The organism is Agromyces neolithicus, assembly GCF_039529735.1.
In the GTDB taxonomy this organism is placed as follows: Bacteria; Actinomycetota; Actinomycetes; order Actinomycetales; family Microbacteriaceae; genus Agromyces; species Agromyces neolithicus.
In genome coordinates this window covers 1-55,903 of the sequence record NZ_BAAANJ010000009.1, presented here as the reverse complement: position 1 = coordinate 55,903, position 55,903 = coordinate 1, and the positions used below count along the sequence as shown (strand labels likewise).

The 55,903-nt window shown below is 69.5% G+C and carries 52 protein-coding genes and 2 pseudogenes (1 of these 54 cut by a window edge); 32 read left to right on the top strand and 22 right to left on the bottom strand.

Going from position 1 to position 55,903, the window contains the following annotated elements:
* The 10 genes from ABD164_RS12580 to ABD164_RS12535 all read left to right on the top strand — a co-directional run.
* Nucleotides 1-1,173 carry the 3' portion of an AIPR family protein gene (locus ABD164_RS12580; protein ID WP_344296613.1) on the top strand. It extends 909 nt beyond the left edge of the window, so the window shows 1,173 of its 2,082 coding nt (coding positions 910-2,082); its start codon lies beyond the left edge, outside the window; the stop codon is at nt 1,171-1,173.
* A gap of 105 nt (nt 1,174-1,278) precedes the next feature.
* The gene (gene dcm / locus ABD164_RS12575; protein ID WP_344296611.1) at nt 1,279-2,313 is read left to right on the top strand and encodes a DNA (cytosine-5-)-methyltransferase; all 1,035 of its coding nucleotides are present in this window, start codon (nt 1,279-1,281) and stop codon (nt 2,311-2,313) included.
* Nucleotides 2,313-3,485, top strand: a complete 1,173-nt coding sequence (locus tag ABD164_RS12570; protein WP_344296608.1) for a type II restriction endonuclease — start codon at nt 2,313-2,315, stop codon at nt 3,483-3,485. Before dcm ends, ABD164_RS12570 begins: the two co-directional genes overlap by 1 nt.
* Before the next feature lie 150 nt (nt 3,486-3,635).
* Entirely contained in the window at nt 3,636-4,085 is a 450-nt protein-coding gene (locus tag ABD164_RS12565) for a very short patch repair endonuclease (protein ID WP_344296607.1), read from the top strand.
* Between the two features lie 215 nt (nt 4,086-4,300).
* A complete protein-coding gene (locus tag ABD164_RS12560; protein WP_344296605.1) occupies nt 4,301-4,765 on the top strand; it encodes a helix-turn-helix domain-containing protein in 465 nt (154 codons plus the stop codon).
* Nucleotides 4,762-5,100 (top strand): HepT-like ribonuclease domain-containing protein, encoded by a 339-nt coding sequence (locus tag ABD164_RS12555; protein WP_344296604.1) that lies wholly within the window; start codon nt 4,762-4,764, stop codon nt 5,098-5,100. The genes ABD164_RS12560 and ABD164_RS12555 overlap by 4 nt, the downstream gene beginning before the upstream one ends.
* Before the next feature lie 48 nt (nt 5,101-5,148).
* Complete coding sequence (locus tag ABD164_RS12550) at nt 5,149-6,660, top strand: IS1096 element passenger TnpR family protein (RefSeq protein WP_344296602.1); 1,512 nt, start codon at nt 5,149-5,151, stop codon at nt 6,658-6,660.
* A gap of 104 nt (nt 6,661-6,764) precedes the next feature.
* Entirely contained in the window at nt 6,765-7,232 is a 468-nt protein-coding gene (locus ABD164_RS12545) for a helix-turn-helix domain-containing protein (protein ID WP_344296600.1), read from the top strand.
* Between the two features lie 176 nt (nt 7,233-7,408).
* Nucleotides 7,409-7,633 carry a HepT-like ribonuclease domain-containing protein gene (locus ABD164_RS12540; RefSeq protein WP_344296599.1) on the top strand — a complete coding sequence of 75 codons (225 nt, stop codon included), beginning with the start codon at nt 7,409-7,411 and terminating at the stop codon, nt 7,631-7,633.
* 49 nt (nt 7,634-7,682) lie between these two features.
* Nucleotides 7,683-8,732 (top strand): DUF2510 domain-containing protein, encoded by a 1,050-nt coding sequence (locus tag ABD164_RS12535; protein WP_344296597.1) that lies wholly within the window; start codon nt 7,683-7,685, stop codon nt 8,730-8,732.
* A gap of 82 nt (nt 8,733-8,814) precedes the next feature.
* Here ABD164_RS12535 and ABD164_RS12530 read toward each other — a convergent pair whose 3' ends face one another.
* Nucleotides 8,815-10,185 carry a type I glutamate--ammonia ligase gene (locus ABD164_RS12530; RefSeq protein WP_344296595.1) on the bottom strand — a complete coding sequence of 457 codons (1,371 nt, stop codon included), beginning with the start codon at nt 10,183-10,185 and terminating at the stop codon, nt 8,815-8,817.
* A gap of 11 nt (nt 10,186-10,196) precedes the next feature.
* The gene (locus ABD164_RS12525; RefSeq protein WP_344296593.1) at nt 10,197-11,270 is read right to left on the bottom strand and encodes a hypothetical protein; all 1,074 of its coding nucleotides are present in this window, start codon (nt 11,268-11,270) and stop codon (nt 10,197-10,199) included.
* Nucleotides 11,271-11,320: 50 nt separating this feature from the next.
* Between ABD164_RS12525 and ABD164_RS12520 the strand changes: the two genes are divergently transcribed.
* Both ABD164_RS12520 and ABD164_RS12515 read left to right on the top strand, forming a co-directional pair.
* Nucleotides 11,321-11,806 (top strand): DUF4442 domain-containing protein, encoded by a 486-nt coding sequence (locus ABD164_RS12520; RefSeq protein WP_344296592.1) that lies wholly within the window; start codon nt 11,321-11,323, stop codon nt 11,804-11,806.
* A 120-nt stretch (nt 11,807-11,926) separates the two neighbouring features.
* Nucleotides 11,927-13,330 carry a VOC family protein gene (locus tag ABD164_RS12515; protein ID WP_344296590.1) on the top strand — a complete coding sequence of 468 codons (1,404 nt, stop codon included), beginning with the start codon at nt 11,927-11,929 and terminating at the stop codon, nt 13,328-13,330.
* Between the two features lie 15 nt (nt 13,331-13,345).
* Here the strand turns inward: ABD164_RS12515 and ABD164_RS12510 are convergent, their stop codons facing one another.
* The 3 genes from ABD164_RS12510 to ABD164_RS12500 all read right to left on the bottom strand — a co-directional run bounded on the left by ABD164_RS12510 (nt 13,346) and on the right by ABD164_RS12500 (nt 16,883).
* Nucleotides 13,346-13,777 (bottom strand): DUF1761 domain-containing protein, encoded by a 432-nt coding sequence (locus ABD164_RS12510; protein ID WP_344296588.1) that lies wholly within the window; start codon nt 13,775-13,777, stop codon nt 13,346-13,348.
* A 463-nt stretch (nt 13,778-14,240) separates the two neighbouring features.
* Nucleotides 14,241-15,593 (bottom strand): hypothetical protein, encoded by a 1,353-nt coding sequence (locus tag ABD164_RS12505; protein WP_344296586.1) that lies wholly within the window; start codon nt 15,591-15,593, stop codon nt 14,241-14,243.
* A 69-nt stretch (nt 15,594-15,662) separates the two neighbouring features.
* Entirely contained in the window at nt 15,663-16,883 is a 1,221-nt protein-coding gene (locus tag ABD164_RS12500) for a hypothetical protein (RefSeq protein ID WP_344296584.1), read from the bottom strand.
* A 284-nt stretch (nt 16,884-17,167) separates the two neighbouring features.
* Here ABD164_RS12500 and ABD164_RS12495 point away from each other — a divergent pair, with 284 nt between their 5' ends.
* A complete protein-coding gene (locus tag ABD164_RS12495; RefSeq protein WP_344296581.1) occupies nt 17,168-17,620 on the top strand; it encodes a hypothetical protein in 453 nt (150 codons plus the stop codon).
* A gap of 15 nt (nt 17,621-17,635) precedes the next feature.
* On the opposite strand, the gene ABD164_RS12490 is transcribed toward ABD164_RS12495, so the two are convergent.
* Together ABD164_RS12490 and ABD164_RS12485 are read right to left on the bottom strand one after the other, a co-directional pair.
* The gene (locus ABD164_RS12490) at nt 17,636-17,923 is read right to left on the bottom strand and encodes a hypothetical protein (protein ID WP_344296579.1); all 288 of its coding nucleotides are present in this window, start codon (nt 17,921-17,923) and stop codon (nt 17,636-17,638) included.
* Complete coding sequence (locus tag ABD164_RS12485; protein ID WP_344296578.1) at nt 17,920-18,651, bottom strand: RNA polymerase sigma factor; 732 nt, start codon at nt 18,649-18,651, stop codon at nt 17,920-17,922. The genes ABD164_RS12490 and ABD164_RS12485 overlap by 4 nt, the downstream gene beginning before the upstream one ends.
* Before the next feature lie 154 nt (nt 18,652-18,805).
* On the opposite strand from ABD164_RS12485, the gene ABD164_RS12480 reads away from it, so the two are divergent.
* From ABD164_RS12480 to ABD164_RS12470, 3 genes are all read left to right on the top strand, one after another.
* Nucleotides 18,806-19,507 carry a hypothetical protein gene (locus ABD164_RS12480; protein WP_344296576.1) on the top strand — a complete coding sequence of 234 codons (702 nt, stop codon included), beginning with the start codon at nt 18,806-18,808 and terminating at the stop codon, nt 19,505-19,507.
* A gap of 256 nt (nt 19,508-19,763) precedes the next feature.
* Nucleotides 19,764-20,867, top strand: a complete 1,104-nt coding sequence (locus ABD164_RS12475; RefSeq protein WP_344296574.1) for a ThuA domain-containing protein — start codon at nt 19,764-19,766, stop codon at nt 20,865-20,867.
* A gap of 137 nt (nt 20,868-21,004) precedes the next feature.
* Nucleotides 21,005-21,697, top strand: a complete 693-nt coding sequence (locus tag ABD164_RS12470) for a DUF305 domain-containing protein (protein WP_344296573.1) — start codon at nt 21,005-21,007, stop codon at nt 21,695-21,697.
* 101 nt (nt 21,698-21,798) lie between these two features.
* Here the strand turns inward: ABD164_RS12470 and ABD164_RS12465 are convergent, their stop codons facing one another.
* From ABD164_RS12465 to ABD164_RS12450, 4 genes are all read right to left on the bottom strand, one after another.
* Nucleotides 21,799-23,604 carry an LVIVD repeat-containing protein gene (locus ABD164_RS12465; protein WP_344296572.1) on the bottom strand — a complete coding sequence of 602 codons (1,806 nt, stop codon included), beginning with the start codon at nt 23,602-23,604 and terminating at the stop codon, nt 21,799-21,801.
* A gap of 260 nt (nt 23,605-23,864) precedes the next feature.
* The gene (locus ABD164_RS12460; protein WP_344296571.1) at nt 23,865-25,604 is read right to left on the bottom strand and encodes an aminotransferase class V-fold PLP-dependent enzyme; all 1,740 of its coding nucleotides are present in this window, start codon (nt 25,602-25,604) and stop codon (nt 23,865-23,867) included.
* Nucleotides 25,605-25,663: 59 nt separating this feature from the next.
* The gene (locus tag ABD164_RS12455; protein ID WP_344296569.1) at nt 25,664-27,022 is read right to left on the bottom strand and encodes an MFS transporter; all 1,359 of its coding nucleotides are present in this window, start codon (nt 27,020-27,022) and stop codon (nt 25,664-25,666) included.
* 219 nt (nt 27,023-27,241) lie between these two features.
* Nucleotides 27,242-27,796 (bottom strand): dihydrofolate reductase family protein, encoded by a 555-nt coding sequence (locus ABD164_RS12450; protein WP_344296568.1) that lies wholly within the window; start codon nt 27,794-27,796, stop codon nt 27,242-27,244.
* A gap of 113 nt (nt 27,797-27,909) precedes the next feature.
* Between ABD164_RS12450 and ABD164_RS12445 the strand changes: the two genes are divergently transcribed.
* Both ABD164_RS12445 and ABD164_RS12440 read left to right on the top strand, forming a co-directional pair.
* Nucleotides 27,910-28,977 (top strand): NAD(P)H-dependent flavin oxidoreductase, encoded by a 1,068-nt coding sequence (locus ABD164_RS12445; protein ID WP_344296566.1) that lies wholly within the window; start codon nt 27,910-27,912, stop codon nt 28,975-28,977.
* A 140-nt stretch (nt 28,978-29,117) separates the two neighbouring features.
* Complete coding sequence (locus ABD164_RS12440) at nt 29,118-30,242, top strand: epoxide hydrolase family protein (RefSeq protein WP_344296564.1); 1,125 nt, start codon at nt 29,118-29,120, stop codon at nt 30,240-30,242.
* A 24-nt stretch (nt 30,243-30,266) separates the two neighbouring features.
* Here the strand turns inward: ABD164_RS12440 and ABD164_RS12435 are convergent, their stop codons facing one another.
* From ABD164_RS12435 to ABD164_RS12425, 3 genes and pseudogenes are all read right to left on the bottom strand, one after another.
* Entirely contained in the window at nt 30,267-31,226 is a 960-nt protein-coding gene (locus ABD164_RS12435) for a DMT family transporter (protein ID WP_344296562.1), read from the bottom strand.
* A 142-nt stretch (nt 31,227-31,368) separates the two neighbouring features.
* Nucleotides 31,369-32,367 carry a type I glyceraldehyde-3-phosphate dehydrogenase gene (gene gap / locus ABD164_RS12430; RefSeq protein WP_344296561.1) on the bottom strand — a complete coding sequence of 333 codons (999 nt, stop codon included), beginning with the start codon at nt 32,365-32,367 and terminating at the stop codon, nt 31,369-31,371.
* Nucleotides 32,368-32,497: 130 nt separating this feature from the next.
* A pseudogene (locus ABD164_RS12425) lies at nt 32,498-33,453 on the bottom strand (GlxA family transcriptional regulator).
* Between the two features lie 107 nt (nt 33,454-33,560).
* Between ABD164_RS12425 and ABD164_RS12420 the strand changes: the two are divergent.
* Complete coding sequence (locus ABD164_RS12420; RefSeq protein ID WP_344296559.1) at nt 33,561-34,355, top strand: lysophospholipid acyltransferase family protein; 795 nt, start codon at nt 33,561-33,563, stop codon at nt 34,353-34,355.
* 1 nt (nt 34,356) lies between these two features.
* On the opposite strand, the gene ABD164_RS12415 is transcribed toward ABD164_RS12420, so the two are convergent.
* A complete protein-coding gene (locus ABD164_RS12415; protein WP_344296557.1) occupies nt 34,357-35,061 on the bottom strand; it encodes a M23 family metallopeptidase in 705 nt (234 codons plus the stop codon).
* Nucleotides 35,062-35,379: 318 nt separating this feature from the next.
* Between ABD164_RS12415 and ABD164_RS12410 the strand changes: the two genes are divergently transcribed.
* Nucleotides 35,380-35,844 carry an Lrp/AsnC family transcriptional regulator gene (locus tag ABD164_RS12410; protein WP_344296556.1) on the top strand — a complete coding sequence of 155 codons (465 nt, stop codon included), beginning with the start codon at nt 35,380-35,382 and terminating at the stop codon, nt 35,842-35,844.
* Nucleotides 35,845-35,974: 130 nt separating this feature from the next.
* On the opposite strand, the gene ABD164_RS12405 is transcribed toward ABD164_RS12410, so the two are convergent.
* The gene (locus ABD164_RS12405) at nt 35,975-36,340 is read right to left on the bottom strand and encodes a winged helix-turn-helix transcriptional regulator (RefSeq protein ID WP_344296554.1); all 366 of its coding nucleotides are present in this window, start codon (nt 36,338-36,340) and stop codon (nt 35,975-35,977) included.
* Between the two features lie 98 nt (nt 36,341-36,438).
* On the opposite strand from ABD164_RS12405, the gene ABD164_RS12400 reads away from it, so the two are divergent.
* From ABD164_RS12400 to ABD164_RS12380, 5 genes are all read left to right on the top strand, one after another.
* Nucleotides 36,439-37,329: an SDR family oxidoreductase gene (locus ABD164_RS12400; protein WP_344296552.1), complete on the top strand. Its 891-nt coding sequence runs from the start codon at nt 36,439-36,441 to the stop codon at nt 37,327-37,329.
* Nucleotides 37,330-37,704: 375 nt separating this feature from the next.
* Nucleotides 37,705-40,011 carry an immune inhibitor A domain-containing protein gene (locus tag ABD164_RS12395; RefSeq protein ID WP_344296550.1) on the top strand — a complete coding sequence of 769 codons (2,307 nt, stop codon included), beginning with the start codon at nt 37,705-37,707 and terminating at the stop codon, nt 40,009-40,011.
* A 215-nt stretch (nt 40,012-40,226) separates the two neighbouring features.
* Complete coding sequence (locus ABD164_RS12390; RefSeq protein WP_344296548.1) at nt 40,227-42,023, top strand: acyl-CoA dehydrogenase family protein; 1,797 nt, start codon at nt 40,227-40,229, stop codon at nt 42,021-42,023.
* Between the two features lie 86 nt (nt 42,024-42,109).
* Nucleotides 42,110-42,607 (top strand): GNAT family N-acetyltransferase, encoded by a 498-nt coding sequence (locus ABD164_RS12385; RefSeq protein ID WP_344296547.1) that lies wholly within the window; start codon nt 42,110-42,112, stop codon nt 42,605-42,607.
* A gap of 68 nt (nt 42,608-42,675) precedes the next feature.
* Nucleotides 42,676-43,116 carry a hypothetical protein gene (locus tag ABD164_RS12380; protein ID WP_344296545.1) on the top strand — a complete coding sequence of 147 codons (441 nt, stop codon included), beginning with the start codon at nt 42,676-42,678 and terminating at the stop codon, nt 43,114-43,116.
* A 27-nt stretch (nt 43,117-43,143) separates the two neighbouring features.
* Here ABD164_RS12380 and ABD164_RS12375 read toward each other — a convergent pair whose 3' ends face one another.
* Both ABD164_RS12375 and ABD164_RS12370 read right to left on the bottom strand, forming a co-directional pair.
* Nucleotides 43,144-44,820 (bottom strand): DUF885 family protein, encoded by a 1,677-nt coding sequence (locus tag ABD164_RS12375; RefSeq protein ID WP_344296544.1) that lies wholly within the window; start codon nt 44,818-44,820, stop codon nt 43,144-43,146.
* A 180-nt stretch (nt 44,821-45,000) separates the two neighbouring features.
* Nucleotides 45,001-45,939: a 5'-3' exonuclease gene (locus ABD164_RS12370; protein ID WP_344296810.1), complete on the bottom strand. Its 939-nt coding sequence runs from the start codon at nt 45,937-45,939 to the stop codon at nt 45,001-45,003.
* Between the two features lie 32 nt (nt 45,940-45,971).
* On the opposite strand from ABD164_RS12370, the gene ABD164_RS12365 reads away from it, so the two are divergent.
* Nucleotides 45,972-47,012, top strand: a complete 1,041-nt coding sequence (locus tag ABD164_RS12365) for an FUSC family protein (protein WP_344296543.1) — start codon at nt 45,972-45,974, stop codon at nt 47,010-47,012.
* Here ABD164_RS12365 and ABD164_RS12360 read toward each other — a convergent pair.
* Nucleotides 47,009-47,230, bottom strand: a complete 222-nt coding sequence (locus ABD164_RS12360; RefSeq protein ID WP_344296541.1) for a hypothetical protein — start codon at nt 47,228-47,230, stop codon at nt 47,009-47,011. The genes ABD164_RS12365 and ABD164_RS12360 overlap by 4 nt on opposite strands.
* A gap of 110 nt (nt 47,231-47,340) precedes the next feature.
* Between ABD164_RS12360 and ABD164_RS12355 the strand changes: the two genes are divergently transcribed.
* Both ABD164_RS12355 and ABD164_RS12350 read left to right on the top strand, forming a co-directional pair.
* Complete coding sequence (locus ABD164_RS12355; protein ID WP_344296539.1) at nt 47,341-48,471, top strand: DUF2207 domain-containing protein; 1,131 nt, start codon at nt 47,341-47,343, stop codon at nt 48,469-48,471.
* Nucleotides 48,468-49,160, top strand: coding sequence for an alpha/beta hydrolase family protein (locus ABD164_RS12350; RefSeq protein ID WP_344296538.1), 693 nt, complete (start codon nt 48,468-48,470; stop codon nt 49,158-49,160). Before ABD164_RS12355 ends, ABD164_RS12350 begins: the two co-directional genes overlap by 4 nt.
* A 258-nt stretch (nt 49,161-49,418) precedes the next feature.
* Here ABD164_RS12350 and ABD164_RS12345 read toward each other — a convergent pair whose 3' ends face one another.
* The gene (locus tag ABD164_RS12345; protein ID WP_344296536.1) at nt 49,419-50,363 is read right to left on the bottom strand and encodes a quinone oxidoreductase family protein; all 945 of its coding nucleotides are present in this window, start codon (nt 50,361-50,363) and stop codon (nt 49,419-49,421) included.
* A 138-nt stretch (nt 50,364-50,501) separates the two neighbouring features.
* Here ABD164_RS12345 and ABD164_RS12340 point away from each other — a divergent pair, with 138 nt between their 5' ends.
* The 4 genes from ABD164_RS12340 to ABD164_RS12325 all read left to right on the top strand — a co-directional run bounded on the left by ABD164_RS12340 (nt 50,502) and on the right by ABD164_RS12325 (nt 54,396).
* On the top strand, nt 50,502-52,163 hold the full coding sequence (locus ABD164_RS12340; RefSeq protein WP_344296535.1) for a molybdopterin-dependent oxidoreductase: 1,662 nt from the start codon (nt 50,502-50,504) through the stop codon (nt 52,161-52,163).
* A gap of 225 nt (nt 52,164-52,388) precedes the next feature.
* Complete coding sequence (locus ABD164_RS12335; RefSeq protein WP_344296533.1) at nt 52,389-52,733, top strand: PadR family transcriptional regulator; 345 nt, start codon at nt 52,389-52,391, stop codon at nt 52,731-52,733.
* Nucleotide 52,734: 1 nt separating this feature from the next.
* Nucleotides 52,735-53,721, top strand: a complete 987-nt coding sequence (locus tag ABD164_RS12330) for a hypothetical protein (RefSeq protein ID WP_344296531.1) — start codon at nt 52,735-52,737, stop codon at nt 53,719-53,721.
* A gap of 207 nt (nt 53,722-53,928) precedes the next feature.
* Complete coding sequence (locus ABD164_RS12325) at nt 53,929-54,396, top strand: hypothetical protein (protein ID WP_344296529.1); 468 nt, start codon at nt 53,929-53,931, stop codon at nt 54,394-54,396.
* 51 nt (nt 54,397-54,447) lie between these two features.
* On the opposite strand, the gene ABD164_RS12320 is transcribed toward ABD164_RS12325, so the two are convergent.
* Both ABD164_RS12320 and ABD164_RS12315 read right to left on the bottom strand, forming a co-directional pair.
* Nucleotides 54,448-54,819, bottom strand: coding sequence for an HNH endonuclease (locus ABD164_RS12320; protein WP_344296527.1), 372 nt, complete (start codon nt 54,817-54,819; stop codon nt 54,448-54,450).
* A gap of 50 nt (nt 54,820-54,869) precedes the next feature.
* Nucleotides 54,870-55,760: pseudogene (locus tag ABD164_RS12315) on the bottom strand (amidase); the annotation flags it as partial.
* Nucleotides 55,761-55,903 lie beyond the last annotated feature (143 nt).

Here is a 55,903-nt window from a genome sequence, read left to right as displayed (position 1 = left end):
ATTGTGAACGGTGGACAGACGACGGCTTCCCTCTTCTATGTCGAGAAGGATGAGAAGGCTGTTGACCTGTCGGATGTCTTCGTGCAGATGAAACTCATCATTGTTGACGGCGAGGTCGAGACCGAGCTGGTTCCGAAGATCAGCAGGTACGCCAACTCGCAAAACGCGGTAAGCGAAGCAGACTTCTTCTCGAATCATGAGTTCCACCAGCGTATGGAGGAGAAATCACGCAGAATCCTTGCGCCGGCGCAAGCTGGATCTGCCTTCCAGACAAAGTGGTACTACGAGCGCACCCGTGGGCAATACCAGAGCGAGAAGGCGAAGCTCACTGTTGCGGGGGCGCGCAAGTTCGAGGCAGAGTACCCCCGAGCCCAGGTGATCACGAAGACTGACGCCGCGAAGTACCTCGTCTCGTGGTCACAACAGCCTCACGTCGTGAGCGCAGGCGCTCAGAAGAACTTCCTCGCGTTCGCGAATCAGATTGAGGCAGCGTGGAAGGCGGACAACGCACAATTCGGCGATGACTACTTCCGCAGCCTCGTTGGCAAGAGCCTTCTCTTCAACGCTGTCCGCCAAAGGGTGATGAAGTCCGATTGGTATACAACCGGCTACCTCGCGAACATCGTCACCTACACGTTGGCCAAGCTCTCACTCGAGTCCAAGAGGGCGTCAACGGGTGGAGATCTCGACTTCAATCGCATCTGGCTAGCCCAGTCGGTGGACAACGGCCTACTCGAAGTCGGCGACGTGATTGCGGAGCAGGTATTTCAAGTTCTGACTGCGGATAGCCGACCGGTGCTGAACGTGACTGAATGGGCCAAGCGCGAGAAGGCGTGGGAGGCTGTGAAGTCAATCCCTTTCACTGGGGCCGCTTCGCTCAATGAGTTCACGGTCGGTGGCAGCGAGGCGACCAGTGCCAAGCGAGACGCTCGAGCGGATCAGAAGCTGCTCACAGGCGTCGCTGCTCAGATGCACGTGGTTGGGAAAGGCTCCCAGTATTGGAACAGGCTTCGCGAATTCACGAGAACGCTCAAGATGGTGTCCCCTAAGGAACTCGGCATTCTGGCTATCGCGATCGGTGAAAGTGGTCGGGGGCTTCCGTCCGAACTCCAATCCATCGCACTCCTCGATCTCGAGAAGCGCGCCCGTGCTTCGGGATTCACTGGGAACTGAACTCAGGCCCATGCTTGCTGACGTCGAGGGCAGTCATAGAGCCAGACCGGTGATATCGCCTCGTGTCACGCCATCCTTGTCGGCGGCGGCACCCATAATCGAAGCATGGCGCTTCCCTTCGATTTCATTGACCTGTTCGCCGGCATCGGCGGGATCCGCCAGGGCTTCGAGAGCGCCGGCGGGCGATGCGTCTTCACCAGCGAATGGGACCGCTTCGCTCAAATCACGTACACGGCGAACTACGACGATGAGCACCCGATCGCAGGGGACATCACACAGATCGATACCGCCGACATCCCCGACCATGACGTACTGCTCGCGGGCTTCCCGTGCCAGCCGTTCTCGATCGCAGGCGTTTCCAAGAAGAACTCGCTCGGCCGGCCCCATGGGTTCGCCGACCTCACCCAGGGGACCCTCTTCTTCGATGTCGCGCGAGTCATCGCTGCCAAGCGACCGAGCGCATTCCTGCTCGAGAATGTGAAGAACCTCACCCGTCACGACGGCGGCCGCACCTTCTCGACAATCAAGACGGTGCTCGAAAGCGAACTCGGCTACGAGATCCATACCAAGGTCGTCAATGCGTCGCCCTTCGTGCCCCAGAACCGCGAGCGTATCCTCATCGCGGGCTTCGCAACCGGGACCTCATTCAGCTGGGACGAGTTCAGCGCCCCCGAAATTCACCCCAAAATGGCTTCCGTACTTCACTCCGAGGATGGATCGGAGTCGCCGGAAGGGCACTTCACGCTGGGCGAGCATGCCGAAGTCAGCGATCGGTACATCCTTTCCGACCACCTCTGGAACTATCTTCAGGCGTACGCCGAGAAGCACCGGCGAGCTGGCAACGGCTTCGGCTTTGGACTGGTCGGCCCCGATGATCGGGCGCGGACGCTGTCGGCGCGCTACCACAAGGACGGCTCCGAGATCTTGGTATCACGCGGCATCGGCCAGAACCCACGTCGGCTGACTCCGCGAGAAGCGGCGCGCCTTATGGGCTATTCCGACGACTTCGTGATTCCGGTGAGCGATACCCAGGCGTACCGCCAGTTCGGCAACTCCGTCGTCGTACCGGTGATGAAGGAGGCCGCGCGCATCATGGCCCCGCATATCGGGGCCGTTATGGGCCAGGCAACGGCTGCTTGATGGAAGGACTCCATCGATACTTCGATCGCGTAGCAAGCAAGCGGCTCGCACCTGTCGAGTCCTCACGCGTCAGGTCGAACCAGCACGAGTTCAACGGGGTCTCGGGTCTGATCGACATGTTCGGGGGCACACAGCGGCGAACGATCGAAGTGCTTCATTTCGACCTCGACGACCTATTATCCGGCCCCACAGGACTCCTCAACCTCACCTGGTACGACGCCCGCGAAGCTCACCCGATCCGCACCGAGTGGCGGCTGTACTACGATTCATCCCTTGACACATATGTCGCACCGGGTGGACGCATCATCTTCGGCCAGCGTGGGGCCGCTTACCATTGCTTCACAGCGCGACCCGGTGGCGATGGCGAAGCGCTCGCGGCGGAACTGTTCCCGGACACCAGCACGAACCGATTCCGCCTGTCCAATGGCGATCAGCTCTCGGCGGAGCACGTCTCCGCTGCTGCTCAGATCATCCTCGCGGAACTCGGACTAGCCCCGCGCGGCGAGTTCGAGCTTGAGCACTTGGTCGCCGAGGAATTCCCGCACGGATTTCCTCCCGGCGAGACGCTATCTGCGTTCGCGCGGCGGCACACGTTCGGCGTCGATCCGGTGCGCGATCCTGACACCGCCATCACAGCATGGCTGCGGGTCGAGCTCGAGATGTTCAGCTTGCTGGAGAACAAGGTCGCTGGCAAGGAAATGGAGCACGCATCGAGCCTCGATGAAAAGCTCGCCGTCGCGATGCGGACATTCCAACGGCGACGCAGTCGCGCCGGAAAGGCGCTCGAGTACCACCTGAAAGCAGTCTTCGACGCTAACGGGGTGAGCTACAGCCACACCCCGCTCACCGAAGGCGGCGAACGACCCGACTTTCTCTTTCCGTCAGTCGAGGCGTATGAGAACGCGGAGTTCCCGACTGGGCGGCTAACGATGCTGGCCTCGAAGCAGACACTCCGAGACCGGTGGCGTCAGGTGCTGAGGGAAGCTGCGCGGCTTGACGAACGCCATCTCTTCACGACCGACCCAGGACTGAGCGCGGCGCAACGCCGCGCGATGAGCGCAGCGGGGATCCGGCTCGTGCTACCGGCGGAGATTGGAGTGCTCTACGCAATGGACTCCATACCTCCGCTGACGATGGCATCCTTCATCGACCTCCTGAGGCAACGCCGCTAGATCGCTCGGTCACGGGTGGGCGGCAGCTGCTCGACGTTGGCCACACGCGGTCGACGCCAGGACGTACGCGAACGTCGGCCTGTTGAGATGTGCGACCGGGTAGCGACCGCGGTGCATGGAACCCCGAGCCATCTACGGTAAACCTGAATCATGGCATCGGGTCGCGTGGACGGTCAGGAAAGCTGGGCAAGCACCGCCAACTCCCGCGCCACGATGGTCGCAAATCGACGCCGCGATACTGGACCCGAACTGCGCGTGCGCCGCATCCTTCACTCACAGGGTCTTCGCTATCGAGTGGACTTCCCGCCGGCGCCGACGCCGCGCCGACGCGCCGACATCGTCTTTCCGCGCCAACGGGTTGCCGTCTACATCGACGGGTGTTTCTGGCACGGATGCCGTCTCCACTACATCGCTCCAAAGGCAAACGCGACGTTCTGGGCTGACAAGGTGGCCCGCAACCAAGCGCGCGACACGGAGACGACCGAGGTTCTGCGCGCCTGCGGTTGGAGGGTGCTGCGGTTCTGGGAGCACGAGGAACCACACCTCGTCGCCGAGTCAATCTTCGCGGCAGTCCGTGAGGCCCGCGTTCGAGGATCCTGAACCTGCTCTCGAATCAACGACTACGGAATCCTCAACTCTCAGGCGCCCGATTCATCCTCGCGCGTGAGCCGAATAGACGTGAGTCGTCGATTGAAGCCCATCGGGTCGTCAATTTGACGACACTCCGGTCGTCATATCGGAATCTTTGGGCGACCGGTCCCCGGTACGTCGTGGAGCTGAGCGCACGCGAGATAGCGCCTCGATATACTTTAGCCATGCCCACCGACTCGAGCTACGGCGCGGGACTCCGCGCGCGCCGAGTTGCGGCGCGCCTCACACAACGTGAGCTGGCGGAACGCGCGGGCGTGCCGCAGCCGAATGTGTCGGCTTACGAGGTCGGTCGGAGGGTGCCGAACCGCGACACGATGGAACGGCTCGACCGCGCGCTGCGCACGCCACGCTTGTCGCGAGTCCGCGACGTGAGCGACTCGCTCATCGAGGCCGCCGCCCGGCGGGGGCTCTCGAACGTCCGCGTGTTCGGATCCGTCGCTCGTGGCGATGCCGACGAGCAGTCCGACGTCGATCTCCTCGTGCACCCCGGCCCCGAGACATCCCTCTTCGACCTTGCTGGCTTCATGATCGAGGCCGAGGCGTTGCTCGGGGCCTCGGTCGACGTCGTCTCCGACCGGGGCCACAGCCCAGTGCTCGATCGGATCCTCGCCGAGGCAGTGGCGCTGTGAGCCGTCACGACCCGTCACGGGCCGACGTGATCCTCGGCGACATCCGTCGCTTCGGCGTGACCGCGGCCCGCGTGGTCGCCCGCGGCCGCAAGCGCTTCTTCGACCCAGACGACGACGATCAGCGGCGCATCGCGAAATCGGTGGTCATCGATCTCTCGACGGCGGCCGACCGCCTTCCCGCGAGCTTTCGTGAGGCGCATCCTGACGTGGACTGGCAGGGCATCCGCGCGACGCGCAAACTCATCGCGCGTGACTACGCGGGCACCGACGATGAGGTGCTCTGGCGGGCGATCTCGGTCGAGTTCCCGCGGATCCTCGCGCAGCTGGGGTTGTAGCCGGACCGACCACGAGGCATCCGCCCACTCCTCTGGCAGACTGCTTCGGTGACCTCCCGCGAACGCTTCCGCCTGCGCATCACGCTGCAGGGCAGCTCCCCTGAGATCTGGCGCACGCTCGACGTCGACGGCGCGCTGCGGCTCGACGAACTGCACGACGCGATCCAGATCGCGATGGGATGGCGCGACTGCCACCTGCACCAGTTCACCGACCACGACCCTCATGTGCCGGAGCGCGGTATCCCCCGGATCGGCCGACCGCCGCGGCTGTGGATGCCCGGCGACCAGCTCGCCGAGGCGCAGCACGACGCACAGTTCACCGCACAGTTCGGCGGTCCGCTCGACGCGTTCGGTCGCACCCGCCCCGAAGAACAGTTGATCGACGAGCACGAAGCCGACGTGGCATCCGCTTTCGAACCGAACGGCGGCCCTCTCTACTACTGGTACGACTTCGGCGACGACTGGTGGCACCGCATCGACCTCATCGAACGCGAGCGGGTCGACGCGCCCGGCGCATCGCAGCCGCCGTGGGCGCGACGAACGGAGCTCGTCATCGGCGAGCTCGTCGCGCCGTTCGAGGACTCGGGCGGGGTGCACGGATACGAAGAGCTGCTCGAACGTCTCGCAGACGAGCAGGCACCCGACCACGCCGATGCGGTCGCCTGGGTGGCGGCGACGACCTGGCCCGAGACCCCGCCGCAGCCGTTCGATGCCGACACGTTCGACCGCGACGCCGTCGACGACGAACTGCGGCTGCGTTTCGAGCTCAAGAGCGACATGTCGGGACTGCTGCTCGGCCGAGACGACGACCCCGTCGACGAGTCGGCTGCGATCGTCGAGCTGCTCGACGCGCTGGCGCCGCCGTTGCGCGGCGCACTGCGCCGACGCCTGCGCGCTGCCGGGGCGCTCGATCAGGTCGCGATCGACGCCGAGACCGCCGCACGCATGGTACGCCCCTTCACCTGGCTGCTCGGCCGCGTCGGCGACAGCGGGCTCACGCTCACGAACGCGGGATGGATGCCGCCCGCCACCGTGCGCGAGGGCATGACCACGCTCGGCTGGGCCGACGACTGGTTCGGCACCGCGAACCGCGAAGACCACACGGCGCCGATTCGTGAGCTGCGCGCCGCGGCACGCACGCTCGGACTCATCCGCCTCGCCAAGGGACGACTGCTGCGCACCTCCGCCGGCGCGAAGCTGCACGACGACCCGATCGCTCTTTGGCGCCACGTCGCGACCGCCGCCGTCGAACGCCGCCGCGGCGATCTCGAACGCCTCGCCGCGATTCTCGCCGCCACAGAGCTCGCCTGCGGCGGCGACGGCGAGCTGCAGCCCCTGAGCGCCGCCGTCGCCCGCGGCCTCGACGCGCTCGGCTGGCGGCGAAGCGACGGGTGGCAGCTCGGGGCCGGAGACACCATCGACCTCGTGCGCCCCACCTGGTATCTGCTCGGGCAGCTCGGCGTGCTCGGGCCAGAACAGCTGCGCGCATGGCCGCGCCCGCCTCGCCCCGCCGTCGCTGAGGGGCGGGCCTTCGCGAGGGCGATGCTCGGGGTGCGGTGACGCACGGTCGACTCGGCGACGGAACGCGCATCATCGCAGCCCTCGGAGCGAAACGGATGACGGAGCGCGTCCTACCGGTGATATCAGCGCGATATACTCTCTTCATGAGCGCCAGGCAGGACTCCGCCTCCACCCTCGTTCGGCGTGCGCGTGAGGACGTCGGCATGTCCCAGCGAGAACTCGCCGAACGTGCTGGGCTGAAGCAACCGAACCTCGCCGCCATCGAGTCGGGTGTTCGAGAGCCGAGCAGTGAACTTCTCGGCCGTATCCTCCGCTCCGCCAGGCTTCGCCCTTCGATCCCGCTCGAGCTCTTCGCGTCGCGCATTCGTGGGCTGGGGCCCCGCTACGGCGTGAACAACATCCGGGTGTTCGGCTCCGCCGCCCGCGGCACCGACACCGAACGCAGTGATGTCGATCTGTTGGTCGACGCCGCCGATGACGTCGACTTCCTCACCCTCGCCGCGTTCCGTGATGAAGTCGCGAGCATCGTCGGTTTTCCCGTCGATGCGGTCGTCGACGACCCCGACGACGAGATCGTACGCGTCATCAGGCGCGAAGCGGTGCCGCTGTGAGCGACGAACCCGCACCTCTCGGGTTCCATGCTCGGCCACGAGCGGATGTTTCGGATCAGCCCCGACGCGAACGCCTGCTCGACGAAGTCGCGCGCCTTCGCACGCGTTTCGAGCGCGCGTCGCGAGACGGGCGCGATGCCTTCGTCGCGACGGGATCCGACAGCTATGACATCGGGATGCTCGCCGTCATCCACCTCGCCGATTTCGTCGCCCGCGAGCTGCCCGACGAGGTTGCGGGCGCCCTCCCCGAGATCGCCCGCGATGGGTTGCGTGCAACCCGCAACATCGCCGCGCACAACTACGCCGGCGTCGACAACGCACGGCTCTGGAGCACAGTCAGCGAACATGCCCCAGCGTTGCTCGACGACATAGAGTCGGCTCTCCGACGGGTCTTCGACTGACCGCGGCCGGCCAGATGCGCCGGCGCGCCCGCCGTGTCACCATCGAAGTATGAGCGACCCGACGAGGGCGCCCGCCGGGTGGTACGAGGACGGGTCGGGCGCGCGGCGGTACTGGAACGGCGACGCCTGGACGCAGTACGTCGCGCCCGAGCCCGTGACCGAGCCGCTCCCGCAGGTCGGGCCCGACACTTCGGTCACCGCGGTGTTGCCGGTCGGCGACGAGAATCCGACGATTCGGTTCGTCTGGGGGTCGCAAGGGGCGGATGCCCCGGCGCCGGGCTACGACGCACGACCCACGGCCGTGCTTGCGGAGCATCCGTTCACCGAACCCTCGAACCCCGCACCGAACGCGGTCGGCCTCATCGCCGTCCCCCTCGCGGTCTTGGGGCTCGGGCTCGCGTTCATTCCCGCCGCGAGCGGCTTCGCGTGGATCCTGGTGACGGTCGCGTTCGTGCTCGCACTCATCGGGCTGTTCCGGCGCGGCCCGAAGTGGCCGGCGATCACGGCGCTCGTCGTCTCGATCATCGCGGCGGTCGTCGGCATCGTCATGTTCGTCGGGTTCCTGATCGGCTCGGTCGGCGATGTGATCGATGAGGCGATTCCCGAGGTGCCCATATTTCCGCAGCCATCGGATGACCCGGGCGCCGACCCTGCGCCCGAGCCCGAGCAGCCCGTGCCGCCCGGGGCGCCGGTCGAGGGCGAGCTCGCCTTCGGCGAGACGATGACCTGGGACGACGGCGTCGCGCTCACGGTCTCGGCACCCGAACCGTACACGCCGAGCGAGTTCGCGCTCGGCGCGACGAACGCGAGCAACGTCGTGTTCACGCTGACGCTCACGAACAACTCGTCGGCCGACCTGCAGCCCCTGCCGCTTCCGGCGGTCTCGTCGGGCGATCAGGAGGTGAGCCAGATCTTCGACATCGGCAGCGACGTCATCGGCACCGGCGACGACGTCGGCTTTCCTCCGGCGGCCACGATCGAGCCGGGCGAGTCGGTCACCTGGCGGGCCGCGTGGTCGCTCGACGACCCGAGCTCGCTCACGATGCAGGTGGCGCCGAGCTTCCTGTATCCGAGCGCGACCTTCACGAACGCGCCGTAGCCGGCGCCCGCTCGCGAGGGGATCACGCGCCCGAACGACTGCTGCCCGACGCCGGGTTGGCGACCTCCGTCGCCGACCGCGCTCAATACCGCCAGCGCACGACGTCGGCGACCGCCTCAGGCGGCAGTTCGCCATACGCCTCCCACTCGTGCCGCCGCGTCGCGAGGTACGCGTCGAGCAGCACGTCGCCGAACACGCCGCGAAAGAACCCGCTCGACTCGAGGCGGTGCAGCGCCGAACCCAGGTCGGCGGGCAGCGGGCGGATGTCGGCGGCCCGGCGCTGCTCGGCCGTCAGGGTGCTCGGGTCGACGTGCACCGGTGCCGGCAACGGCAGGTCACGCGCGACTCCGTCGAGGGCCGCCGCGAGGATCGCGGCCACTGCCAGGTACGGGTTCGCCGCGCCATCGACCGGCTTGACCTCGATGTTCGCCTGCTCGGCGCCGTGGCCCGCCTGGCCGCCCACGAACCGGATGGCCGCCTCACGGTTCGCCGGCCCCCAGCACACCTCGGAGCCCGCCCAGGAGTGCGGGCGCAACCGCGTGAACGAGAGCACGCTGCCGCCGAGCAGCGCGACGCCCTCGTCGAGCCGGTCGAGGATGCCCGCGATCATGCGGCCACCGTCCTCCGACAGGCCGTGCGGACCCGACGGTTGCGAACCCGACGGCTCGGCTTCGGCGAACACGTTGCGCCTGTCCCGCACCGCAGACACGTGCACGTGGCATCCGTTCGTCGCCCCGCCCACGATCGGAACCGGCGCGAACGAGACCCGCAGTCCGTGTGCCCGGGCGACCCTGACGAGCACGATGCGGGCGAGCGCGAGGTCGTCGACCGCGCGCACCGGGTCGCGCGGCGCGAAGGCGAACTCGAGCTGGCCGGCGCCGAACTCGGGATGCATCTGCTCGACCGTCACCCCCGCCGACTCGAGCGCGTCGAGCGCGGCCATCGCGAACGCCTCGACCTCGAGCAGGGCGCGGGTCGAGTACGCGGGTGCGGATGTCGCGGGCTCGAGTAACGCCGAACCGCTCGCGTGCAGCCCATCGCGGAACACCACGCACTCGAGCTCGACGCCGACCGTGAACTCGAGGTGCGCGGCGAGCGCGTCGTCGACGACCCCGCGCAACGCCGAACGGGTGCACGTCGGGTGCACGGTGCCGTCGAGCGCGTACAGATCGGCGGGCGCCCACGCGAGCCCCGACTCGGCGTCGAGCATCGCGCTCGACGAGAGGTCGGCGATGCCGCGCAAGTCGCCCACGACGGGGTCGAGGGCAGCCGTCGCATTGAGGTGGTCGTCGACCGAGAACAGGAATCCGGTGCTGTTCGAGATCGTCACACCGTGCGTGCCCGCCGAGAGCAGCCGCCGGTGCGGCAGCACCTTGCCACGCGAGATGCCGGCGTTGTCGATGTGCGAGACGAGGAGCGCGCGGATGTCGTCGAACCCGCCGGGATGATCCATGCCGGTCTCCGCTACCCCGGCTGGGGGGCGCTCCGCAGATCGATGCGCTGGTGTCGCGACGCGTCGATGCGCTGGTGTCTCGACGCGTCGATGTCGCGACGCGCGAGTGACAGGGCTTCGCCGGCGAGCGACACGATCCGCCCGGCCATCGCGAGCACCCGCTCGCGGTCACCCTCGTGCGTCACCGTGGTCGTCGCGTCCCAGCCGCCGAGGTAGTGGCCGAGGTCGACCCGGATGCGCTCGGACTCGGCCAGCCGCGTCAGCGCCTCGGCGCCGATCCATCCGGGATGGTCGGCGATCGCATCGCGGGCTGCGTCGAGCAGGCGGTCTGCGTGCCTGATCGCATCGTGCACGCGGGCCTCGGGCGCAATCGCACGGGGCGCCGCGCGCTCGCGGGCCGTCGTCATCGCCGTCGCGGTGTCGAGCGCTGCGTGCTCCTCGCGCAGTCGGCTCAGGTGGGCGGCGGATGCCTCGAGCTCGAGGTCGGCCGGCTCAGGCTGCCCGTCATCGCGCCGCCGCCGGGCCACGCCGAGGCTGTGCTCGGCGAATCCGAGCAGCTGCGCCGCCTCGGCGAGGTCGTGCTCGACTTCGACGAGCGCGGCTCGCGCAAAATGGGCGACGAGCCGGTCGATGGTGTCGCGGGTGTGCGCAATGCGAGCGTGAGAACGCTCGGTATCGGCTCGCATGCCGGCGATGAACTCGGGCGCTCGCCGCGCCCGTGCGACCTCATCGGCGAGCGCCGAAATCTGCTCGTCGAGCACGTCCTCGACCCATGCGCACAGCTGAACGATGCGCACGTTGCGGGCCCGCACTTCGTCGGCCGTGCCGGGGACATCGTGATTGAGCCGGTTCAACCGGAACGCGTCGCTCAGGCTCTTGCGCGCTGCGATGAGCGCTTCGCCGAGTCGCGCCATCGCGTCGGCACCGGCGCCGAGCTGCGCCTCGGCGTACCCGAGCTCGTCGGCGGCGACGCGCATGCGCTCGTCGGCGGCGTACAGGGCCCTGCCGGCCCACTTCGCCAAGTCGGCGTCGTGGACCTCGAGTTCGTGCGCGCGGTGTCGGCGCCTGACCCGGAACCCGGCCATGCCCCGATCCTACGGTCACCACCGCACTTGGATCGAGCAGGATCGGGAGCATGCGCACGACTCCACGACGCCTCGCCACGGTCATGAGCCTGTGGATCCCCAACCTGTTCAGCGGCATCCGCGTGAAGCGCTTCTCACACGACTGGACGAGCGCGACCGTCGAGCTCCACGTCAACGTGTTCACCCGCAACTACGTGAAGACCGCGTTCGGCGGATCGATGTCGGCGATGACCGACCCGTACTTCTTCATGCTCGTCATGCACCAGCTCGGCAACGACTACGTGGTGTGGGACACCCGCGGCGAGATCGAGTTCGTCAAGCCCGGTCGCGGCATCCTCACCGCGCACTTCGAGGTGCCGCGGCAGAAGGCGACCGAGCTGCGCGAACGCGCCCGCGGCGGCGCAAAGGTGCTCGAGTGGTTCGAGACCGAGATCACCGACCGCGACGGCGACGTCGTCGCGCGTGTGCGGCGCGAGGTGTACGTGCGCGAGAAGAAGCGCGTGACCGAGGCCGCCGCCGGGAGCGCGCCGGCCTGAGCGCCGAGACCCGACCAGCCACGCCGTCGCCAGGCACGGCGGCGCGCCCGCGGCGCTATCGTCGTCGCATCGGGAAGGTCGTCGCATCGGGAAGGGAGCCCAATGGGTGCGGAGCATCGGGTGGCATTTCATGCCGCGAGCGGCGTCGGTGACTGGCGGGTGCTGTATTGCGGGCCGATCGCGCACTTCGCCACCGAGTCGGTAGGTGCCGGCGTCGAGTTCGCCGTCGCCGTCGCGGCGCTCGATGTGGTCGCGCAGCATCCGCCGCTCATCGACGTGCGGCCGAGCGGGGTGATCGTGCGACTGCATGGCGACCTGCTCGACCTCGCCGACGGCGACGGCGTGGCCGATCGGGCCCGAGCGGTCTCGGCGCTCGCTCGTGAGCACGGGCTCGCCCCACGCCCGGACCTCACCCAAGACATGCAGATCGCGATCGCGACCCGGCTGCCGGTCGACGAGGTGCGGCCGTTCTGGCGGGCGGTGCTCGGGTATGTCGATCACGTGAGCGACGACCTCGTCGATCCGCATGGTCGCGGGCCGTCGGTGTGGTTCCAGCCGCTCGATCCCGAGAAGCCGTTGCGGCACGCAATGCACCTCGACGTGGCCGTGCCTCGCGAGCTCGCGGGTCGACGGCTGGCCGCGGCGATCGCCGCTGGTGGTCGCGTCGCCTCCGACGGCGCAGCCGTGCGGTACTGGACGTGTGCGGATGCCGCGGGCAACAAGGTCGACCTCGTCGCCTGGCCCGACCTGCCGGTGGGTGCGGACGACGCGCTGCGGCTCGGGGCCGATGGTGCCGGCGCCGCGGATCTCGCGTTCGGCCGGCCGGCATCGCCAGCCGTCGACACCAGCCGAGCCGTCATCGCCGGGCGTGCCGAGCTCGAGCGGGGCGAGGTCATGTTCGAGGCGTTCCGCGAGTCATCCGATCTCGTCGACTGGCCGGTGCTCTTCTGGGGGCCGACCGCCTGGTTCGCCACCGAATCGCTCGCGCGCAGCGCCGAGCTCGCCGCTCTGCTCACCGAGCTCGACGGGGCGGATCGCCTGCACCTCGACCTGCGCGCCGACGGCATCGCCGTTCGGCTCGCCCGCAACCCAATCGAACTCGTCGACGCCGACCTCGACCTTGCAAGGCGCATCTCGGCGCTCGCGCACGAGGTCGGCGCCGAGTCCGACCCGTCGCAGGTGCAGACGTTGCAGATCGCGATCGCGTCGAAACCTGACGACGACGTGCGCCCGTTCTGGCGCGAACTGTTCGGGTACGCCGAGCTCGGGCCCGAAGACCTGGTCGACCTGCAGGGCCGCGGGCCGAGCCTGTGGTTTCAGCAACTTGCTGCCGACAAGCAACTGCGGCATGCGTTCCACATCGACGTCTCGGTGCCCCGGGCCGTCGGACGGGCGCGCGTCGATGCCGCGCTCGCTGCCGGCGGGCGGATCGCCGACTCAGATGATCGCGGGTGGTGGACCCTCGCCGACCCTGCGGGAAACAAGGTCGACATCGCCATCTGGCCCGACCGCGACGATCACTGACGCCCGGAGGCCACGTCAGACGGTTCCCGCCGGAGGCCAGACACCGATGATGATGCCCATGACGACGAGCGTCACGAGTTCGCTCGCGATGTTGAGCACCGTGAGCGCCAACGGGCGACCCTCGAAGGCATCGTGGGTGATGAACCTCGCCGCGGTGAACCCCGCCCAGAGGATGAGGGCTGTGAAGAGTGCCGCCAACAGGTAGCCGCCGCCGTAGAAGTGCCAGGCGATCGTCGAGGCGCCCGCGAGCACCCACGCCGTGACGAAACTCACGATCACGGTCACGACGATCGGCATCACCGCGCTCGCGCCCGGGCGATCCAGGTCGACGTTCGCGAGCTTCGCCCACCGGCTGCCGAAAACGCCTCGCGCGTACCAGATCGATCCGACGACCATGCTCGACGCCGTCGCCAGCAGTACCGCCCAGTAGTTGATCTCGGGAACCATCTCTGCCTCCTTGCAGTGGCCGCAGCGGCCCATCGCCGCGATGCGCTGTCGCTGCGCGAGAGCGTACTCCCACTGCGACCTCGGCGGGGGCAGCACGCCGCAGCGCCGTTGCCGCCGCTCCAGCACGCGTCGCAGGCCGCGACCCTGCCCGGGATGCGCGCAGGTGTCTGGTCATAACCAATGAGGCACTGGGCACTTGGGCACAAGGGCACCTTGGGCACAAGGGCACCTTGGGCACAAGGGCACCTTGGGCACAAGGGCACAAGGGCACAAGGGCACAAGGGCACAAGGGCACAAGGGCACAAGGGCACAAGGGCACAAGGGCACAAGGGCACTTGGGCACCGTGTTCGGAATCCGACCACCCGTCGCGTGCAGAGGAGAGTGACGATCTGAGGACTGCCCGGCACCCGGCACCGGCACCCGGCACCCGGCTTATCGCGGGTGCCGCCCAGCGCCGAGACGTCAGTCGAACATGCCGTCGAGCAGGCCGCCGATGACGAGGCCGCCCAAGATGCCGCCCATGACGTCGGATCCCCCGCCGCGGCGACCGCCGCCGCCCCAACCCGGGCCGCCGCCCCACTGCCCGGGATCCTGCGGTCGGGAGTTGTCGATGTCGCGCTGCGCAAGCTGCAGGGCCTCGGCCGCGAGGTACGCGGCCCGCCGGGCCATCTGCATCGCCTGCTCGCGGTGATCTTCGTGGATGGCGGTCGCAGCCGCCGCGGACGTGCCGAGGAACCGGTCGAGGTCGATGCGGATGCGCTCGGACTCCGCCAGCCGGGTGCGGGCGTCGGCGCCGATCCAGCCGCGGTGCCCGGCGATGACGTCGCGGGCTACGGCGAGCTGCCGGTCGGCGTCGTCGATGGCGTGGCGCACATGCTCGAGCGGCGGGATCGGACGCGCTGCGCGCTCGCGGGCCGCGGCGATCGCGGCATCGAGCCCGGCGTTCGCCTCGCGCAGCCGGGTCAGCTGGGCGAAGGGGTCGGGGTTGACTCCGGCCGGCGGAAGCGCGGCAAGCGCAGCCTGCAGTGCGGTGATCGCGGCCGAGACCCCGGGCGAGTGCGGCTCCTTGAGCGCCACCACGAGGTCGCCACGCGAGTCTTCAACGATCGCCGCCAACGTCGACTCGGCCCGCAGCGACTCGACCTCGAAGGTCTCGACCGCGTCGAGCAGGGCCGCCGCCCTGCGCACCGACTCGGTCGACGCCTCGAGCGCGAGATTGGCCTGCTCGCGCTGCCCGGCCTCGCGCCGGCGCTCGGCCACTCCCGCGCTGTGCTCGGCGAATCCGAGCAGCTGATCGGCCTCGGCGGGGTTCGACGCCACCTGGGCGAGCGCCTCTTGCGCATAGCGGGCGGCCAGCCGCTCGATGGTGTCACGAGCTTGCGGGATGCGGGTACGCAGGCGTGCGGCATCCGCTCGCACACCGGCGATGATCTCGGGAGCCCGCCGCGCCCGCGCGATGCGCTCGGCGAGCGCCGACGTGCGCTCGTCGAGCAGGTCTTGCGCCCAATCGCACAGCTGCACGATGCGCCCGTTGCGGGTGCGCAGCTCGTCAGCGGTGTCGGGAATCTCGTCGTGGTTGAGCTGGTGCAGCCGAAAGGCGTCGCCCATGTGCTGCCGCACCGCGGTGAGCGCCTCGCGCAGCTCGCGGGTCGCGTCGGTCCCGAGCTCGGCGTCGGCGAAGACGAGCTCGTCGGTGGTGACGCGCACGCGCTCGTCGGCGGCGACCAGGGCGGTGCCGGCCCGCTGGGCGAGGTCGGCATCCTGCGCTTGCAGTTCTTGTTGATCGCGTTTGCGCTTGCCCCAGAATCCGGCCATAGCTTCGATCTTATGGGCGCTGCGCCCGCCGCTGCTGTGAGAAGGCTTGCGCGAGCGGGCGCGGCGCGGTCAGGCGTCGCCGGTGAGAGCCTGGCGCGCGTAGCGGTACTTCTCGACCAAGCGCAGCTGTGTCTCGTAGTCGAGGCGGCGCAGACGCCAGCGGGCGGTGTTGTCGTCGATGTCGGCGAGCTTCACGCGGCGGGCGACCGGGTCGCGGCGAATGCGCGCGTAGTACTCGTCGGGCGAGATGTCGGGCGTGCGCGTCAGCAACTGCACGACGTCGGTCACGACGGGCAGCACTCCTGCCTCGAACAGCTCCTGTGCGGTGACATCGGAGTCCTCGAGCACGTCGTGCAGCCAGGCGGCCGCAGCCGCAACGGGCTCGCTCGCCGCATCGAACCGCTCGGCGATCCGCCCGGGATGGTCGATGTAGGGCAGTCCGCTGCGGTCGATCTGGCCGCGGTGCGCGACGAACGCGATGCCCTTCGCCAGTGCGACCTGGCTGATCGCCTCGGTGGCCGACATCGGTGTCGCCGCAGGTTCGGGCGCGGCATCCGTCGCGTCGATCAGATCGGATGCCGCTGCACCGGCGCCCTCGAACGTGTGCGTCGTCGACTCCATCACGATCGCCTCGAACTCCTCGGTCACCGGGTCATCCACGTCGTCGAACTCCTCGTGCTCTTCGGATTCCGCTCGAGCCTGCTCGACCGCGACCTCGACCTCGACCGGAACGAAGGTCGCGCGGTGCGGAGGCGGGTCGTCTTCGGGGTCGGGATCGGGGTCGGTCTCTTCGGGGTGGGTCGCTTCGTCATCGACGGCTGCGGCCGCGTCGTCTGACTCCGCTTCGGCTGCGGCATCCGCCTCCGCGATCGGATCGCGGCCGCGCACCGGTCGCACGAAATCCAGCTCGACCTCGAGCTCGCCGAGCTCACGTTCATCGAGCTCGAGCATCGAGCGTGTTCCGCTCTCGCGCCTGCGCTCGAACGAGACCTCGTCGACCTCGGTCAGGCTCGCGCCGTCACGGGTCGTGAAGTACCGTCGGCGCCCGTCATCGGTGACGGCCACGATGACGGCGTCGAAGTCGCCGCTCGGCTCGAAGCTGCTGAGAAAGTACCGGCGTCGCTCGGGCGACGGATGCCGCAACCTCACGATCGCCGGAACATCGACGGGCCGCGCATGCGCGCCGACGGGGACTTCCTCATGGCCATCGGCCGTGGGCTCGCCCCCGGCCGGCGGCACGATGAAGGTGGACTTGTGCGCGCTCTGCGCGTCGTCGGCGATAGCGCTCAACCGGGCTCCTGGGGGGCGGAGGGACCGTCGAGTCGGCAGACCTGACGGTGGCATTCGCGGGCTCAATCTTCGGATGCGCCGGGCGGGGCACCCCACGCACGTCCGATGCTAAGCCGTCTCGGCGAGCGACGCAGCCCCGCGCCCCGGCATGGCACAACTTCGATGGTGCCGACGGATCGCCCATGCGCGAGTCCGTGATCGGCTGAACCATTGCCGCGCCGCGACGCTGAGAGTAGATTCCGCAACGTCTGGGGTGGATTCGTCTGCCGGAGGGAGCGACCGAGATGACCGAAGAAGCGACCGGGCTCGAAGCGACGATCGAGATCACCGATGCCGACTACCCCGAGATCATGCGCATCGTTGCATCAGACGGAGAGGTCGACGCCTACCTGGCGAGCGCCGGCGTCGCGGGTGACGTGTTCGGCGACGCCGACGGGGCAGCGGTACTGTGCGTGCCCGAACGTGCCGCGCTCGGCGGTTCGCTGCTCTACGTCGTCGAGGTGGGCGAGGTCGCCGGCACCTCGATCTCAGACGGAGCCGTCACGTTGCCGGTGTCGGCGACGAGGTCGTTGCTGGCGTCGGTGGGCGACGTGATGAGCGAGGGGCTGCGGCTGGCCGACTGCCTCGAAGGGTGGCATCCCGATGCTGCTGCCGCGCTTCGCCAGACGTTCGAGTTGCTCGGCCTCGACGACGACCGACTGCGGCGCGCGGTCGAGCTGCGGTCGACCCACGCCTGAGTCACGCGAGCCGACCTACGCACCCGCGGTCGTGATCGCAATGTCGAGGCGTGCGACCGCCACAGAAGCCGCCATGTCGTACTGATCGGCGACCAGCGCCGCGAGCGACTGCGCCTCTTCATGGCACGTCGCGCATCCACGCAGATGAGCCCGCAACTCCGCCACCGGCGGAACGCTCGACCCGAACAGCGCCTCGAGGGCGACGTCGACCTGCTCGAAGCACGCGTCACACGAGAGCCACGGCTCGGTGTTCAGCGTCAGGCGGGCGATCGTCTCGCGGCTCAGCACAGTGTCTTCGGTCATGAGTCCACCTCCTTCGGCCCTCGGGCCGACATGAATCCACGCTCCGACAGGAACGCGCGCAGGCGTTGACGGCCGTCGTGCAGTGTCTTGTACAGGGCGCCTCGCGTCGTTTCGAGCCGCTCAGCCAACACGTCGATCGGCACTTCGTCGATCAGCACCGCGATCATGATGCGGCGCTGGTGCGGCGTCAACGCCGCACCGATGCCCTCGCGCACCGCCTCGGCGAGTTCGCGGACTTCGACGTAGGCCTCGGGCGACGACATCGCGGCATCGCGTCCGTCGGGCACCTCGGGCACCTCACGCAGGGGCACCTCGCGGTCGCGCCACGCAGCACGCCGCACCTCGACGCCCGCGTGCAGGATCGCGAACTTGTACGCCCATGTCGTGAACCTGCTGCGGCCCTCGAACGATTCCAGACGAGACAGCACCGAAACCGTCGCCGCATCGGCCGCCGAATGCACGATCTCGGCGCGTCGAGCCGCCCCGAGCCGGCCGGCCTCGGGCATGCGCCCGACCTGGTGCCCGGCTGCGCGCAGCATCAGCTCGTGGAGGTGCCCGACCGCGACGGCGCGCACGCGCCCCGTGGCTGAGAGTCGCGTGACCCACTCCGCGTCGGGCGGTGCCGCGTCGTCGTGCCGGCCGGCCGCGTCGTCGTGCCGGGCGGCCGCATCGTCGTGCCGGCTGATCGGATGCCGGTACTCGACGATGAGGGTCTCCACGTCGCCCATGCGAAGTTGGTGTCGCCGAGCTCGCCACATCTTACCGAGAACGAAAAGGTTCCCTCACTTCGGTAAGACATCGTGGTCGACGCGCCACCAACTGTGCGAGATCAGTCCCTCAGGGCCCGCAGCTGGGCACAGACTCCCAACCGGAAGGATCATCATGCACATCCAACGCAAGGCGGCATTCCGCGTTTCGGCCGTGTCGGTCGCGGCCGCGGTGGCGCTCGCCGGCGGCCTGCTCGCCGCGACCAGCCTCAGCGCCAATGCCGAATCAGCACCCACCGCGGCGCACTCCCACTCCGTGACGGCCATCAAGCCGAAGCCCGCTTCTGCCGAGACGCAGCTTCACGTCGCCATGCGCACGCTGTGGGACCAGCACATGGCCTGGACCTGGTCGACCGTGGTCGCGTTCGCCGAGGACTCGCCCGCGCTCGATGCCACCATCACCCGGCTGCTGCGCAATCAGGCCGATATCGGCGACGCGTTCGCGCCGTTCTACGGTGACGATGCCGCGGCCCAGCTCACCGAACTGCTGCAGACGCACATCACCCAGGCTGTCCCCGTGCTCACCGCGGCGAAGTCGGGCGACACCGCGGCGCTGCAGGCGGCGCTCGCCGACTGGCATGCCAATGCCCGCGACATCGCCGACTTCCTCGCCGCGGCAAACCCGGCGTGGCCGCAGCAGGACATGCGCGAGATGATGGCCACTCACATCGACCAGACGACCGCCTACGCAGCCGCCTTCCTCGGTGCTGACTACGAGGCCGCCATCAGCACGTTCGACGAGGCCCAAGCACACATGGCTCACATGGCCGACGTGCTCAGCGCCGGAGTGATCGCACAGTTCAAGAAGCAGTTCTGAGACCAGCGGCCACAACGGATGTCCCGGCCTCGTGCCGGGACATCCGTTTCGTACAGACTTACGTCTTCCACCGACTTACGTCGACCTCCACGCAAAAGCAGATTTCTCCACTTGCAAGTAACGTCTCTCATCCATTGACATCTGCCGACACTTCGCAATAGTGTCGTGCTTGCCTAATATGTCGGATGTGGCAACTTATTGCCTCACCGCCTCAGCCGGCCTCCGTAACGGTCCAGCTCGAAGGGGAGCATTTGCAATGAAGCAATCCACCAAACGCGTCATCACCGGAGTCTGCGCCCTCGGTGTCACGCTCAGTCTGGGGCTGGTCGCAGCCCCCGCGATCGCCGCCGACGACGACTACGAAGTGCTCGTGGTCGGCGAGACGCTCGGTTTCCGCCACTCGCACATCGACGACACGACGAACGCGATCATCGCGCTCGGTGAAGAGAACGGGTTCAGCGTCGACGTCTGGGATCCGCCCCAGGGCAACTCGCCCGGCCAGCCCGCCCTCACGCTCGCGAGCTCGCCGTTCACGACCGCGGCCGACCTGTCGAAGTACGCGACGATCATCTTCGCCTCACCGGTCGACGCGACGAACAACCTCGACCCCAACCGCCCGCGGCTGCTCAACGACACCGAGCTCGCGGCGTTCCAGGGGTACATCCGCGGCGGCGGCGGCTACGTCGGCCTGCACGCCGCGACCGACTCGATGCACACCGTGCCGTGGTACAGCGAGCTGACCGGCGGCAGCGCCCGCTTCCGCAACCACCCCGCGCAGCAGACCGCCACCATGCGCGTCGAGAGCCCGGGCCATCCGTCGACGACGATGCTGCCGGCCGAGTGGGTGCGCTTCGACGAGTGGTACAACTTCACCACCAACCCGCGCGACGACGTGCACGTGCTCATCACGCTCGACGAGTCGACGTACAACCCCGGCAGCGGCGCGATGGGCGAAGACCACCCGCTCGCCTGGTGCCACAACTTCGAAGGTGGGCGCTCCTGGTACGAGGGTGCAGGTCACACGGATGCCTCGTGGTCCGACCCGATCTTCCTCGAGCACATCCTCGGCGGAATCGAATGGACCGCGGGCCTCGTGACCGGCGGCGGAGACTGCGTGACGTTCAACGAGGTCGACGCGCTCCTCACCGGGCTCGACGACGGATCCGTGCGCGTCGGACAGCTCGGTGGCGACGTCGCGGCGTACCTGGAGGCTGCCGAGACGGCCGCCGACGCCGGCGACCACGCGGCCGCGATCGGAGTGCTCACGCAGGCCGAGGGCAAGGCGCACGGCATCCAGGACGACACGCTCGTCGAGAAGATCGGCGACCTCATCGAATGGCAGCAGGCGCTCGTCGGCTGATGCCGAGATCGTGATGCAGATCGGGCCCCGCAGCATGGCGGGGCCCGTTCTGTCTTCTTCGGTTTCAATGCACGACCGATTCGAGTTAGATGGGGAGTGCGAACGCGCTTGTGCCCTTCAACGAAGACGAGGTATCGATGACGGCGATGCGGCGACCCCCCGGGCTCGGTACCCTCAGGCTCGGGACCCTCGGACTCTCATCGGCGCTCGTGCTGTCGCTCGGCTTGGCCGGCTGCACGACATCGGCGCCTGAGCCGCCCGCGCCGACGAGTCCGGTCGTGCAACTCGGAGCGCCAGGTGAGCCGAACGAGACCCTGTCGCCCGAGGATGCGGCGAAGCAGCTCGAGGGTCCGAAGTTCGTCGAGGCCGACTCGGAGTTCATGCTCGACATGATGAGCCACCACGACCAGGCGCTCGTGATGACCGGGTACGTCGACGACCGCACCGATGACCGCGACATCCGACTGCTCGCCGAACGCATGCGCATCAGCCAGGAAGACGAGATGACGACGATGACGCGGTGGCTGCAAGACCGCTTCATCCCGGTGAACGAGGAATCAGGCCACGGGCACGACGGCGACACGATGCCCGGCATGCTCACCGACGCGCAGCTCGCCGACCTCGAGGCGGCCACGGGAGCGGAGTTCGACCGGCTGTTCCTGCAGTCCATGATCCACCACCACCAGGGGGCGTTGCAGATGGTCGGCGAACTCTATGCCGCGGGCGGCGGCAACGAATCCGAGATCGACCAGTTCGCGCGTGGGGTCGAATCCGACCAGAGCATCGAGATCGCCCGCATGCAGCAGATGCTCGCCGAGCGCAGCGGCTGATCGCCACCTGATCCTGACACGAACGTGCCCGGCGGTCAGCGACCGCCGGGCACGTTCGTCGGTGGTGAGGCGGCCGGGCGATCGGCCGCCTCACCGCATCATCAGAAGGTTCCGGCCAGGGCGTTCAGCGCCTGCACGAGGTCGGAATCGGCCGCTGCCCCGGACTTGCGGGCGGCGTTGTCGAGCTGTGCTGCGACGGCGCTGCCTGCGGCCGGGCCATCGGCGAGCTTCTCGGCCTTGTCGATGTGCATGCGCACCTCTTCAAGCGCCGCACCGGTCAGGGTGCCCGCACGCTCGGCCTGGTCGACGAACGACCGTGCCACAGCGAAGCTCGGCGCGTGCACGAGCATCGACTGCAGCTGCGCGTTGAACTCGTCGAGCTCGATCTCGCCGGCGGCGGCGATCTCGTTCACCGACATCTGGTCGCTCGCGGTGAGCGCCAAGGTGTCGAAGCCCCGCGCGATCTCACTGCCGAGCACGTTGCCGTTGTACCAGTACGTCGACCAGTAGCCGCCGAGGTTCAGACCGGTCGGGTTCGGCGTGTTGATCGGACCGCGGTCGAGGAACGCGATCTCGGTCGGGTTCGCCGTGTCGGTGAAGTCGATCACCGACACACCCCCCTGGTACCAGGCCTGCACCATGATGTCGCGGCCGGGCACCGGGATGATCGACCCGTTGTGCGCCACGCAGTTCTCCTGCGACGTCTGCACTGCCGGCAGCTTGTAGTAGCTCGCGAACTCCATCTTGCCGTCGACGATGTCGAACAGCGCGTCCGCGCCCCACTCGGGCTGGTCGGTCACCCGGCAGCGAGGCTGCGTGCCGCCGCCCCACTCGTCGGTGAAGATGACCTTGGTGCCGTCGTTGTTGAACGTCGCCGAGTGCCAGTACGAGAAGTTCGGGTCGGAGACCGCGTCGATGCGCACCGGGTTCACCGGGTCGGAGATGTCGACGAGGATGCCGTTGCCCTGGCACGCACCCGCCATCAGCCCGATCTCGGGGAAGGCGGTGATGTCGTGACACGTGTTCGTGTTGGGCGTGGGACTGTAGAACGTTCCGCTCGGGTGCAGCGCCGATCCCGGCAGGGTGTTCTGCAGCCCGTTGAACGCGCCCGTCTCGGGGTCGGTGAAGATCCTCGGCTGGCTGACGACTGCGGCCGTCTCGGGTGCCGCAAGCGGCACCTGGATGACATCGATGCGCCACTGCGTCGGATTGCCCGCGGTGACCGGGTCAGTCGTCAGCGCGGCGTTCTCACAGCCCGCGAGCTCGAGCGCCGAACGCACGCTCGACGTGCCCGAGTTGTAGATGTAGATGTTGTCGGGGTCGGCGGGGTCGGTCACGAGCGTGTGCGTGTGCGATCCGCGACAGGTCTGCACGCCCGGCAGCTGCACCGGGTTGTCGATGTCGCTGATGTCGAAGATGCGCACGCCGCGGAATCGCTCGAGGTTCACAGGCCCCGGTGCACCCTGCGTGCCGCAGTCGATGCGGCCACGGTTCTCTTCGACCGACATGAACAGCAGGTCGCCGAAGACCGACACGTCACCCTGACCACCCGGACACACGAACGACGAGCGCAGGCTCGGCGCCGAGGCATCGGAGACGTCATAGACCTGGAAGCCGTTGAAGCTGCCCACGATGGCGTTGTCGCCGCTGAACGCGAGGTCGGAGTTGACGAAGCCGAAGTTGCCGGGAGGCGCATCGAACGGGGCGACGCGCGGCGTGGTCGAGAGCAGCTCGAGGTTGCTCGTCGCGACGCTCACGTCGTCGAGGTACCCCGGTGGCAGGTTCTCGCGCGGGTCGTCTTGGGCGGAGGCCGCGGTGGCGGTCACCAGGGAGGCGCCGAGCACGAGTGCTCCGGCTGCGGCGAGTGCGCGTCTGCGCCATCGCACGGGACGTTGGATGGATCTCATCGGTGGTTCCCTCTCTTCTCGCTTCTCCGGCGATCGAAGCCCTCCGATGGGCGGGCGGCACAACCTCGTGCGGCTCGCGGCCCCTGGAGGCCGATCTCGAACACCAACGTACCCACAACTGGGGGCAGACCGCAGCAATCCGTTCCCCAGAACCTCGGCATGGCGGCCGTTCGGCACTCCAGCAGCCGGAATGCGAGCCGGATGTCCCGCCTCGCGCCGGGGCATCCGCCGATCTCATCGCGACGCGGCGCGAGGTCGGCTCATCGCGTGAGGCACTCCACTGGAAGGTCGAACCATCGCAGGTGCTCGAAGTCGTCGGAGAGGCCGGGCAGGGCGCCCTCGACAGATGCCTCGCGATCGGCCGGGCCCGCGGCGAGGGCGAACCGCGCCTCGGCCTCGGCGAGGTAGCCGCGCAGCGCCGACTCGGGCGCCCGGTCGTCGTGGTGGGGGTACGAGAGTCGGCCTTCGTCGTCGTACGCAAGCTGGCTCAGCCGCAGCGGAGGCTCGGACGGGCCGCGGCGATGCTTCCACAGTCCGGTCTCGGGCTCGAAGACGTAATCGGGCAGCAGCCGCCAGCCCTCGCGGGCGACGAGCCGCACCGCCTCGACGAGGTAGTCGAACACGGCCGGCGAGATGAAGTAGTTGAAGTTGATGCGCACCCACCCCGGCTTGATGCCCTCGCAGCCACGCGCGATCTCGCGCTCGAACTCGTGCGAGCGCTCGAGGTCGATGCCGAGCAGCTGATGGCCGTAGGGGCCCGCGCACGAGCATCCGCCGCGCGACTGGATGCCGAACAGGTCGTTCAGCAACGCGACGACGAAGTTGTGGTGCAGGTACCTTCCGCTCGGCGCCCGCACGACGAACGACACGATCGAGAGCCGCTCGGCGTCGAGGTTGCCGAGCACCTCGATCGCAGGCTCGTCGTGCCAGGCCGCGATCGCCCTGCGCACGAAGTCATGCTCGAGGGCGCGGATCGTCTCGACCCCGACCGCCTCCTTCAGCCCGAACACGAGCCCGGTGCGGATCGCCTCGACGATCGCGGGCGTGCCACCCTCCTCGCGCTGCGCGACGTCGTCGAGGTAGCGGTGCTCGGTCGGGTTGACGTAGAGCACGGTGCCGCCGCCGGGCACATCGGGCACTCGATTGCGCGCGAGTTCGCGCCGTAGCACAAGCACCCCGGGAGTGCTCGGGCCGCCGATGAACTTGTGCGGGCTGAGGAAGATCGCGTCCTTGTACTCGCCCGACGCCAGCGCCGCCTCGGCGGGGCCGTGGTACATCTCGATGTCGACGTAGGGCGCGGCCGCGGCGAAGTCCCAGAACGACAGGGCACCGTGCGCGTGCAGCAGCGCCGAGATGCCCGGGGTGTCGCTCACGATGCCGGTGACGTTGCTCGCCGCAGAGAACGAGCCGATCTTCAGCGGCCGCTCGGCGTGCCCGATCAGCTCGGCCTCGAGCACGTCGCGGTCGATGTGCCCGTCGGCATCCTGCGGGATGACGACCACGTCGGCGATCGACTCGCGCCACGGCAGCTCGTTCGAGTGGTGTTCGAACGGCCCGATGAACACGACCGGCCGCTGCGCCGCCGGGATGCCCTCGCCGAGGTGGAACGTGTCTTCGAGCTGCGCCGGAACGCGCAGTCCCAGCATCCCGACCAGCTTGTCGATCGCGCCCGTGCTGCCCGACCCGGTGAAGATGACGACCGTGTCGTCGTCGCCCCCGACCGCGTCCCTGATGATCGCCCGGGCATCTTCGCGCAGCCGCGTCGTCTGCAGCCCGGTACCGCTCGACTCGGTGTGCGTGTTCGCGTAGCGGGGAAGCACCTCGTCGCGAATGAAGTCCTCGATGAAGCTCAGCGCGCGGCCCGACGCCGTGTAGTCGGCGTACGTGACGCGGCGCGGGCCGTACGGCCCCGGCATGACCTGGTCGTCACCGATGACCGACTCGCGGATGCGCCCCAGCAACGGCGCCCGGCCTATGACTTCGATGTCCACGATGTCCACACGCGGGAGGGTACTCCTCGTGGTTGCGTGCGGCCACCGTGAGAGCGGCGCCGGCGGGCTCACGCGACGAGTTCGCCGACCGGCTCATCGGCCTCGTCGGCCTCGGCCTGATCCGCGTCGAGCGGGTGGGCGACCTCGTCGCGGGTCATCCGTGCCGCGATGATCGCGACGATTCCGATCACGAGCGGTGCGATGCCGGCGATGAGGAACACGACCGGCAGTCCGAGCGACTCGCCCGCCGGGCCCGCGAAGGCCATCGACACGGGCATGAACGCGAGCGAGACGAAGAAGTCGAGGCTCGAGACGCGGCCGAGCATGTTCGCCGGAACCCGGCGCTGCAGCAGCGTGCCCCAGATCACCACGCCGCCGTTGAACGCGGCACCGACGGCGAAGGCGGCGATCGCCATGACCCAGATCTGGTCGGTGAGTCCGAATACGGCGAGCGGGAGGCATCCGAATGCCCACAGCAGGTTCATCACGGTCAGGTAGCGGCGCGGCAGCCTGAGCGAGGCGACGACCATCGATCCGACTGCACCGCCGATGCCGAACGCCGCGAGGATCAGCGCGTGCTGCTCGGGGCCGCCGCCGGCGACGTCTTTGATCACGAACGGCACGAGCACCTCGAACGGCCCCATGATCAGCAGAATCAGCAACGACGCGAACGTCAGGGTGCCCAGCAGCCACGGCGTGCGCACCATGTAGACGAAGCCCTCGCGCACGTCGGCGAACAGTGAGGCGGTCGGATGCCGCTGCTCGGCGGTCTCCGACTGCTCGGCGGTCGCCTGCTCGGCGGTCGCCTGGTCGGCGGTCGCCTGCGCTCCGCGCAGCGGCATCACGGGGAGCTTCAGGATGCACGCCGCCGCGACGACCCCGGTGAGCGCGGTCACGGCGAGCGCGGCCCCGGGCGACGAGATCGCGATGAGCGCGCTCGCGAGCGCCGGGCCCCCGGCCTGCATGAGCACCGGCCGGGCCATGCCTTCGAATCCGTTCGCAGCGAGCAACTGGTCTTCGGGCACGACGCTCGGCAGCAGTGCCGAGTAGGCCGGGTAGTACAGGCCGGCCATCACGCCGCCGACCAGGGCGACGGCCACGAGCTGCCACACCGCCAGGCCACCGGTCAGCGACGTCAGCGCGACGAAGCCGACGCTCGCGGCGCGGACGACCTCGACCACGAGCAGGATGCGCCGCTGCGGAATGCGGTCGGCCAGTGCGCCGCCGAGCAGGGTCGTCAGCAGCATGCCGATCGCCGAAGCGCCGGCGACCAGCGACAGCTCGGCCGCACCGCCGCCGATCGCGACGATCTGCCAGACCAGCGCGACCATCCAGATGCCGGTGCCCACCATCGACGACACGAGTGCCGCGGCGAGCCAACGGTAGGCCGGGTTACGCAGCGGCCGAAGTGCCCGGGGAGTTGACATGATGTTGGTCCTTTGCCCAGTGGAACGGATGCCTCAGAAGCAGGTGCCTCTACTCATGCGTCGAATCAGGTCGGGCGAAATCGACACGTGTGCCGAACGTCTTCGAGATCGGTGCCGCCGGCCTTGGCGACATCCGTCTTTCTGCACATGAAAGTTCCCCCTCATTCGATGAGGGGGAACGGTCATTCGGATTCTGGAAGGGTCCCGCGGACGCGGTGCTCACCGCACGACGTCGTAGATCGCCTTGACGACCCCATTCGAATAGGCCTCGTGCTCGACGAGCGCCAGCTTGCCGGCCTCGCGACCGCTGAAGAGGCGCTTGCCCTCGCCGAGCACAACAGGGAAGACGAGCAGGTGGTAGCGGTCGACGAGTCCGGCTTCGCCCAGCGCTTGGGCAAGGGTCGCGCTGCCGTGCACGATGATCGGGCCGCCGTCGCCCTGCTTGAGCTGCGCGACCTCGTCGATCGACCTGAGCACCGACGTGTTGTTCCACTCGGGATCGTTCAGCGTGGTGGAGACGACATACTTCGGCATGGCGTTGTACTCGGCGAACTCGTCCTCCATGGTCGGCCAGACCGGGGCGAACTCGTCGTAGCTGACCCGGCCGATGAGCATGGCCTCGGCCTCGAGCTGCTCGCGACCCTTGATCTCGTAGGCCTCCTCGACGAAGTCGACCTCCTTGAAGGTCCAGCCGGCGCGCGGGTGGTCGCCGCCACCGGGCGAGTCGACGACGCCGTCGAGGGTGATGAATTCGGTGACGATGAGCGTGCGCATGACGATCTCCTGTGTTCTCCCGAGCCGGTCTCTCCGCCTCTCATTGTGGCGTCGAACAGGGATGGGGTCGGATCGACATGAGCGTGGAAAACTGTGGAGCTTGGAGGACTGACATGACGAATCGAACCACCGACCTCACGTCGATGCTGGGCATCGACCACCCGATCGTGCTCGGCCCGTTCGGGGGGCTGTCGTCGGTCGAGCTGACCGCTGCGGTGAGTGAGCTCGGCGGGCTCGGCTCATACGGACTCTACGGGTACGACGCGAGCCGCATCGCCGAGACGGCGGTAGCGATCCGCGCGGCCACGGGCCGGCCGTTCAACCTCAATGTCTGGCTGCCGCTGACGGATGACCCGACCGACGCCCCGCTCGCGGCCGGAGACTTCGAGGCGACCGGCGACGCGTTGCGACCATTCTTCGACGAGGTCGGCGTGCCGGTGCCGACAGAGCCGCCGGAACGGTACCTGCCCTCGTTCGAGGAGCAGTGGCAGGCCGTGCTCGAGGCGCGGCCCGCGGTGGCGAGCTTCGTCTTCGGCGTGCCGTCGGCCGAGGTGGTCGAGAGTGCGCGAGCACGGGGCATCCGTCTCTTGGGAACGGCGACGTCGGTCGACGAGGCCGTCGCGCTCGACGCGAGCGGTGTCGACGCGATCGTCGCCACGGGGCTCGAGGCCGGCGGGCACCGGGTGTCGTTCCTGCGGCAGCCCGAGCAGTCGCTCGTGGGGTCGATCTCGCTGATCCCCCAGGTCGTCGACGCGGTCTCGGTGCCGGTGATCGCCGCCGGCGGAATCGCCGACCGGCGGGGCGTCGCGGCCGCCCTGGCACTCGGCGCCGCGGGAGTGCAGGTGGGCACCGCGTTCCTGCGCACGCGGCAGTCGGCGACCAACGACGGGCATCGTGACGCGATCGGCGCGACCGCCGCGCACGAGACCGTGCTCACCCGAGCGATGAGCGGCCGACTCGCGCGCGGCGCGCGCAACCGCGCCGTCAGCGAGATCGAGGCGAGCGGGGTGATCGCGCCGTTCCCCGTGCAGAACTGGATGACGGGCGGGTTCCGTGTCGAGGCCATTCGGCAGGGCCGTGCCGACCTGCAGTCGCTGTGGATGGGGCAGTCGGCGCCGCTCGCGGTGCACGACGACGTGCGCGAGGTGTTCGAGGAACTCGCGGCCGGGCTCGCACGCTGAGGATGCAGGAACTTTCGGGCGACGCGCCGGGCGGCGCCCGGCGCGGGTCGGCGTGTCACGCAGTTCTTCCTGCACCACTGAGTTGAGCGCACTTCATTGGGCGGGGTGCAGTGTCGGAGGCAACCCCTAGCGTCGTGACCATGACTGCGACGATCGCTGAGATCCGGCCGTTCGACCTTCACGTTGCCGATGAGGTGCTCGACGACCTGCGCACCCGACTCGAGCGCACTCGGCTGCTCGACGACTCGCCACGCAAGCCGGCTTCGGGCATGTCCGCCGCATACCTGCGCGAGCTCGTCGACACCTGGATCGACTGGGACTGGCGCGCCCGCGAGGCCTGGCTCAACGCGCATCCGCAGTTCATCGCGCGCATCGGCGATGCCGACGTGCACTTCGCACACCTGCGATCGGGGCGCGCCGATGCTCCGGCATTGCTCGTGATGCACGGCTGGCCGCACACGTTCGCGCTGCAGCTCGACTTCGCCGACCGCTTGCCCGACTTCCACGTCGTGGTCGCGAGCCTGCCCGGATTCGCGTTCTCCTCGCCGTATGCCGATGGCCCCATGTCCGAGACGAGGATGGCTGCGACGATGCACGCGCTCATGACCGACGTGCTCGGCTACGAGCGCTTCGTCACCTATGGCGAAGATGTCACGGCGAACGTGAGCGACCTCATCGCCGCCCGCTACCCCGAGCAGGTCGCCGGCATCGTCGCGACGCACGCGCACTTCCCGACGGGCGATGAGCGCGAGGCACTCACCGATGCCGCAGAGCGCGCCTTCTTCGACGACCTCGGCGCCCGGCAAGGCCCCGACGGTGCCTATGGGCACGTGCAGGGCACCCGCCCCGACACACTCGCCGTCGGCCTCAACGACTCGCCCGCCGCGCTGCTCGCGTGGATCGCCGAGAAGCTCGTCGAGTGGAGCGACACGCCGTCGGGCGATCCCGCGGCGGTCGAGCGGCGCATCTCGCGCGAGCGCATCCTCACCGAGGCGATGATCTACTGGGTGACGCAGTCGATCGGGTCGTCGTTCCGCCCGTACTACGACGGCGCTGACGAGCCCGACCCGATCCCGCCCACCTCGGTGCCGGCGGCGGTGGTCATCCAACGGCACGAGGCCGAGTACCCCGAGACACTCGCGCGTCGGCACTACCTCGACGTGCGGGTCTTCGACCGCCTCGACGAGGGCGGGCACTTCGCGGCCGGCGAGGTTCCCGACGAGCTGGCTGCGCGGGTACGGGAGTTCGTGAACTCGCTGAGCTGAGCGCCCGTCGCCGTCGCGGCGGCGCTACTTCGAGTCGACCGCGGCCGTCTCGGCGCCCTGCCCCTCACTCGCGGCCGCACCCTGCTCGGCGCACGCCTCTTCGGGCCCCTCAGCGGCAACTGGCACACGCTGACGGCGGGTCACCAGGAACGAGCCGGCGAGCACAAGCACGAAGCCGACGATCGTCCACACGGTGATGCGCTCGCCGAGCACGGCGACACCGGCGATGATCGCGACGGCGGGATTGACGTAGGTGATCGCGGTGGCCTTGACCGGCCCGATCTCTGAGATGAGCGCCACCATGAGCAGGAACGCGAGCGCGCTGCAGACCACGGCGAGCACGACGATCGACACGATGACCGCCTGTGACGGCAGCGCCGTGGGCCAGCCGCCCGTGAGCAGCACGAAGGGCACGTAGACGACTGCCGTGGCGGCCAGCGATACCGCGACGACGCCGACGCCGGGCAGGTCGGACATCCACCGCGCGAGGATCGCCGGGCCGAGCGCGTAGCCGACGACGACGACCGCCATCTGCGCGACGGCGATCAGGTCGGAGCCCGCGATGTCGAGGCCGACGAGCGCGGCGACACCCAGCATGCCGAGCGCGATGCCGAGCCAGTTCGCCCGAGAGAGCCGCTCGGGCCGGCCCATCGCGAACGCGATGCCCACGCCGGCGAGCGGCACCGTGGCGAGCAGCAGGCCCGCGGTCGAGCTCGGCAGGCGCTGCTCGGCGGCGCTCAGGAAGTACCACGGCAAGATGATCTCGACGATCGTGTACGCGAGCATCGGCTTCCACCGACGCACGACCTGGGCCACCTCGCGACGGAAGAACGCCAGCGGCAGCAGCAGCAGCGCCGCGAGGCCCGCCCGCGCGAGCACCACCATGGCCGGCTCGAGCTCGCTCACCGCGATCTTGATGAACAGGTAGGGGATGCCCCAGGCGATGCCGAGCGCGGCGAACAGGATCAGCCCACGTCGAGTCACGTGTTCATTCTGCTGGCCACCACCGACGGCGGCTGACGTGCGGCTGCCGAGTGCACGCGAATTCCCGCCAACCACGAGGGCGGCGAGCGGATGCCGCGACACTGCGCTGCGGCATCCGCTCGCCTGTTCGACGAAGGAGTACTCAGCCGGCGGCGAGCAGTTCGAGCGTGTCGATCACGCGGTTCGAGAAGCCCCACTCGTTGTCGTACCAGGCGACGACCTTGACGTGTTTTCCATCGACGCGGGTGAGCGCGGCGTCGAAGATCGACGAGGCCGGGTTGCCGGTGATGTCCGACGAGACGAGCGGGTCTTCGGAGTACTCGAGCACGCCGGCGAGCGGGCCCTCGGCCGCGGCGCGGTAGGCCTCGCGAACCTGCTCGGCGGTGACCTCGCGCGAGACGGTCGTGTTGAGCTCGACGATCGAGCCGACCGGCACGGGCACGCGGATCGAGTCGCCCGAGAGCTTGCCGTCGAGGCCGGGCAGCACGAGGCCGATCGCCTTGGCTGCACCGGTGGTCGTCGGCACGATGTTCACGCCGGCAGCGCGCGCCCGGCGCGGGTCGCGGTGGGGGCCGTCCTGCAGGTTCTGCTCCTGCGTGTACGCGTGCACGGTCGTCATGAAGCCGTGCTCGATGCCGGCGAGGTCGTCGAGCACCTTCGCGAGCGGGGCGAGCGCGTTCGTCGTGCACGAGGCGTTCGAGATGATCGTGTGGGCGGCGGGGTCGTAGGCGTCGGTGTTCACGCCGAACGCGAGGGTGACGTCGGCGCCGTCGGCGGGCGCGCTCACGAGCACCTTCTTCGCGCCGGCGTCGAGGTGGGCGCGGGCGGCCTCGGCCGACGTGAAGCGGCCGGTCGATTCGAGCACGAGGTCGACCTCGAGCTCGGCCCAGGGCAGGCTCGCGGGGTCGCGCTCGGCGAGCACCGTGATGCGGCGGCCGTCGACCACGAGGGTGTCGCCATCGACCTCGACGGGGCGGCCGAGCCGGCCGGCCGAGCTGTCGTAGCGCAGCAGTTGCGCGAGCGCCTTCGGGTCGGTGAGGTCGTTCACGGCGACGACCTCGAGGTCGGAGTCGCGCTCGAGCAGGGCGCGGAGCACGTTGCGGCCGATGCGGCCGAATCCGTTGACGGCGATGCGAGTCATTGGGGGAGTTCCTTTCATTCCCGTCGAGCTTCGCCCGCCGACGGATGCCGCGACAGTGACCGTGACGACAGTGTTCGCAAGGATCACGCCACACGCCGGCACTCAGTCGGGCGGCGGAGGGGCGGCGGCCTCACTCACCCGGCTGCACGAACGTGTGCCGGTACTCGGTCGGCGACGTGCCGAGGATGCGGTGGAAGTGCAGCCGCAGATTCGCACCGGTACCGAGGCCGACGAGCGCGGCGATCTGCTCGACGCCGAGGTCGCTTCGCTCGAGCAGCTCACGGGCGAGGTCGACGCGGGCGCGCAGCACCCACTGCATCGGCGTGTAGCCGGTGTCCTCCACGAATCGGCGCGAGAACGTGCGCGGCGAGACGTTGGCGTGCCGGGCCAGGTCACCCAGCGTCAGCCGGTCTTCGAGCCGGGCGAGCGCCCACTCGCGCGTCGTGGCGAACACCTCGCCGAGCGGCTCGGGCACGCTGCGCGGCACGTACTGCGCCTGCCCGCCGCTGCGGTAGGGCGCCGCCACGAGCCGGCGCGCGACGTGGTTCGACAGGCCGACGCCGTGGTCGCGGCGCACGAGGTGCAGGCACAGGTCGATGCCCGATGCCGCTCCCGCCGAGGTGAGCACGGCCCCCTCGTCGACGAACAGCACGTTCTCGTCGACGCGAACGAGCGGATGCCTCGCGGCGAGCGCCCTCGTGTAGTGCCAGTGCGTCGTGGCGCGGCGGCCATCGAGCAGCCCCGTCGCGGCGAGCGCGAACGCGCCGGTCGAGATCGCCGCGAGGCGGGCACCGCGCTCGTGCGCCGCGCGCAGCGCCTGGATCACCGGCGACGGCGGGTCTTCGCGATCGGGGTGCCGGTAGCCCGGAATGAACACCGTCTCTGCCCACTCGAGTGCCTCGAGCCCGTCGTCGACGGAATACGCGAGGCCGTCGCCGCCCGTGACGAGCCCGGAGCCGCGCCACAGGCGCGGACCTCGTAGGGCATGCTCTGCCGGGTGCTGAACACCTGCGCGGGGATGCCGACGTCGAGCGGCTTCGCGCCCTCGAGCACGAGCACCGCGACGCGATGGTTCCTGCGAGACATGCGGCCTCCCGATGCGTGGCACGATCTCTTACCTCCGCAAAGATACCGCCAGCTGCGCCACATGCACCCCGCAGCCCGCGTACAGCCGCCGCCCCTACGCTGAGCCCATGAGCCCCCGCCGCGCCTCCGAGCCGATCTACAGCACGGCGATCGCCGCGGGTCGGGTACTGTTCGGCGGGCTGCGACTCAGGCGCTCGGTCATCGGTGCCGACAACATCCCGGCGACCGGCGGCGCGGTGCTCGCGATGACGCACTTCGGCTATCTCGAGTTCGCCCTCGTCGAGTGGGTCACATGGCTCGCCACGCGCCGGCGGGTGCGGTTCATGGCGAAGCAGTCGGTGTTCGAGAAGCCCGTGGTCGGCTGGCTCATGCGCGGAATGCGGCACATCGCCGTCGACATGAAGGCCGGCGCCGCCGCCTATGCCGCCGCCGTGCAGGCGCTGCGCGACGGCGAGATCATCGGCGTGTTCCCCGAGGCAGGGGTGAGTGCGTCGTTCACGGTGCGCGAGCTGAAGACCGGCGCGGTGCGCCTCGCTGCCGAGGCCGGGGTCCCGGTCATCCCCGTCGCCGTATGGGGCGGTCAACGGCTCATGACCAAGCGGCACAAGATTCATTTCGGCGAACGCTTCGGCGTGCCGGTGTCGTTCGCGTTCGGTACGCCGCTGCGCCCCGAGGCGGCCGCCGACGTGCGCGCTGCGACCGACGAGCTGCGCGAGCGGATGCAGCAGCTGGTCGATCGGCTCCAGCGCGACTACCCCGTGGACGGCACCGGCCAGTGGTGGCAGCCCCGCCATCTCGGCGGCACGGCGCCGACGCCGGCAGAGGCCGCGGCCGCGGATGCCGCCCGTGACGCGGCGCGTACGGCCGCGCGCGACGCTGAGCGCGAGGCATCCGCCGACTGATTCAGCGTGCCGGCACGACCGACCGAATGCGCTCGCGGCGCCCGGGCACGCCGTTCTCGACGCGCACCCACGCGCCGTCGCGCAGCACCTCGTAGGCGCGGAACGCGCACGCGATGCCCTTCGCCGTCATCAGGTCGGGTGAGTCCATGAGCTGGAAGTGCAGGTGCGGCGCCGTGGAGTTGCCCGTGTGCCCGACGTTGCCGATGAGGTCTCCGGTCGACACCCGCTGGCCCTCGGCGACCGCGACGGTGCCCAGCGCGATGTGGGCGAAGCCCGCGTAGAGGTCGTCGGAATCGAGCGCCCGCAGCAGCACGTGGTTGCCCATGATCGACGGCAGCTTCTCGGGGGTGAAGGTGAACGCGTTCCTCAGCTGGTGCGCCAGCTCACGAACCGGATGGATCCACTCGCGCTCGGCCATGCCGTCTGAGGCCTGCACGACCTCGCCGTCGAACGGCGCGTGGATCGGCGCGCCCCACGCGTAGGACTCGCGCGTGCGACCGCCGAAGAGCCCGCCTCGCGGGGTGCCCGCCGGGTGGAAGTGCACGCCCTTGCGGTCATCGACGATGAGCAGGTCGTACGCGTAGCGCTGGCCGAGCATGTCGGTGCCGTGGCTCGGCACGCGGTGCGCGGGCGTCGTGACGGCCATCCAGCCCTCGCCGCGCAGCGGGAACTCGACGACGACGGGGTTCTCGAGTGTGTGCTCCATCGACGCGATGGTAACGGCGGGCGCGCGCCGACGCATCGCACCACGGTACGAGACGAGACGAGCGGATGCCCGCGGCCTGGGCCGGGGCATCCGCTCGAGTCTCGGATCGCGAGCAATGGAGGATCGCCGGTGGGACGAATCCGGATCCGCCGACGGGGTGGGCCGCCGAATCCGCCTCGGGTGCGGCAGCTCGTGGCCGCCTCACCCTCGCGTGTACAGTCATTGGTAACAAGGGTCGGCAATCGGTGCAACTCGGCTCATTCAGGTTAGACAAATTGTAAGATTCTCGGGTGAGTTCCGAGCGGGCGGGGGTTCACATTGATCAAGTTGGATGCCACTGACCGGCGGATCCTCGTCGAACTCGACGACGACCCCCGACTGCCCACGGTGGTCATCGCACAGCGGCTGGGGCTCGCTCGGGCGACGGTGCAGAGCCGGCTCGACAAGCTCGCGACGTCGGGCCTGCTGCGTGCGAACAGCAGCCGTGTGCGACCCGACTCGCTGGGTCGGGGCATCGCGGCATCGGTGCGCGCCGAGCTCGACCAGCACCTCATCCACGACGCGATCGAGGCGCTCGAGCTCATCCCCGAGGTGCTCGAGTGCTTCGCCCCGGCCGGCGACGACGACCTGCTGCTGCGCGTCGTCGCACGCACGCCCGACGACCTCTACCGGGTGAGCGAAGAGATCAGGCTGTGCCCCGGCATCGTGCGCACCTCGACCAGCCTGTTCCTGCGCGAGGTCATTCCCTACCGCATGTCGGCGCTGCTCGCCGCGCCCGACTGACCGCGCACCCGCCATCCGCGCTCCGTGGGAGCAAGGTTATGCGCCGGGAGCAACCGACGAACGTGGCTCCCGGCGGCGAACTTTGCTCCCACGGCGCGATCGACCCGGGCACGCCGCGCGGTCGGCGCGGCTACGCGCGGGCCACCACGGTGTCGGCGTTGCGCGCGACCCACTCGACGAGGGGCAGCATGTGCTGCATGAGTTCGCGGCCGAGGTCGGTGAGCGAGTACTCGACGCGCGGCGGCACCTCGGGGTACGACGTGCGCGCGACCAGGCCGTCGGACTCGAGCGTGCGCAGCGTCGAGGCGAGCATCTTCTCGCTGATGCCCTCGACCTCTCGTCGCAGTTCGCCCCAGCGGTGGGTGCCGTCGGTGAGGGCGAGCAGCACGAGCACGCCCCACTTGCTCATGATGTGGTCGAGCACCACCCGCGTGGGGCAGCCCTCCATGAAGACCTCGCCCGATGACTCCCGGATCTGCGCAAGACTTACCACCATGTGGGTACCTTACTTCAAAGTGGGTACCGCCGACAGGGAAGTACTCGGGCGTGAAGCCGGTTGTCTCCGATGACCCCGATCGGAAGGAACACACCCGCATGACCATCCTCGTCACCGCCGCCAGCGGCCAACTCGGATCCCTCGTCGTCGACGCCCTGCTCGAGCGCGGCGCCGATCCGGCAGACCTCGTCGCCACCGCCCGCGACACCGCGAAGATCGAGCGGCTCGCGGCACGGGGCATCCGTACCGCCGAACTCGACTACACGCGCCCCGAGACCATCGCCGCCGCCCTCGACGGGGTCGACACCGTGCTGCTCATCTCGGGATCGGAGCCGGGCAACCGCGCGGCCGGCCACCAGAACGTCATCGACGCCGCGAAGGCGGCCGGCGTCGCAAAGCTCGTCTACACGAGCGCCCCGAAGGCCACGACCGCCGACTTCGCGCTCGCCGCCGACCACAAGGCCACCGAAGAGGCCATCGCCGCCTCGGGCGTTCCCGCGGTGATCGTGCGCAACAACTGGTACACCGAGAACTACACGACGGATGTCTCGCGCGCGGCCACGACCGGCGTGATCGCCGCCTCCGTGGGCGATGGACGGGTGGCCAGCGCCAGCCGCGCAGACTACGCCGCGGGTGCTGCGGCCGTGCTGCTCGAAGACGGGCACCTCGGGAAGGTCTACGAATTCGGCGGCGACGTGGCGTGGAACTACGACGAGCTCGCTGCCGCGGCATCCGACGTGCTGGGCCGCGAGGTCGGCTACCAGCGCCTGACCACCGACGAGCACGTGGCCGCGCTCGAGGGCTTCGGCCTCGACGCCGGCACCGCCGGGTTCGTCGCGGGCATCGACGACGCGATCCGCCGCGGCGTGCTCGGCGACACCGACGGCACGCTCGCGCGCCTCATCGGCCGGCCGACGACGCCGCTCATCGACGGGCTGCGCGCGACCGTGTCGGTCGAGTCCGACTCGCAGGGCCGGCCCGCCGCCTGACGCGACCGGGCGGTGCTCGTCCCGTGGCTGCGTCACTGATGCGGAATCAGCATCAGTGACGCAGTCTCGCGTGAGGCACACCGACTGCGTCAGGGTCGCCGTCGCACGTGCCGGCCCCGCCTGCGCGGCGATCTCGCGCGCCGACCGGACGACCAGGGTCACGCCGAGCGGGGCGTGGCTACTTCAGATACGCACGCAAGAATCCCCCATTCGATGGGTGCTCATGCGCGTATCGGCATCGACGGCGATCAGATCGTTGCGCATATTCTCGACACGGAAGATGACTGAAGTCAACCTCTTCCCTCCAGGAAACCTCGGTGCTAATTTCTTCCACACTGTGCCCGGCGATCCCGGCCAGTCAGTCAAGGGAGAACAATGAAACGACGCACGCGCGGCATCCTCGCCGTGGCCGCGGCGGGAGCGACGGTCATCGCGGGGGCAGCCTTCGGGCAGGCCGCGATCGCCGCCCCCTCTGCGGAAGACCCGAACCCTGCAGCATCCCAACGCCTCGACAATCGTCCTGGCCCGCTCACCGAGCGACAGAACGAGCGGCGCAAGGCTGCGCAGAAGCTCATTCTCTCGGGGCAGGCCTCGCCGAACGAAGACGGCGTCATCGCCCTCGAAGAGGGCGAGAACGACAAGTACTTCGAGGCCGCAATCACCGGCACCGGCCGACTGTTCACGATCCTCTCGGAGTTCGGCGACCAGTCGAGCGGCAAGCTCGGCTCGGTGCCCGGCCCGCTGCACAACGCGATCCCCGAGCCCGACCGCGCGGTGAACAACAGCACGCACTGGCGCAGCGACTTCGACCGCGCCTATTACGACGACCTGTTCTTCGACACCGCCGGCGACGGTGGCGACTCCTTCGCCGACTTCTACACCAAGCAGTCGTCGGGCAACTACACCGTGGCCGGCGAGGTGAGCGACTGGGTGAAGGTGCCGGGCAACGCCTCGACGTACGGCGACAACTCCGTCGAAGACTACGGCGGGGCCTGGCAGTTCATCGAAGACACCGGCAACGCGTGGTACGACGCACAGGTCGCGGCGGGCAAGACCGCCGACGAGATCACGGCCGAACTGGCGTCGTTCGATGTGTGGGACCGCTACGACGCCGACGCCGACGGCAACTTCGACGAGCCCGACGGCTATCTCGACCACTTCCAGGCCGTGCACGCCGGCGAGGGCGAAGACGCCGGCGGCGGCGCTCAGGGCGAAGACGCCATCTGGTCGCACCGCTGGTACGTGAACTCCACGGACTACGGCACGACCGGGCCCGAGGGCGCGAAGTTCGGCGGCGCGCAGATCGGCGACACCGGCTACTGGATCGGCGACTACACCGTCGAGGCCGAGAACGGCGGCCTCGGCGTGTTCGCGCACGAGTACGCGCACGACCTCGGTCTGCCCGACTTCTACGACACCGCCGGCGGCGAGAACGGCACCGCGTTCTGGACCCTCATGTCGAGCGGCTCGTGGCTCAACAAGGGCGGCGACGACATCGGCACGACCCCGAACTACATGGGTCCGTGGGAGAAGCTGCAGCTCGGCTGGCTCGACTACTCGGTCGTCGACCCGGGCGAGGGCGGCGACTTCACGCTGAGCCCCGCCGCGCTGCAGGCAGAGGGCCAAGACCAGGCGCTCGTCATCGACGTGCCCGACCAGGGCATCACCACCGAGTACGTCACGCCGAACTCGGGTGCCAACGCCTGGTGGACCTCGAGCGCCGACGACCTCAACACGACACTGACGCGTTCGCTTGACCTGTCGGGCGTCAGGAGCGCGACGGTCACGGCGAAGGCCTGGTACGACATCGAGGCGGGTTACGACTACCTCTACGCCGAGTACTCGACCGACGGAACCAACTGGACGACGATCGCCACGCTTTCCGACACGTCGAACGGCAGGTGGTCGACGCTGCGCTACTCGGTGCCGGGCGGCAACGCCGACACGCAGTTCCGGTTCCGCTACCAGAGCGACGGCGGCGTACACCTCGCGGGTGCGTTCATCGACGACATCGTCGTGAAGAGCGGCGGTACGACCCTGTTCACCGACGATGTCGAGAGTGGCGACAACGGCTGGGTGGCTGCGGGCGGCTTCGCGCAGAGCACGGGCACCGAGACGAGTGAGGGCGACCGCTACTACCTGGTCGAGAACCGCACGTACACCGACTACGACGCCACGCTCGAGGTCGGGCCCTACCAGTTCAGCAACGGCCTCACGGCGCCCGACACGGTGGAGCACTTCCCGTACCAGGACGGCATGCTCGTGTGGGTGGTCGACGAGGCGTACGGCGACAACAACACCATCGAGCACCCGGGCCACGGCCTCGCGCTGCCGGTGGACTCGCACCCCGCCCTGTTCACCTACGAAGGAGAGACCACGGGCCCGAGCAACCGTCGCCAGCCGTTCGACGCGACCTTCGGCCTGCAGACGATCGACCCGGTCACCCTGCACAAAGAGGTTGTCGTCGGCAAGGGCAAGAGCCAGACGATCACGTCGGTCGGCGCCTCAGCACCGGGCGGGCAGCAACTCGCATCCTTCAGCGACGCCGATGAGGATGCGTACTTCGACGCGTCGAACCCGCTCGGCGGCGTGCTGCTGGCCGGTCACGACGTGTCGGTGACGGTCACGCAGCAGAACGCGGGGGGCACGATGACGGTCAGCGTCATCAACCCCGGCATGTGAGCTGACCCGTCGGTTCGCAGCAACCTCGGTGGGCCCGTCTTCTCGGAGACGGGCCCACTCGCGTTCCAGCAGGTGGCCTGACCAGCCCTCGGTGGTGCCGCGCGCATGATCCGATTTGCGGAAAGGCACAAACGCGCGTGGGTGCGCACACCGACGCATTCGTCGAACCCGAGAGATCCCAGCTCATGCAGGATTTCCGGGGTTAGGCTGCGAGAATGAGTGAATTCCGTCCCCCCGTCGCCGACCTCACCTTCGCTCTCGAGCATGTGGTGCGCTACGACGAGATCGCACAGCTTCCTGGCTTCGAGCACGCCGATCGCGACACTGTCGTCGAGATCCTCTCCGAGGCCGGTGACTTCATGGCCGAGGTCGTCGCCCCCACCAACCGCACCGGTGACCTCGAGGGGTCGCGGCTGAACGCCGACGGCACCGTCACCACACCGACCGGCTTCAAAGAGGCATATGCCGCCTTCGTCGAGGCGGGCTGGGGCTCGGTGCCCCTGCCCGAGGAGTACGGCGGCGGCGGGTTCCCGCGCACCGTCGGGCTCGCGCTGCAAGAGCTCGAGATGGAGGCCAACATGGCCTTCTCGCTCGCTCCCCTGCTCACCCAGGGCGCGATCGAAGCTCTCCTGGGCTACGGCACCGACGAGCAGAAGCAGCAGTGGCTGCCCAAGATGGTCAGCGGCGAGTGGGCCGGCACCATGAACCTCACCGAGCCGCACGCCGGCTCCGATGTCGGTGCCCTCACCACGAAGGCCGTGAAGCGCGCCGACGGCACCTACGGCATCACGGGCCAGAAGATCTTCATCACGTTCGGCGACCACGACCTGAGCGAGCAGATCGTGCACCTCGTGCTCGCGCGCACCCCCGATGCGCCGGCCGGCACCAAGGGCATCTCGATCTTCATCGTGCCGAAGTTCCTCGTGAACGACGACGGCTCGCTCGGCGAGCGCAACGGCGTGCACACCGTGGGCGTCGAGCACAAGATGGGCATCCACGGCTCGCCCACCTGTGTGCTCTCATACGAAGACGCGACCGGCTACCTCATCGGCGAAGAGAACATCGGCATGCGCATCATGTTCGTCATGATGAACAGCGCCCGCCTCTCAGTGGGCACGCAGGGCCTCGCCGTGGCCGAGCGCGCCTACCAGCAGTCGCTCGGCTACGCGAAGGAACGCCTGCAGGGCCGGGCGATCGGCGCCACCGAGACCTCGCCGATCATCGATTTCCCCGACGTGCGCCGCATGCTCATGACCCAGAAGGCGTACATCGCCGCAATGCGCCGCATGATGCTGCTGAATGCCGTGAACGTCGACCTCTCGACCCATCACCCCGACGCGGCGACCCGCGCCCGGGCCGACGAGATCGTCGGGCTGCTCACGCCCATCTGCAAGTCGTTCGGCACCGACCTCGGAAACGAGCTCACGTCGCTCGCGCTGCAGATCCACGGCGGCATGGGCTTCATCGAAGAGACGGGTGCCGCGCAGCACTACCGTGACGTGCGCATCGCCGCGATCTACGAAGGCACGAACGGCATTCAGGCCGCCGACCTCATCGGTCGCAAGCTGCCCGTTCGCGACGGCGCCTCGGTGCTCGAGTTCATCGCCTCGATGCGCGAGCTCGACGGTGAGCTGGCCGCGGCCGGCGAGGAGTTCGCGACGATCCGCGCGCAGCTGAACGCGCAACTCGACACGCTCGAGCAGACGACGAAGTGGATGCTCCGTACCGGTGCCACCGACCCCAACTCGGCGCTCAGCGGCTCGACCCCCTACATGCGCATCTGGGGGCTCGTCGTCGGCGGCTGGCTCATGGCGAAGTCGGCGCTCGCCGCGCGCGGCCTCGACGCAGACGGTATCGCCGAGGCGCAGCTGCCGCTCGCCCGGTTCTACGCCGAGCAGCTGCTGCCGCAGGCCGCCGGCCTCGTCGGTGCGGCCACCGCCGGCTCGCGCGATCTCTTCGCGCTCGACGGCGACACGCTCGCCGATCGCGCACCTGCCCGCGCGCGCGTCTGACGATTCAACCGATCGGATGTCGCGGCGCGAGCCGCGGCATCCGATCGGCGTTTCACCGCTCGCCAGACAGTCGATAGCCTGAATCGATGCCGTACCAGCCGATGCCCTTCTCGTTGACGACCGAGCGCCTGAACCTGCAACTGTGGCAGGCGGCCGATGCCACCGGCTACCGCGAGCTCGTCGGCGAGCGCGGCGACGAGCTGCCGACGCTCGATGAGGCCCGCGACGAAGTTCGCGAGGCACGCGCGAGCGCCCCCGGGCGAGGAATCCACTGCATGACGCTCCGCCTGCACGGCGACGATGAGTTCTTGGGCTACTGCGGGCTGGTCATCGGCCGCGCCACCATCGAGGAGCCCGAGATCGCCTACGAGCTGCTGCGCAGGGCACACGGCAACGGGTACGCCACTGAAGCGGCCTCCGCCATCGTCGACGCCGCCCGGGCGACCGGCCGAACGCGACTCTGGTCGACCGTGCGCGCCTGGAACACCCCGTCGTTCAGGGTGCTCGAGAAGATCGGGTTCCGACGCGACCACACCACGAGCGACGAAAAGGGCGACATCGTCTGGAACGTGCTCGACCTGTAGCCGCACCGCGGCGCCCGGCGAATGTCGCCGCGGGGGACACCCGAACGGAATGCGGCGAGAATGGGTGCATGACGACTCCCCCGCACGATGACGAGCCGCCGCGCCTCGGCGAACCGCCCGTGTGGGGCGGCGACGCCATCGACGGGCCGGGGTGGTCGGGGCTGCTCGCGTACACGGGTCTCGTGCTCGGAGCCGGCGCCCTGCTGTTCGCGCTGTTCGCACCGATCGGCACCCGCGGGCCTGCCGGCATCGTGTGGATCGCGATGTTCGGCGCGCTCGCGATCGGCGTCGGCGTGCCGGGGGCGGCCCGGCACCGGCGGCTGGGCGGCGGCCGGCTCGGAGTGCGGACCGGATGGCTCGGGGCGGCGCTCGGCGCACTCGCGATGCTGCTCATGATCTACGCGTACGTCGCCGTGCTGCTCATGGGCGGCGACGGCCTGCCGGTGCTGCCGGCGTGGGAAGCCCCGGCCGAGCCGCTGCCTGACAACGTGATCACCGCGCTCGCCTAGCGGGCCCGGCCGTCGCGCCCGGCTCATTCAGCCCGGCAGCGCCGCCCACCACGGCCCCACCGCGTCGATCACGTCGATGTCGGATCGGTCGCCGAGCAGCTGCCACCGCAGCAGCGACATCGGCACGTTGCCGTTGCGCCAGACGAAGTCGTGCACGTCGCGCAACGAGAACTCGGCGCCGTCGAGCGCGGCCGCGGCTGCAGCATCGGCCACCAGCCGCATCACCTCGTGTTTACCGACGAGATACGACATCGCGAGGCCGGGGGTCGCCACGTAGTACGAGGTCTCTTCGGTCGCCGTCTCGACGTCTATCGGCACCATGCGCACGAAGAAGTCGACGGCCTCGGGCAGGCTGAACGCACCGGTGGCGAGGTTCACGTCGACAACGACCCTGAGCGCGCGCAACCGCATGAAGTTGTGCACGATCGTCTGCGAGTGCGGGGAATCGGCGAAGAGCCCGGCCGTGAGCATGAGTTCTTCGTTGTAGTGAGCGATGCCCTCGTTGGCGATGGAATCGATGAAGTGCCGACGCAACGGGTTCGGATGTGCCCACGAGAGGGCGAGCTGCTGGCTGTGCGTGCCCTCGTGGATGATGCCGAGCCGCGGGTCGCGCGCGTTCGCGGCGTCGAAGTACGGCAGACCGGGCGCCGGGTCGGGCACGTACGAGGTCGCGTCTTCGGCGACGCGACCGATGCTCGTGAGGTCGTCGTTCACGCCGAGGAACGCGATGGGCTCGAGGTACGCGGGCGTCGGCGCGAATCGGTAGTGCCGCAGCGAGTCGGGCTGGCTCAGCAGGTCGGCTGATTCGTACAGCGCTCGCACCTCTGCCTCGGCGGCGGCTTCAGCGACCGATTCGGCCTCGGCGGATGCCGCGAGCGGCGGCTCGGGCACGTCGCGGTACCGCGTTCGTGTCACCGCCTCGGCGACGATGCTGCGCCGGTAGTCATGCATCGCGGCGCGCACGAGCTCGTCGGGATCGCGCGCGACGAGCGCCACGTGCCGCAGGTACCAGGTGAACGCATCGCGCCCGACGATGACGTCGGGCCCGAGCCGGTCGGCGGATGCCTCGAGCCACACTCGGTACCGCTCGAGCGCCTCACTGGCCGCGGGTTGCGCGCCGCGGAGTGCGGCCGCGGTCGCGGCATCGGTCAGCGGCGCCACCGCAGCGACGGAGCGCTCGAGCCGAGCACCGATGTCGGCGAGGTCTGCGGCGGCGACCCGAGCGAGCGTGGCCACGCCGGCACGTTCGAGGTTGGCGATCGCCTGCTCGACCGCGCCCGGGATCGCCTCGAGCACGCGCACGAGATCGCGCCGGCGCCGCGCGTCGAACGGCGGCGGCGGAAGCAGCAGGTCGAACCAGGGACCGAGCACCTGCGAGGTGAGGAACACGGCGTCGCGCTCCCAGTTGCGCAGCACCTCGACCTCCCAGTGCACGCGGGCGAGTGCCGCGCCGAGCAGCCGGTGGTCGACGTGATTCTCGACTGGCAGGCCGGCGAGGCCACCGTCGTCGATCGCCTTCCAGCGCTCGGTGAAGCCGGCGAGCGCGAGCCGGAACTCGTCGATGGCCGCAGGGTCGAAGCGCGGCACCCACCCCGCGGGGCGTTCGACGCGCGGAATGTCGTCGGAGGTGCGGAACGAGGTGGCATCGCGCCACTGCCAGAACTCGGCGCCGAGTCGGTCGAGGTCGGTTGCGAGCGACGTCATGCGCCCACGGTAGTCACCACCGCCGACATCGGGGGCTGGCGAGGGTCTCGATACGCTCCTTCGTCGCTACTCGACCGACGGAGACCGCGCACGACTCGACCCCGGCGGGGGTCTCGATACGCTCCTTCGTCGCTACTCGACCGACGGAGACGGCGCGCTACTCGACCGACGCAGACCGCGCTACTCGGCCGACGACACCCCGTCGAGCGCCGCGAGCACGCGGGGCATCGAGCCGCCGAGGTTCCATTCGTCGGCGAAGGCCTCGGCCGCGGCACGACGGTCGCCGGTGACGGGTTCGAGTCGCGAGTCGAACTCGCCGAGGTCGAGATCGCGCACGACCTCGACGACCGTCGGCGCCACCTCGAGATACGGCGCGGCCGCGGCGAACTTCGCGCGCATGCCCGCGGCCATCGGCGACGAGGCATCGCCCGCTGCGGCGACGATGCCGTCGAGGTCGGCGTACTGCTGCAACAGCGACGCCGCCGTCTTCTCGCCGACCCCGGCGACGCCCGGCAGTCCGTCGGACGCGTCGCCGCGCATGACCGCGAAGTCGGCGTACTGCTGCGGCAGCACGCCGTACTTGCCGACGACGGTCGCGTCGGTCAGCACCTCGAGCCGGCTCATGCCGCGAGCGGTGTAGATGACGCGAACGGATGCCGCGTCGTCGACGAGCTGGAACAGGTCGCGGTCGCCCGTGACCACGTCGACGGGTATGCTCGCACCGGTCGCGAGCGTGCCGATGACGTCGTCGGCCTCGTGCTGGGCCGCGCCGACCCGGACGATGCCGAGCAGCGCGAGGGCCTCGCGGATGAGCGGCACCTGCACGTCGAGCGGGTCGGGCGTCTCTTCGACGTCGACCCCGCCGGGCACGGGTGCCTCGACGCGGTGCGCCTTGTAGCTCGGAATCAGGTCGACCCGCCACTGCGGGCGCCAGTCGTCGTCCCAGCAGGCGACGAGGTGGGTCGGCTCGAACTCGGTGACGAGCCGCGCGATGATGTCGAGCAGCCCGCGGACGGCGTTGACGGGAGTGCCGTTCGGCGCCTTCAGCGAGTCGGGCACGCCGTAGAACGCGCGGAAGTAGAGCGAAGCGGAATCGAGGAGCATCAGTCGGTCGGCCACACCCGATCTTGTCACGCGGTTAGCCTGAACGCATGGGTCTGATGGCCACCTTCCGCGCGTCCAGGCGCCTGCCCGTGCTGCAGGTGCTCAAGGCCTCGGTGGCGACGATCGCGGCGTGGCTGATCACGAGCTGGCTGATGCCCGGACCGTTGCCGATCTTCGCGGCGATCGCTGCGCTGCTCGTCGTGCAGCCGAGCGTGAACCAGTCGTTCGGCAAGGCGATCGAGCGGTCGATCGGCGTGATCCTGGGCGTCATCGTGGCGACCGGCCTCTCGCTCGCCTTCGGCGAGCACGCCTGGGTCGTGTTCATCGCCATCGTCGCGGCGATGCTCATCGCCTGGGGCCTGAAGATGACTCCGGGCACCTCGAACCAGGTCGCGATCAGCGCGATCCTCGTGCTCGCGCTCGGGGCGGCGTCACCCGAGTACTCGCTGCAGCGCATCGTCGAGACGCTCATCGGCGCGGCGATCGGCGTCGTCGTCAACGTGTTGATCGTGCCGCCTGTGACGGTCGCCCCCGCCCGTCGCGACCTCGCGCTGCTCGGCGGTGAGCTCGCGGCATCGCTCGACCGTCTGGCGAGCGGGCTCGAGTCGCCGCAGTCGCCCTCACAGGTGCAGGCACTACTGCTCGAGGCTCGGTTGATGCGCCCGATGCGCGACGCCGCCGATGCGTCGATCGCGGCCGGCGAGGAGTCGCTGACCCTGAACCCGCGCCGGTCGGCGCACCGCGCCGAACTCGCCGAGCTGCGCGCACTGCTCGAGAAGCTGAGCCCCATCGTCACGCAGGTGATCGGCATGACGCGGGCGTTCCTCGACCACTACGACCCCGGCGTCGCCGACGAACCGGCTGTGCAGGCCATCGCAGAGCAGCTGCGGCGCGCGGGCCACGACGTGCGCCTCGCCGTGCACCTGGCCGACGTCGATCCCGAGCCCCCTACGTCTGCTGTTCCGGCACTGACCGCCCCGCTCGTCGTGCGGCCGCCGGATTCGGCCCACTGGATTCTCGTGGGCTCGCTCATGGAAGATCTGCGCCGAATCCGCGGCACGCTCGTCGACGACGAGGCGACGACCTAGGCGAGCAGGTCGCGCACCGCCAGCCCCCACTCGAACCCGCACTCGCGGCAGTCGAAGATCGGCCCTTCGTCGAGCGCGAGCGCGCCCGCCACGTCGGTGGCCTCGACCGCGAAGTCGAGCGGGCCGAAGACGATCGCACGCACGGCCGTGGAATCGCACCGGGGGCACGGCTCGTCGAGCACCGGAACCGGGGGATTCTGCTGCATCTGCTTCGTCATGGCACACACGGTACGCTCGGCCTGCGACATCGCCCGCAGCCGGAGCCGCGCGTCTCAGCTCGACCGGCAGAAGAGGGCGACGGCGCCCCGAGGATCCCTAGACTGGGCGCGTGCTCACCGCAGCAATCGTGTTCGCGCTCGCCCCTGCGCTCCTCATCCTCGTGCTGGGCATCATCGCGCGCGGCGTCGCGACCCAGCACGTGACGCCGCGGGTCGTGCAGTACTCGCCCGAGCGCACTTCGACCGTGCTGCGCGATGCACTGCTCGTCGATGCCGACCGGCGTGCGGCATCCGCTGCCCTCATCGATCTCGCGGTGAAGCGCAAGGTGCGCCTGATCGCCGGTTCACGGCGCGAGCCCATCGGCGTCGAGGTCGAACCGGGCGCCGTATTCACATCAGAAGAGCTCTCGCTGCTCGATGGCCTCTTCGGCCCCGACCATACGCACCGTCGAGTACGCCGGTTCTCGAGCGATCGACGTGCGCTGGCGGGGCGGCTGAAGACGCTGCTGTTGGGAGTGGAGCACGCCCTCGCCCGCGACGGACTCATCGCCGAGCGTCGCGTCGGCTGGCCCGGAGGCACGCTCACGGTGCTCGCGTACCTCGGCATGCTCGTCGAGGCGCTGCTGATCGTGTTCTCGCTGCTCAACAACGCATGGCCGGCGCTGCTGCTCACGCTGATCGCGCTCGCGGCGACGATCGCGACGATCTTCGTCACGCCGCCCTGGTGGCGCAAGTACCTGCCGCCCGCGCAGGCGAAGCGCGAGCACCTCGCGGGCCTGCGCGAGTACATCGCCCTCGCCGAGGCCGACCGGCTGCGGGTGCTGCAGTCGCCGAGCGGCGCAGAACTGCGAGCGGATGTCCCGGGCGCGACCATCTCGGCCGGCCACGGTTCCGGCGGGTCGACGCGTGCGGCAGGCCCGACCGCCACGGCGCACCCCGCCGACACGGCACCACCGGTCGGGCCCCTCGCGCGGTTCCACCTGCATGAGCGCCTGCTGCCCTACGCGGTGCTCTTCGGGCTCGAGCGCGAATGGATCGCGAAGCTGAAGCTCGAGGCCGCCGCCGTCGACACCCACGGCACCGACGCCGTCGACATCGCCTCCGTGACGTTCGACATCGCCGACACCCTCGACGCGGCCGGCGGTGTACTGCAGCTCACGGCGTCGGTCGGCGACCTGTTCGACGGGGCCGGCGAGATCATCGAAGGTGTCGGCGGGTTGTTCGAGGCGCTCGGGCCATGAGCGCACTCGAGCAGCCGATCACGATCGTCGTCGACGGGTCGCGCGTCTCGGGCGTGTATGCACGGCCCGACGGCGCATCGGCCACGATCGTCGTCGCACACGGCGCGGGCGCGGGCATGGAGCATCCGTTTCTCTCCGGATTCACGCGCGCGCTGAACGACGACGGATTCGCGACGCTGCGCTTCAACTTCGCCTACCGCGAGGCGGGGCGCCGGTTCCCCGATCGTCCGCCGGCCGCGATCGCCGCCTGGCGAGCGGTGACGGATGTCGCGCCCGCGCACGCGGTCGAGGCCGGCAGTCCCGGCGAGCCGATCTGGGCGACCGGCAAGTCGTTCGGTGGGCGCATGGCATCGATGGCCGTGGCCGAGGGCATGCCGGCCGCGGGACTCGTGTTCCTCGGCTACCCGCTGCACGCGCCGGGCAAGCCCGACAAGCCGCGCGACGAGCACCTGACTGCGATCACGGTGCCGATGCTGTTCCTGCAGGGCACCAACGACGCGTTCGCGACCCCGAACGAGCAGCTCGATGACGTCGCGCGACGGGTCGGGTCGAACGCCGTGGTGCAGTGGTTCGAAGGTGCCGGCCACTCGTTCGAGGTCAAGGGCGTGAAGCGGCCGGCTGCCGAGATCGGCGCGTCGCTCGCCGCCCCGACCGCCGCCTTCGTGCGGGCGCATTCGTCGGTCGAGTAGGCGCGCCAGCGCCGTCACCCGTCGGTCGAGTAGGCGCGCCAGCGCCGTCACCCGTCGGTCGAGTAGGCGCGCCAGCGCCGTCACCCGTCGGTCGAGTAGGCGCGCCAGCGCCGTCACCCGTCGGTCGAGTAGGCGCGCCAGCGCCGTATCGAGACCTGGAGAGCCGATCTCGCGATCCGGTCACCGGGTCTCGATACGCTCCTTCGTCGCACTCGACCGACGGGCTCGATACGCTCCTTCGTCGCTACTCGACCGACGTCAGGGCACGAGGATGATCTTGCCGCGCAAGGCGCCGCTCTCGCTCTGCCGGTGTGCGTCGGCCGCCTCGGCGAGCGGATAGCGTGCGGCGATCTCGACGTCGAACTCGCCGTTCGCGGCGAGCTCGGCCGCCAGCGGCACGGCGTCGATGCGCAACTGCTGCTCTTCTGGAGTGAGCGGGATCGGGTTGCCGCCGCTCCACGCGTGGATGCCGAGCTCGGCGGCGCGCGCCCCGAGCACGATCGTGCCGATGCGATCGGGGTCGGCGACGAGCTGCTTCGACACCTCGATCGCCTCGTCGGTGCCCGCGGCGTCGAGTGCGACGTCGACGCCGGCCGGGGCGACCGCGCGCACCCGGTCGATGAGGCCGGGGCCGTAGGTGACGGGAATCGCCCCGAGTTCGCGCACGCGCGCGTGGTTGGGCTCGCTCGCGGTCGCGATGACCGTCGCGCCGAGCCGGCGCGCGAGCTGGATCGCCGCCTGGCCGACCGCGCCCGAACCGGCGTGCAGCAGCAGCGTGTCGCCCTCGTGGACCCCGAGCGACGTGAGCACCTGGTGCGCCGTGGCAACCGGGATCGGCAGCGCGGCCGCGGTCTCCCACCCGAGCGCATGGGGCTTGCGGGCCAGCTTCGCGGCCGGGGCGAGCACTTCGGTCGCGTAGGCGCCGGTAGCGCCCGAGACGATGACCTCGTCGCCGACGGCCCAGTCGTCGACACCCTCACCCACGGCGATGACGACCCCCGCGGCATCCGTGCCGATGCGTCGTGGAGCGGTGATCGGGCGCGACGCTCGGCGACCCGAACGGATCTTCCAGTCGATCGGGTTCACGCCGATGGCGCGCACCTCGACGAGCACCTGGCCCTCGCCCGGGGTCTCGCGCTCGATCTCGCGATACTCGAGGACCTCGGGTCCGCCGATGGCGTCGTACTCGATGGCGTAGGGCATGTCGAACCTCTCTCAGTCGGTCGCGATCACCCTAGCCCGCGATCCCGACGGGCTCGGTCGGTCGCGCGAATCTTACGGTTCGGGAACGAGCACCCGGCCGACGGATGTCGCCACCGGCGCCCGCCGTACGCTGGGCTCATGCCCGAGACGAGCGGCCGCAGGCCAGGGTGGGTGCTGCCCGCGGTCGCGGGCGTGGCTGCCGTGGCCTTCGGAGTCGGGGTCGGCGAACTCGCGGCCGCGATCGTGGCGCCGGCGTCGAGTCCGTTCGTGGTCGTCGGGTCGCTGCTGATCGACCTCGCGCCGTCGTGGGCGAAGGATGCCGCGATCGCGCTCTTCGGCACCGCCGACAAGGCCGCGCTGCTCATCGGCATCGGCCTCGTGCTCGTCGCCGTGGCGGGCGCGGCCGGGGTGCTCGAGGCGCGGCGACCGCCGTGGGGTCGCGTGGTCGTGGGACTCATCGGCGTGGTCGGGGCAGTGGCCGCCGCGACCCGCGCGAACGCGACGATGCTCGCCGTCGTGCCCTCGGCGGTCGCCGCGATCGGCGCGGTGCTCGCGCTGCAATTCCTCGTGCGGCGGCTGTCCCTCGCCGGTCGAGTAGCGCCCGACGAAAGCAGCGTCACCCCTGCCGGTCGAGTAGCGCCCGACGAAGGAGGACGCGTATCGAGACCCCAGCCGCCCATCCCCGCGGCGACGGAGGGTCTCAAGAAGCTCGCTCCTCGACCAGCGAACGGAGTCGACCGGCGGAGCTTCCTCGGCTGGGCCGGTGGGGCCGCCGTGCTCGGCGTACTCGCGGCCGCCGGTGGCTACGCCCTGCAGGCGGGCACCCGGGCCGTCACGGCGATCCGCGACTCGATCACGCTCCCCCGTGCTGCGACGAGCGCGACCGTGCCGGCGGCGGCCGAACTCGGTATCGACGGCCTCGCACCGGTGATCACGCCGAACGCCGAGTTCTACCGCATCGACACCGCGCTCGCGGTGCCGGCGGTCGACCCTGCGACGTGGAGCCTGCGCATCCACGGCCTCGTCGAGAACGAGGTGACCCTCACCTGGGACGAGCTGCTCGCCCTCCCCCTCGACGAGAGCGTCACCACCCTCGCGTGCGTGTCGAACGAGGTCGGCGGCAGCCTCATCGGCAACGCCGTGTGGCTCGGCTACCCCATCCGCGAACTGCTCGCGCGCGCGGCGCCCACGGCCGATGCCGACATGGTGCTCTCGCGCAGCATCGACGGCTTCACCGCGTCGACCCCGCTCGAGGTGCTGCAGGACGACCGCAACGCGATCCTCGCCGTCGGCATGAACGGCCAGCCCCTCCCCGCCGAGCACGGATTCCCGGTGCGCATGGTCGTGCCGGGACTGTACGGGTACGTGTCTGCTACGAAGTGGGTCGTCGATCTCGAGGTCACCCGTTTCGACGCGGCATCCGCCTACTGGACTGATCGCGGCTGGAGCGAACGCGGCCCCATCAAGCTGCAGTCCCGCATCGACGTGCCCCGGCAGGGCCAGCCGGTCGCCGCGGGCGACGTCGTGATCGCGGGCGTCGCCTGGCACCAGCACGTCGGCATCGCGGGCGTCGAAGTGCAGCTCGACGACGGCGAATGGCGTGAGGCGACGCTCGCGACCGCGATTTCCGACGACACGTGGGTGCAGTGGCATTACGACTGGTCGGATGCCCCGTCCGGAACCCATACCGTACGCGTGCGCGCCACGAGCGCCGACGGCGAGGTGCAGACCTCGCGCCGTCAGGGCGTCGTTCCCGACGGCGCGACGGGCCTGCATGAGCGCACGTTCAAGGTGCGCTGAGCGCGATCGATCGCCGTACCCCTTCACTTCTCAGTCCGCATCCTCACCCCTGCCTCCCCCTCCGCACTCCTCGACACGCCTCCGCACTCCTCGCCACCCCTCGCCACCCCTCGCCACCCCTCGCCACCCCTCGCCACCCCTCGCCACCCCTCGCCACCCCTCGCCACCCCTCGCCGCTGAGCATCTCTCTTGACCTACTGTGCGCCGCTATGTAGTGTTGCGCACATGGTAACGGGCGCGGCAGGGCAGCGGGGCAAGCTCGAGCAAGATCTGCGCAAGGGCGTGCTCGTCCTCGCCGTGCTCTCGCAGCTGCGCGCACCGCAGTACGGCTACTCACTGCGGCAGGCGCTCACCGAGCACGGCATGCCGATCGAGGAGGGCACGCTGTATCCACTGCTGCGGCGCCTCGAAGGGCAGGGGTTGCTCGCGTCCGAGTGGCGCATCGACGACGGCCCGCCGCGCCGCTACTACACGCTGAGCCCCGCCGGGGCGACGGCCTATCGAGACCTGACCGCGGCATGGAGTTCGATGACTTCGGTCGTCGCCGCGCTGTTGCACGAGGAGAGCTGACATGGATCCGAACGACATCATCGAGAGCTACGTCGGCGACGTCGTCGGCCGGCTCCCTCGCCGACAGCGTGCTGATGTCGGCTTCGAACTCCGGTCCTTGCTCCGCGAAGAACTCGCCGGCCGCGCCGACGAGGCCGGCCGACCGGCCGACGAGCTGATGGTCATGGAACTGCTCGCGGCCTTCGGTCGCCCGCAGGACGTCGCCGACCGCTACCGCCCCACCGGGTTCACCGTGATCCGCCCCGCGGACGCACCCGGTTTCGCCTGGGTTGCGCTCGGCGGTGTCGCCCTGCAGTGGGCGATCACCCTCCCGGCGGCGTACGCCGACCCGGCCGTCGCCGAGTGGGCGGCCTCCGCCGGCGTCGCGGGAGCGTGGTGGGCGCCGTTGCCGTCATGGTGGCTGACCTTCGGGCTCGGCGCGTTCTGGTGGCCGGGCTTCATGATCTCGCTGACGCTCATCGCAAGCCTGATCCGGCATCGCCGTGGCGATACCGACCCGGAGTCGAAGGTCGCACCGAGGATCTCACCGCAGGTCCTCGACCGCGACCGGGTCAACCGGCCGGGTCTCGTGCTCGCGCTGACGTTCTGGGCGCTCGGCGCCTCCGTGCTGATCGCGCTGCCCTGGTTGCCCGTGCTCGCGCCGGGGCTGCCGCAGCCACTGCTCGACGCCTTCGTCTTCGACCCCGAGTTCCTGCAGTGGCGCGCGCCCTGGGTGGTGGTGCTCTGGGCCGTGAGCTTCGCCGTCATGTTCGCGGTGCTCATCGCCGGGCGGTACACCCGCACGACCCGGCTGATCTCGGTCGCGAGCGACATCGCCTTCCTCGCTCTGCTCACGTGGATCCTCGCCGCGGGCCCGATCTTCACGTCACCCGCCGCCGACGGCGTCGTGCGCGTCTGCCTCCTCGGCATCATGCTGATCCTCGTGTTCGACATCGTCGTCCACCTCCGTCGGCTCACGCCGACCCGTGCCCCGATCCTCGGCAGCTGAGCCAGCACGACACTGCTCCTCAACAGGGGGCGTCACGCGCCACCTGCGCACATCGCGGGTCCGTCGTCATCCCAGCGACGCCGCGGCAGGAGAGTATCTCTCCAGACAGGCGGGCCACAACGCCACAAAGCCACCGAGTCTGCAGAGAGAAACCCTCCGCCCGACGTCACGGCCCGCACGAATCACCGCACGAGAGGCGCGATCAACATGGCCGGACACACCATTCGCATCGACGAGTCGACCCAGCGCCTCGTCGCCGATCTCGCGTACCTGCTCGACGTGACGAAGAAGTCGATCGTCAGCGATGCGATCGCCGAGTTCGCGGAGTCGCGTGGGTCGATCGTCCGCGCCGACGGGCGTGCGACGTTCGAGCAGCTTTCGGTCACCGATCGGCTCACACTGCGCCGGTCAGAGCTCATCCGCGCATTCGCTGCGCGGGACGCGAGCGAGGTCCGGGTGATGCACACCGATGCAGGGGTGATCGAGGGCTACGAGCCGCCGCTCACCCTTCTGGTCACGACCGATATCGGCCGCGGCGGCGGAGAGGCCGACGAGCTCGCGCGCATCGCGACGAGGATGCTGCGCGCGACGGTCCACGTCGAGTCTGCAACCCGGCTCGAACTGTTCGATCACGCCGGTCTGCGCCGCGCCCGCGAGAACTCGACGCCCCTCTGACACCGGCACGGCACGGCACTGCGAAGCATCCCTGCCCGGCCGACCAGCGGCTCAACCGAGCGACGCATCCACGACCGGGAATCGCGCCGCCAACAGCACGCCGATCTCGTGATGGCGCAGCAGGAAGGCGCGCTCGTCGAGTTTCTTGCGCCGCAGCCACGAGGTGACCTCGTCGTTCGACTTGCTCGCGTTGCACGAGCCGCACGCGGGTACGACGTTGCCGAGCGTGTAGCGGCCTCCGCGTGAGATCGGCTGCACGCAGTCCCTCTGCAGGGGCCGATCGCTCGCACCGCAGTACGCACATCCGCGCCATTCCGCGGCGAGCGCGGCCCATTGTTCTTCGCTGAGGTCGTGGGTGCTCTGCGCCATCCGACGCTTACGCCGACGCGCGTACACCGCCGCACGGCTCCGACTGACCGCCATTGCGCCAGACTAACCCCGCCCGCGGCGAGCGGCGGATCGACGCGCCCCGCTCAAAACCGCGGGGTGCGCGGCGGCTCGGTACGACGCGATCCCGTGGCCTCGAACGCGGCGGCGAGGGTGAGCAGCGCGGTGTCGTCGTAGGCGCGACCCGCGAACGTGAGGCCGACGGGCATGCCGATGTCGCTCATCGTGCCCATGGGCACCGTCACGGTCGGGATGCCGAGGTGGCGCGGCACGAGATTGCCGTTCGCGACCCAGACGCCGTTGCGCCAGCCGAGATCTGCGGATGCCTCGTTCACGTCCATGTCCGCCGGCCCGACGTCGGCGACCGCGGGGAAGACGACGGCGTCGAGACCGAGGTCGTCCATCCACTGCTCGAGGTCGACGCGGCGGGTCTCTTCGAGACCGCGCAGGCCCGCCTCGAGTTCGGGCATTTCGGCGAGGCCGGCATCGGGATTCTCCCGCGCCCACTCGGGGTATTCGGCGATGTCGTCGTCGAATCCGGTGTAGCGGTCGGGCAGGGCGCCCTCGGCGTGCGGGAAGATGCGCGAACCGTCGACGTCGGCGAGTGCGTGCAGCGCAGGGTCGCCGTTCGCGGCCAGGAAGTCGTTCCACGCCCACGCCGAGAGGTCGATGATCTCGCGGTGCAGGTATTGGGGGGTTACCAGCCCGCGCGTCGCGATCGTGGGCGCGCCCGTGCGGTCGCCCTCGTAGTTCGACACCACCGGGAAGTCGACCTCGACGACCTCGGAGCCGGCGGCCTCGAGGTCGCGGCGCGCGGCCTGCCACAGTTCTATGACCGACGCGCGCGTCTCGATGCGCTGCCCGGTGGGCCCGCCGATGCCCGGCGTGCGGCCGGGCTCAGCTGTGCCGGCCTCGGGGTCGGCGTTCACGTACATCCGCGGCACCCCGATGCGCTTACCCGCCAGCGCCGCCGGTCCGGCCGCCGAACGCCCGCCCGCGCCATCCGACAACTCGTTCAGAGGGTGCTTTCCCGCCACTTTCGCCGGCGAATCAGCCCCATTCTTGCGCGAAAGCACCCCCGGAACGGAAGGGGTGGGGGTCGGGGAAGCGGGGGTGGGGG

What these genes read in the sequence shown, in the direction of transcription:
- dcm (WP_344296611.1), top strand. Translation starts at nt 1,279, where the DNA reads ATGGCGCTTCCCTTCGATTTCATTGACCTGTTCGCCGGCATCGGCGGG.
- ABD164_RS12570 (WP_344296608.1), top strand. Translation starts at nt 2,313, where the DNA reads ATGGAAGGACTCCATCGATACTTCGATCGCGTAGCAAGCAAGCGGCTC.
- ABD164_RS12565 (WP_344296607.1), top strand. Translation starts at nt 3,636, where the DNA reads ATGGCATCGGGTCGCGTGGACGGTCAGGAAAGCTGGGCAAGCACCGCC.
- ABD164_RS12560 (WP_344296605.1), top strand. Translation starts at nt 4,301, where the DNA reads ATGCCCACCGACTCGAGCTACGGCGCGGGACTCCGCGCGCGCCGAGTT.
- ABD164_RS12545 (WP_344296600.1), top strand. Translation starts at nt 6,765, where the DNA reads ATGAGCGCCAGGCAGGACTCCGCCTCCACCCTCGTTCGGCGTGCGCGT.
- ABD164_RS12540 (WP_344296599.1), top strand. Translation starts at nt 7,409, where the DNA reads ATGCTCGCCGTCATCCACCTCGCCGATTTCGTCGCCCGCGAGCTGCCC.
- ABD164_RS12535 (WP_344296597.1), top strand. Translation starts at nt 7,683, where the DNA reads ATGAGCGACCCGACGAGGGCGCCCGCCGGGTGGTACGAGGACGGGTCG.
- ABD164_RS12530 (WP_344296595.1), bottom strand. Translation starts at nt 10,185, where the DNA reads ATGGATCATCCCGGCGGGTTCGACGACATCCGCGCGCTCCTCGTCTCG.
- ABD164_RS12525 (WP_344296593.1), bottom strand. Translation starts at nt 11,270, where the DNA reads ATGGCCGGGTTCCGGGTCAGGCGCCGACACCGCGCGCACGAACTCGAG.
- ABD164_RS12520 (WP_344296592.1), top strand. Translation starts at nt 11,321, where the DNA reads ATGCGCACGACTCCACGACGCCTCGCCACGGTCATGAGCCTGTGGATC.
- ABD164_RS12510 (WP_344296588.1), bottom strand. Translation starts at nt 13,777, where the DNA reads ATGGTTCCCGAGATCAACTACTGGGCGGTACTGCTGGCGACGGCGTCG.
- ABD164_RS12505 (WP_344296586.1), bottom strand. Translation starts at nt 15,593, where the DNA reads ATGGCCGGATTCTGGGGCAAGCGCAAACGCGATCAACAAGAACTGCAA.
- ABD164_RS12495 (WP_344296581.1), top strand. Translation starts at nt 17,168, where the DNA reads ATGACCGAAGAAGCGACCGGGCTCGAAGCGACGATCGAGATCACCGAT.
- ABD164_RS12490 (WP_344296579.1), bottom strand. Translation starts at nt 17,923, where the DNA reads ATGACCGAAGACACTGTGCTGAGCCGCGAGACGATCGCCCGCCTGACG.
- ABD164_RS12485 (WP_344296578.1), bottom strand. Translation starts at nt 18,651, where the DNA reads ATGGGCGACGTGGAGACCCTCATCGTCGAGTACCGGCATCCGATCAGC.
- ABD164_RS12480 (WP_344296576.1), top strand. Translation starts at nt 18,806, where the DNA reads ATGCACATCCAACGCAAGGCGGCATTCCGCGTTTCGGCCGTGTCGGTC.
- ABD164_RS12475 (WP_344296574.1), top strand. Translation starts at nt 19,764, where the DNA reads ATGAAGCAATCCACCAAACGCGTCATCACCGGAGTCTGCGCCCTCGGT.
- ABD164_RS12470 (WP_344296573.1), top strand. Translation starts at nt 21,005, where the DNA reads ATGACGGCGATGCGGCGACCCCCCGGGCTCGGTACCCTCAGGCTCGGG.
- ABD164_RS12465 (WP_344296572.1), bottom strand. Translation starts at nt 23,604, where the DNA reads ATGAGATCCATCCAACGTCCCGTGCGATGGCGCAGACGCGCACTCGCC.
- ABD164_RS12455 (WP_344296569.1), bottom strand. Translation starts at nt 27,022, where the DNA reads ATGTCAACTCCCCGGGCACTTCGGCCGCTGCGTAACCCGGCCTACCGT.
- ABD164_RS12450 (WP_344296568.1), bottom strand. Translation starts at nt 27,796, where the DNA reads ATGCGCACGCTCATCGTCACCGAATTCATCACCCTCGACGGCGTCGTC.
- ABD164_RS12445 (WP_344296566.1), top strand. Translation starts at nt 27,910, where the DNA reads ATGACGAATCGAACCACCGACCTCACGTCGATGCTGGGCATCGACCAC.
- ABD164_RS12440 (WP_344296564.1), top strand. Translation starts at nt 29,118, where the DNA reads ATGACTGCGACGATCGCTGAGATCCGGCCGTTCGACCTTCACGTTGCC.
- gap (WP_344296561.1), bottom strand. Translation starts at nt 32,367, where the DNA reads ATGACTCGCATCGCCGTCAACGGATTCGGCCGCATCGGCCGCAACGTG.
- ABD164_RS12420 (WP_344296559.1), top strand. Translation starts at nt 33,561, where the DNA reads ATGAGCCCCCGCCGCGCCTCCGAGCCGATCTACAGCACGGCGATCGCC.
- ABD164_RS12415 (WP_344296557.1), bottom strand. Translation starts at nt 35,061, where the DNA reads ATGGAGCACACACTCGAGAACCCCGTCGTCGTCGAGTTCCCGCTGCGC.
- ABD164_RS12405 (WP_344296554.1), bottom strand. Translation starts at nt 36,340, where the DNA reads ATGGTGGTAAGTCTTGCGCAGATCCGGGAGTCATCGGGCGAGGTCTTC.
- ABD164_RS12400 (WP_344296552.1), top strand. Translation starts at nt 36,439, where the DNA reads ATGACCATCCTCGTCACCGCCGCCAGCGGCCAACTCGGATCCCTCGTC.
- ABD164_RS12395 (WP_344296550.1), top strand. Translation starts at nt 37,705, where the DNA reads ATGAAACGACGCACGCGCGGCATCCTCGCCGTGGCCGCGGCGGGAGCG.
- ABD164_RS12390 (WP_344296548.1), top strand. Translation starts at nt 40,227, where the DNA reads ATGAGTGAATTCCGTCCCCCCGTCGCCGACCTCACCTTCGCTCTCGAG.
- ABD164_RS12385 (WP_344296547.1), top strand. Translation starts at nt 42,110, where the DNA reads ATGCCGTACCAGCCGATGCCCTTCTCGTTGACGACCGAGCGCCTGAAC.
- ABD164_RS12380 (WP_344296545.1), top strand. Translation starts at nt 42,676, where the DNA reads ATGACGACTCCCCCGCACGATGACGAGCCGCCGCGCCTCGGCGAACCG.
- ABD164_RS12375 (WP_344296544.1), bottom strand. Translation starts at nt 44,820, where the DNA reads ATGACGTCGCTCGCAACCGACCTCGACCGACTCGGCGCCGAGTTCTGG.
- ABD164_RS12365 (WP_344296543.1), top strand. Translation starts at nt 45,972, where the DNA reads ATGGGTCTGATGGCCACCTTCCGCGCGTCCAGGCGCCTGCCCGTGCTG.
- ABD164_RS12360 (WP_344296541.1), bottom strand. Translation starts at nt 47,230, where the DNA reads ATGACGAAGCAGATGCAGCAGAATCCCCCGGTTCCGGTGCTCGACGAG.
- ABD164_RS12350 (WP_344296538.1), top strand. Translation starts at nt 48,468, where the DNA reads ATGAGCGCACTCGAGCAGCCGATCACGATCGTCGTCGACGGGTCGCGC.
- ABD164_RS12345 (WP_344296536.1), bottom strand. Translation starts at nt 50,363, where the DNA reads ATGCCCTACGCCATCGAGTACGACGCCATCGGCGGACCCGAGGTCCTC.
- ABD164_RS12340 (WP_344296535.1), top strand. Translation starts at nt 50,502, where the DNA reads ATGCCCGAGACGAGCGGCCGCAGGCCAGGGTGGGTGCTGCCCGCGGTC.
- ABD164_RS12335 (WP_344296533.1), top strand. Translation starts at nt 52,389, where the DNA reads ATGGTAACGGGCGCGGCAGGGCAGCGGGGCAAGCTCGAGCAAGATCTG.
- ABD164_RS12330 (WP_344296531.1), top strand. Translation starts at nt 52,735, where the DNA reads ATGGATCCGAACGACATCATCGAGAGCTACGTCGGCGACGTCGTCGGC.
- ABD164_RS12325 (WP_344296529.1), top strand. Translation starts at nt 53,929, where the DNA reads ATGGCCGGACACACCATTCGCATCGACGAGTCGACCCAGCGCCTCGTC.
- ABD164_RS12320 (WP_344296527.1), bottom strand. Translation starts at nt 54,819, where the DNA reads ATGGCGGTCAGTCGGAGCCGTGCGGCGGTGTACGCGCGTCGGCGTAAG.